Below are 42655 nucleotides of genomic sequence, written 5' to 3'. Positions count from 1 at the left end.
TTTGCCGTCATACGGGTCATAGTGAATCTCCTTATGAATAGGCAGTTCGAAGTGAGCGGTTGTCAGATCAAAGGGTCATGGTTTGTTTGAGGCTTAAGGCAGGTCTGCTAGGACATTGCCGACGCGGTTTCCTTTTCTGTGCGCTGATCGCGCAGTACGTTCTTTTGGACCTTTCCCATTGTGTTTCGTGGCAACTCTTGGACGAGTTCGTAGCGGCGCGGATGTTTGAATCGCGAAAGCTTGTTTCTGATGATCGAGTCGATCTGTTCCACCTGAAGCTGTGCTCCAGGCTCGGCAACCAAAGCAGCAATAATTGCTTCTCCAAATTCGGTGTCGGGAATGCCAAAAACTGCCGATTCCAGGATGCCGTCGATGTCGTTCAAGACGTCTTCAATTTCTTTGGGGTAGACATTGTAACCACCAGTTATGATCAGGTCTTTTGACCGACCAACAATCGACAGATAACCATCCTCGCTGCATTGACCCAGATCACCGGTGATGAAGAACCCGTTTTCCCGTAGCTCTTCGGCGGTTTTCTCGGGCATTTGCCAATAGCCTTGGAACACATTGGGCCCTCGTACTTCGATCATTCCAACCTCGCCCCGGGGCAGCGGTTCTCCAGTTTCAGGATTGGTAACGATCAGCTCGGTGCCGGGAAGCGCCAAGCCGACAGTTCCTGCGCGACGTTCACCGTCATAGGGGTTCGAGGTGTTCATGTTCGTCTCGGTCATTCCATAGCGCTCAAGGATGCGGTGGCCGGTGCGCGTTTCGAACGCTAGGTGGGTCTCGGCTAGCAATGGGGCCGAACCAGATATGAATAGACGCATGTTCTCTGTGATCTCGTCGGTGAAGCCGTCATCCGCCAGCAATCGGGCATAGAAAGTGGGGACACCCATCAGAAGGGTCGAGTGGGGCAATTCCTCCAAGATCATACCAGTGTCGAATTTTTCCATCAGCCGCACTTTGGAACCGGCGAGTAGTGATGTGTTCATCGCCACGAAAAGCCCGTGCGTGTGAAAGATGGGCAACGCGTGAATCAAGCGATCAGCGTCGGTGATACCCCACAAATCCGCAAGGGCTTGGGCATTGGAAAGCAGGTTTCGGTGGCTGAGCATCGCGCCCTTGGACCGGCCCGTGGTACCTGATGTGTAAAGAAGCGCCGCGAGGTCGTCCGGCGCGCGATCCACAGTTTCGAATACACAAGGCTGTGCGTCCGCTTCGCGGCTCAAGCTTGGATTTTCGCCGCCCAAGGTCAGCAGCTTTGCACCAGACCGGGTCGCCAATTGTTCGAATTCAACTTTGTCGTGGCTGTCGCAAACGATTAACGCAGGTTGCGCATCAGAGATGAAATAGTCCAACTCTGCCATGGTATAGGCAGTGTTTAGGGGCAGGTAGACAGCACCTGCCTGAACCGAAGCGGCATAGAGCGCAATCGTGTCGGCCTGCTTGGGCGCTTGCACAACGATGCGACTGCCAGGGGAAACTCCGCTGTTCTGCAAGACATGCGCGATTTGCGCGGTGCGCTGCAGAAACTCATCATAAGTGACCACCTGGCCATTATCGAGTTGAAGGAATGGAGCCGTGTTGCCCTCGTGGCGGGCAAACAAACTGTCGTAAAGTGTATTAGTCACGCTGTATTTTCCCTAGGCTTTACCGCAAGCGTCGCAGTTGAAGCCGCGCGAATTGAACGCGAGGCTTGGATCGTGGCACGTGTCGCGAATTCTTCGTGGTAACGTTCTGTTTTGTTCAAATCGTAAAGGTAATTGACCATCGCACCTCCGGACTGGGCGCGTCCGTTTGGCGACTGATCTGCCTGGGCATGCAGGTCATGAAGCTCGGCACCATTTCCCAAGTGAAAGCGCGCCACAGGGTCAAGCGGCATTCCATCTTCGCGCTTGGCGAACATCAAGTACCGGGCGGCCATCGCGCGTACGTCCTGCGGTGTTGCTGTTTCTGCAAGCACGGCCTCGGCGGCATGCCCGTGTTCCGGGCTGTCTGTTTCACCAGCCAGCCACCGGTGTAGCCCCGGTATCGGCGATAATGTCACAAAGGTATCAAGCCCGCGAAGCTCCCGCGAAAGCTCGGTCACAACCTGCTTTATCAGTAGATTCCCAAAGCTGATGCCCGCCAAGCCCTTTTGGCAGTTTGAAATGGAATAGAACGCCGCGACCTTTGCCTGCTCGGCTTCGATCGGTTCTCGAGCTTCAGACAAAAGCGTATCGATCGCGCCCGGGATTTCAGTTGTAAGGGCCACCTCGACAAATATCAGCGGCTCATCGGGCATCGAAGGGTGGAAGAACGCAAAACAACGGCGGTCAGGTGGGTAGAGCCTGCGCCTCAAGTCGTCCAGATCGTTGATCTGGTGAACCGCCTCATAGGCGACGATCTTGTCCAGAACGCGGGCAGGCGTATCCCAGCTGATTTGCTTGAGAACAAGAAAGCCTCGATTGAACCAGCTTCTCAACAAATGGACAAAATCAATATCGGTTCGCTTGAGTTCGGCATCAGATTTGAGAAATCGCAGTAGATCAACGCGCATAGCCACAAGTTCTTGCGTCGCACCAGACGGCTGGTTCAGCCGACGCAATAACTCTTGCCGCCTGGGTTCTGCGGATTCACTAAGCTTTTGATACAGATCGACACTTCGATCATTGGCATAGAGGCGCGCCGTGTCAGCGAGTTTTTCTGCGTCTAACTCAAGCTGGTCATTCAAGTAGACAAAAAAGTCCAGTTTTCCCGCGTCATCCAGGGTCTGGTAGCGGTCAAGTATGGTGGACGCGAGCGTGAAGCCCGATACCTCACCTTCTGTGGACAAAAGCGCTTCGCAAAGTTCAGCAATGGATCGTTTGTCATCCTTGCCACGCCTTTTGTCAGGACGGTCCAGCAATTGGTTTAATAGATCGCCCAGAAACCAATTCCGTTGCATTTCAGGAATCCATCTGGCTGCTCAGGTACTCACCCGTTCGACGGTAGTGATCGATCAAGTGCTTAGTCGCACTGTCTGCGTCATGATCTAATGCGGCGTCCAGAATCTGCTGATGTTCGGCGGCGATGTCTCGCCTCTTGTAGCTTGACCCGCCGGCTGCCAGATAGCGGTAGCGAATGTTCAGGTCGTAGAGCTGCGAACAATACCGCAGCAGCAACGGCAGTTTCGAATTGTCCAACAAAGCCATGTGAAACGCTTTATGAGCGTCTTCAAAGTCGTGTGCCCCATTTTGGCCAGCCTTTTTCATATGGTGGTGACGCAAAACAAGCCGATCCTCCCATGCGGCATCCGCGTTGGCGATGGAGGCGCGCAACGCGGTTTCCTCGAGGTTGCATCGCAGCAGCAGGATTTCCTCGAAGTTACTCTTGCTCACGGGCGCAGCCCTAAACCCGCGCTGGTCAATCCGTTCAACCAACATGTCCGAGGTCAAAAGGCTCAGCGCTTCACGAACCGGACTAGCGCCAGTGTCCAAAAGCCCGCGGAGCTGCTCGATCTTGAGCTTTTGTCCGGGCGGCAATTCGCCGGTCAGGATCATTTCGCGCAGCCTTCGATACGCGCCATGAGTGGCGGATGTCTCTTTGCCCTCGGTATCAAGCATGGCGTCCATATCCGAATGTTCCTTTTTGGCGGCAAAATCTCTTGAGTGCTCTTAACTGAGGGCACTCGTGCCAGTCGATAGACCAACTGAAAGGTTCAGCGAACCTTCGTTTATCATCCAGCGCCGAAGTACAAAGCTGCGCGCCCCGCTTTTGTGCATAGGATCGTCTTCGGCTAGCTTCCGCGCGGCCTCAAGACTGTCGGCGCGATAGATGATCAGGCCAACCCCTTGCATATGCTCGCCGGTTTCATCCGACATCGGCCCAGCAAAAGCCAACTTTCCCGCGCGTTCAAGATCCGCCTGATATGCCAAGTGATCCGGAAGGGATGCTTTTACGTCTTCTGGCGCTTTGGTCGGTGTGCTGAGTGCAACATAAAGCTCCAGTGCCAGTGCGCCTCGGCTTTTCGCTTCTGATTTGTAATCTGCCCAAGCAACCATCGCGGATCTCCAAAATATCGATATTATTTGACATATTGCAAAATAGTCGGCAAAAATCAAGCGAACTGACATGGATGGTGAAAATGAAATACCTGGTGGGAGAAACCTCGGAAGGCACTGCGGTCTTTGCTGTGAACGGTGAAAACGCAGTGAATTTAACGGCTTTGGACGCTACCGTCGGTTCCGATCTGATGGGTTTAATAGCCAAGCCTGAGCTGGCCGACTCACTGTCTGACCAAATCGCCGCCGCAGACAGTGTGCCTGTGTCGTCTATCAAGCCAGCATTGCCGGTGGTCGCTCCAGGAACGATCATTTGCATGGGGTTGAACTACACGGACCACATCAAGGAAGGCGGGTATGATATTCCGGAGTATCCGACGCTGTTCATGCGCGGGAAGAACTCGATCATGGCGGCGGGGCAACCCATGGTGCGGCCTGCCTGTTCCGAGAAGCTCGACTACGAAGCCGAACTTATGCTGATCGTTGGAAAGCGCGGACGCCATATCTCGGAGCAGGACGCACTGGATTATGTCTTTGGCTACACTGTATTCAACGATGGCTCGCTGCGGGACTATCAGCGCAAAACCGTTCAATGGACGCCTGGCAAAAACTTCGATGATACGGGAGCGATCGGTCCTTTCACCGTAACGCCGGACGAACTGCCCGAAGGGGCGTCCGGTCTGAAGATCGAAAGCCGCGTGGGCGATGAAATCCTACAAAGCTCGAACACCGCCAACATGATCTGGGGCGTTCGTCAGGTCATTGCGACGATTTCGGAATACACCACTCTGGAGCCCGGAGACTTGATTGCGTTGGGCACACCACCGGGTGTCGGTCACGCCAAAAAGCCCAATCCACGTTGGCTGAGGCCGGGTGAAACCGTCGAAGTCGAAATTGAAGGCATCGGAATCTGCGCTAGCCCGATCATCGACGAAAAGGACTCCAAGTCAAAGGTCGCCGCAGCATGAGCGCACCAACCGGGGCAGAGCTGGAGGCACTTCGCGCCAAGGCGCAGCAGGATCATCGCGATCTGCGCGATCGCATTCCACGTTTGTCGGATGACGCGATTGCCTTGATCCTGCGCGAATCCAGATCGCACTACGCGTGGACCGACAAGCCTGTTTCCGACGACCTACTTGAGGAGATCTACGACATCACGATCAACGGCGCGACCAGCATGAATACGTTGCCCGCGCGCTTCGTTTTCGTGAAAAGTCCCGAAGGGAAAGAGCGGCTTGCAAGGTCTTTAAAGCCGAAGAATGTGCCAAAAATGATGGATGCTCCGGTCACGGCGATCATTGCCTATGACATGGACTTCTGGAAGGAACTGCCCTTTCTTTTCCCGCACGAAGATCGTCGGTCATTGTTCAAAAGCAAGCCCGACTACGTGGCAGACACGGCCTTTCGAAATGGCACGCTTCAGGGCGCTTACTTCATGATTGCGGCCCGGGCGGTCGGGTTGGACGTCGGCGCCATGTCAGGTTTTTCGAACAAGATCGTCGATGAGGAGTTCTTCGCGGGCACGACGCTCAAGTCCAATTTTCTTTGCAATCTGGGCTACGCGGACGAGACCGGATTGTTCCAGAAGCTTCCACGTTTTCCATTCGAAAAGGTTTGCTCTTATGCCTGAGGAAGTGACGCTGTGGCTATGAAAGTGAAACCCGTCGTGACTTACCGCACGACAGCTCAGTGCCCGACTCATGCGCGGACTGAAATACCAATTCGCGATCTTGATGTTGTTGTCGATGAACCCGTCGAACGCGGCGGGACAAATCTTGGTCCGTCTCCGACCGAAACCGCAATGGCAGCCCTGATCGCCTGTACAAATGTCATCGGGCACAAGAACGCACATCGGTTGGGAGTTGAACTCGGCACCGTGACAATCGACGCGAAATGCAGGTTGGACCGGCGTGGTGTGCTGATGGAGGAGGAGATCGATGTTCCGTTTCCGGAAATCGAACTCACCGTGAATTGTGAGACGCCCGCCAGTCAGGAGGAGCTGACACGCGTGGGCGAGGAGACAGCCAAGTATTGCGCCATCGCAAAACTGTTTGAAGCGGCAGGCACGGACCTGACCGTCAACTGGGTCAAAACAAACCAATAAAGACAAAAGGCCCGACTTTCTGGGAGGAGAGAAATGAAAATCTGGACCAAACGCAGCCTTATCGGAGCTGCTCTGGCAAGCGTCATGGCGCTGCCCGCCGCAGCAGAGGAAACTATTTCTGCCGTTGTCATCGATGGCTACCCAGACCGGGCATTATGGGTGAAGGAGTTCACCAACTTCTTCATTCCGGAGGTGGACAAACGACTGGTCGACGCCGGCAACTACAAGATGAACTGGCAGGAGAACTATGGCGGTTCAATCGTAAAGCCGAAAGGCGTTCTGGAAGGGATCCAGCTGGGCCTTGGTGACATTGGTATCGTGACAACGATCTTCCATTCCTCGAAGCTGCCCAGCCAGGGTATTTCGGGATCGACACCCTTTGTGGCATCGGATTCCCGTGCCGTGGCCAAGGCCGTAGATGAAATCGCACGCGAATACCCGGCGATGCAAAACGAGTTTGCCGCACAGAACCAAGTGTATCTGGCCACAGGTGTTGTTCTGGACACGTATCAGATTTTCTGCACGGAACCGGTTGCTTCCGTTTCGGACCTTGAGGGTCGCAAGATTGCCGGTGCCGGCCTTAACTTACGGTATCTCGAAGGCATCAAGGATGCGGCAGGTGTGCGCGGTGGGCTGACCGATTTCTACAACATGCTTCAGACGGGTCTGGTTGATTGTGGAATGCTGTGGCCCGAAGCTGCGAAGACGTTCAAGATCGCTGAAGTTGCCCCGTATATGCTCAAGGCCGATCTGGGTGCTGTGAACTCAAAAACCATCACGGTTAATGCAGACTATTGGGCAAGCCTGCCGGACGAAGTCAAAGAGGTGTTGACGGCGGTTGCCATCGATTACCGTGACCATGTCGCCGGCATCGCGATGGACCGCGCCGCTGCTTCGCGGGATGCGTATGTTGAAGCGGGTGGAACAATCGTTGAGGTTTCGGACGAAGACCGTGCCGCTTGGGCAAACGCCATGCCGAATGTCGCGCAGGAATGGGCCGCGACGCTGAATGACAACGGCGAACAAGGAACTGAAATGCTGGCTGCCTACCTTGGCAAGCTTCAAGACGCCGGTTTCACCGGAGTGCGTGACTGGACGGCTGAATAACTGTCTGGCGATCCACGAAAGGGGCCTTTCATGCTGAAGACCGCAGTTGCAGGCCTGTCGCGGGTCGCCAATTCGCTCGCAATCGCCGCCAACGCCTTGGGTACGCTCGTCGTCCTTGCGTTGGTGGTCATTCTGAATGTCGATGTCATTGCGCGTGGCCTGTTTTCAGCCCCTTTGCGTGGCACTTATGAGATGGTGCAGTTTTCGGTCGTGATGATCGTCTTTCTACAGTTGGCCGACGTCGTCAGAGTGGATCGGCTGACGCGCTCAGACGGGTTCCTGAACCTGTTGCACCATCGCCGCCCGGGTCTGACAGCCAGCCTGAGGCGCATCATCAACGCCATATCGGCAATCTTTATGGCCTTGATTGCGTATGTGACCTTCCCAGAATTTCTTCATATGTGGGAGACACAGGACTACTTCGGAGTACCCGGTCTTTTCACATTGCCATGGTGGCCGGTCAAACTGGTCATCGCGTGCGGTACTGCGCTTGCCTGCGTGATCTTCCTGCTCAAGGTCGTCACGGCGCAGGACCGTCCGCAACTTATTCGCACCCCTGAACATGACGAGGCCGCAGAATGACGCCGATTGAGATTGGCCTGGTCTCGGTCGTTGCCATCGTCTTTTTGATCTACGCAGGCGTCTACATTCCGATTGCTTTGGGCGTAGTCTCCTTCGTGTCGATCTGGCTGATGCGAGACAACTTCACGCTTGCGCTCAACCTGCTGAAGGTTGCGGTAGGCGACAGCGCGATGGAATACAGTTTCGCGACCATCCCACTGTTTACCTTTATGGGGCTTATCGTCTCAAAAGCGGGACTAGGCAGGGATATTTACGAGGTCATGACCATGCGATTTCGCAAGGTTAAAGGCGGTATCGGAATGGCGACCGTCGGAGCCAACGCCGTGTTTGCGGCCGTTACCGGGTCGTCCATTGCGTCTGCATCCGTGTTTACCAAGGTCTCGGTCCCGCAAATGATGGCGCAGGATTACAACCCACGCTTTGCTGTTGGCGTGGTAGCTGGGTCTTCGGTTTTGGGTATGATCATCCCACCATCGGCCATGTTGATCATTTACTCCTTTGTTGCTGAACAATCCGTGGGGGACATGTTCCTGGCAGGGGTCATTCCGGGGATCATGCTGGCGATAGCTTATGTGGGTGCGATCTGGTTTATGGGCCGTTTCACCCCTGCATTTGTGGGCGGCCGGGTCGTCGAAGACACCGAATGGATGTCCGGGCGCGAGATCGCATCCAAGACCCTTCCCACATTGTTCATTATCACGGTAGTGCTCGGTGGCATTTACACAGGATGGCTAACCGCTGTCGAGGCGGGTGCCGCCGGGGCACTGGTTGCGCTTGTGATCGCAGTCGTACGCAAGTCTATGACACCAAGAGCGTTCTGGGACGCGTTGCTGGAAACCGGTCATATTACAGCGGCGATCTTGTTCCTGATTACAGCAGCTTCGATTTACAGCCGCATGCTGGGACTGGCCGGGCTGCCCAATCAGTTGCAGGACTTACTTGCGGGGAATTCAGCGTCCTTTTGGTCGATCATGCTGCTCTACGTCTTCTTGATGCTTTTTCTGGGAACTTTGCTCGATACGGCGTCCATCATTCTGATCGTCGTCCCGCTGTTCCTGCCCATGGCCGAAGCGTTGGACATGTCGTTGATCTGGTTTGGGATCGTCACCGTAGTCGGAGCCGAAATCGGACTATTGACCCCGCCTTTGGGCATATCTTGCTTCGTCATCAAATCGACGATCAATGATGACCGGATATCACTCAAAGACGTGTTCATGGGCGCGCTTCCCTTTGCGTTCGTGATGCTGATCGTTCTGTTTATTCTGATCGAGTTCCCGATCCTCAGCCTTGCCCTGATTTAAGGAGGCCCAGATGCGCTCTGTCACCAAAGACAATATCACCGACGTGTTCATGGGATACCTGTCCAAGGACACCGATCCGCGGATGCGAGAGATCATCGGGTCTCTGGTCAAACACCTCCACGATTTCGCGCGGGAAACCAACCTGACACATGACGAATGGCGCGCCGGGATTGCATTTCTGGAGGGCTGCGCTGCGGTGGAAACCGAGGACAGGCATGAATTCGTGCTCGCCTCGGATGTGCTGGGCCTTTCGTCATTGGTGGACATGTTGCATTCTAGTTCTGATGCAACAAGTTCATCAGTGCTTGGCCCTTTTCATGTCTCTGGCGCGCCGCCTCTGCCATTCGGCGGGGATATGAAGCGCCACTACGGTGGACCTGTGCTGCTTGCTGAAGGCGTGATCCGGGATACCGATGGCAATCCGATTTCCGGTGCAGAACTGGATATCTGGCAAACCGCACCGAATGGAATGTATGCAAGTCAGGACGAAGAACAGGACACCTTTTCTTTTCACGGCCTGATGACCACGGGTGACGACGGTAAGTATGCATTCACGACCGTCAAGCCAGTTGAATACACGGTACCGTCAGACGGGCCTGTCGGAGACATCCTGCGCGCCTGCGGCCGCCATCCCTGGCGACCTTCGCACCTGCACTATATCGTCAAAGCTCCTGGTTATCGATCTTTGGTGACTGAGATTTTCCCCGACGACGATCCTTATTTGGATCAAGATACGGTCTTTGGTGTTCGGGATGATCTGGTGATGACCTATGCCGAAAGGCCAGTTTCGGAATTTCCGGATGGCATGGAGCTTTCTGGTAAGATCACTGAACCTTTCTTGCACGTGAAATTCGATGTGAAGCTTGCCAGATCCTGAACGATATTGAGGAGGCTTGAGGTGCTGAAACATATCTTCATTTTAGGTGCCGCGCTGTTTTGCAGTACCGCCATCGCAGAAGAGCGCCCGATCTTTGACGCGCATATTCATTACAGCCACGATGCCGTCAAACTGGTTCGTCCCGAACAGGTGGCCAAAATCCTTCGGGACGCGGGCGTCCGTAAAGCCCTGGTCTCCAGCTCGGATGACAATGGCACTCAACTATTGTTGGCCGCAGCACCAGATATCGTTGTTCCTGCACTGCGCCCTTACCGTCGCCGCGGTGAAATCAACACCTGGATGCATGATGAAACTGTAATCGACTATCTGGAAGCAAATCTAGCCAAGAACGACTACGAAGCCATCGGCGAGTTTCACGCTTACGGAGATGACATTAAGACGCCGGTCATCCAGCGCATGATTGCACTGGCGAAAGAGCGGAATCTCATTCTACACCACCACGGCGATCGAGAGGCAGTTGACCTGATCTTCGAAACCTGGCCGGAGGCAAGGGTATTGTGGGCGCACTCTGGCTTTGATGATCCAGCGAGCGTTGTTGACGCGCTGGACACGTATCCTAGGCTTTGGGCCGACCTGGCATTTCGTTCAGACATGGTCTCACGAGGCAGTATCGACCCGAATTGGAAGGCTGCATTCGAAGCCCATCCCGATCGGTTTATGGTCGGTACGGATACATTTGCGCCGGAACGCTGGTACTATGTCGGCCCCCACGCAGATTTTTCGCGTGAATGGCTGGATTTGCTGCCGGACCAGATTGCGGACAACATCGCCTATGCCAACGCAGAACGTTTGCTGGCATCAGAATGATCCGCAGCGCTGTCTGGTTTATGATTTGGTCCAGCACGGCTTTTGCTTGTGACGTAACTGGGCAACGTATGATTTCGGAAGTTCAAAACGCACCCGAGGTTTATCTGTCCGTCGATGAAATTCCGTTGGCTCAACCGTTTTCCGTACTGGTTTCTATTTGTAGTGAAACTGCCGTGGGCCAAATGCGTGTGGATGCAATCATGCCCGCTCATCGACACGGTATGAACTATACCCCCAAAGTTAGCGCATTGGGCGGCGGAGCGTTCCGTGTTGATGATATGCTGTTTCACATGCCGGGTTTGTGGGAGTTGCAGGTCGATGTCGACATCAATGACCAATCAGTTTTCTACTCGTCAGAAATTACGCTGAAATGAAGCTGTGGTTTACAGCTGCGCTAATAGCCCTGACAGGTGCAGTGCGTGCAGAGGTCTTGTTGTCTGCAGACGAAATTGAACAAACGCTTTCCTTTGGGCCTTGGCCACCATCCTTCCATTCGGACCCAAGCAATAGAGTTTCGAACAATGCCAGAGCGATCGCGCTTGGAGAGGCCTTATTCAACAATCCGGTGTTGTCCTCCGACGGTGCATTTTCTTGCGCAAGTTGTCATGATCCGGAACAGGCATTTACAACTCCAGAGGCGCGGGCGCTCGGCCGTGTGCTGTTAGATCGAAACACTCCATCACTGCGGAACCTGGCCGGACTCCGCTGGTATGGGTGGGGTGGCAAAAGCGATAACCTTTGGGCAGCCAGCCTGCATCCGATCATCGAAGAACAAGAGATGGCGCACAGCCCCGAAAGCCTAAAAACAGCAATCTCTGAAAGTGCCTACATTGATGACTTTGAAGCTATTTTTGGCGTCATCCAAAATCAGGGCCCTGAGCTTGTTCTGGTGAATACTGCAAAAGCTCTTTCGGCTTACTTGGAGAACTTGGTTACCGACCGGACGCAGTTTGACGATTTTCGCGATGCCTTAGAGCGTCGAGATTTTCCAGCGGCTGCGTTCTACCCCGAAGCAGCCCAGCGAGGTCTTCAGCTGTTTTTAGGGCACGGGAATTGCGTGTTTTGCCACAACGGCCCGAGGTTTTCCAATAATGAGTTCCACGATGCCGGTGTACCATATTTTCTGAATGAAGCCGAGGTCGACGAAGGTCGTTTTGGTGGATTGAACTTTTTGCTCTCAAGCCCCTATACACTGGACGGCGACTGGAATGACGATCCGGATAAGCATGGTGCTTGGGCGGTTCGAAATGTACGCCGGAGCCACGCTGATTTTGGAACCTTCCGCACGCCCAGCCTGCGCGGGGTGGCTGAAACCGCACCCTACATGCATGACGGCAGCCTAAGGGATCTGAACGCTGTGATCCGACATTACAGCAAAATCAATACGGAAAGGCTGCACGCCGACGGTGAAGCCATTCTCTCGCAATTGAATTTGTCTGAGCAAGAGATTGCAGACTTAGTTGCGTTTTTGATGACGTTGTCCAAGGCGCCTTACTAAAGCGTTTGTCTTTAAAGCCTGGGAATGGGTTATTTGGTAAGCTGGTTCGGCGACTATCGTTAGCAGTGCCGATGAGGCGGTGCTGCTCGCTCCGGGTCAGAATTGCTTGACGTTTGGGTCAGAAATGGATGACGTGATCGGCCGATTTGTTGAGGTTTTGAAGTCGATTGAGTCCAATATCAGTGACGTTCCACAACACCACTTAAGTAATTGGTAATAAACGGAAAAGTCGACGTCGCTAAACGCCGACCTACCAAAAAATCACCAAAAACAATTTCGATTAAATCGCAGGCGAAAAAGCTTCGCGAACGTCATTCTACCAAAGGTTCAGTCGAGTCGTTCGCATTCGTTTTGCCTTCAGTTGGGCCGAAACCTTCGATCTTGCGAACTTCTTCTGGCGTCAGCACCCGTGAGTCCAGGGCGATTTTGTGACCGGCCCAACGCTGCGCAGGATCAGCCCGAAGAAAGCCCGACATATCCAAATCCAGCCTGTAACCTTTTGCGCGTTCGTTAGCGGTAAACAAAGCGCGCGCCATTTCCTGTTCGATCCGCGATACATGCGCGGACAGCGCCAAAGTCGCAAACTGTCGGGTCAAAGACTCGATGTTGTTGTAGCTGGATTGCTCAAGCACGTTGACCAGAACGCCGGGCACGCCAAAGGCGCGGCAGATTTCCAGCACGCTAAACTTGCGCGACTCCAACAGTTCGGCGTCTACAGGCGAAACCAGAGGCAGGGGGGTGTAGGTCAGCCCTTCTTCAAGAACCGCTGGCATACCCCGATTTGCGCCACCAAATCGCGTCACCCAGTTTTCTTTCAAGCGGCGGGCAGCGTCTTTCGACAACAGCTTGTCATGAGACAGAACACCGGAAGGCTGCGCCATGTTGCGCCAGTTCGTGTTGGCGAATTCCTCGGTTGAAGTCGCCATGTCGATCGAAGCGGCTGCGCGTTGCAACTGGCTTTCGCCATAGAACCGTGATCGCCCCCGGTTCTTCACATGGATGTATTCACCCGCCAACAAGCGATGAGACGCGGCCATACCGCCAGCCAGCGTTTCTTCGGTGTAGTCGAGAACGATCCGACCTGACGGTGTTTGCGCCAGATTGGCAAGCGCCCAAGGAACCGGAACTAAGCCAACAATCTGACCTTGGCTATCTGTCATGATCCGAGCGGCCCCATTTCCCCGCAAGAGGATTTCAGCCACGAGGAATTCGACGAACGCGTGCCAGCTTTGGCTTTCGTTCACACCCTCGACGATCAGACGGTTAAGCGGGTGATCCGTGACGGGTTCGTCACCCACTTTCACGCCAGCGGGCAGGCTGGCGATAGACCCGGCAATCAGATCGACACAAGCCTGCACAATCGCCAGCTTTTCGGCGTGCGGCTTGTTCGTGGTCGCTGGCGTCCACCCGTCGTTCGCCGGGTTGCCTGCTTCGGCGCGGGTTTCGCGTTTGGTGAGAAGGTCTAAAAGTCCCATGCCGTAAATCCTCAAATGGTGTCGAGATAGCGCGCAATACGTGCCCGGCGTGGGGCTTGGCTGCGCAGATCGGTTGTAGTGCCGGGGTACGCAGGGAAGGCGGTCACGACCGAAATTTCGATCAAGTCCACCCGCCGCAATTCGCGAAGCCCGTCGGGCGTAATGTGTTCGCCCCCGGCAGCGACCGAAAATCCGATCGACACGCCACCCAGCGACCCGGCGGTAGCTAAACCGCGAATGTCTTCTGCTTGAGGGGTGTCGGGTAAGTCGATTTCGTAGTGAAGACCGTCGGGGCGTTCAGATAGCCTCAGCGTGCCGCTCTTTGTGCGAGCCAGCAGCTTACCAGCGTCATGGTTGACAAGGGCGAGAACGTCACGCCCAGAGGCGAGAGACGCAGAGAATGCACCGGGGGCAACGCGTTCGCGACGCCCGGCAACGGTGGTTTCAGTGTTGAAGGGTACGGCGATCCCGGTAAGCGTTCGCCCGGATGATAAAATGCCGTTTCCGGCGTGGCGTCTTTCCATAGCGGTATTCCTCAAAAGGCACGGGGCGCCCGAGGCGCCCCGCCATTGTCATTTAGGCTTTGATCGCCAGCGTCGCGAAGGACTCGGGGTGTCGTACCGCAATGTCAGCGGCCATGATCGCCCGCACACCTACGGCGCCTTTCGAGAAGTATGCGTCGCCGTATGGGTTAACCATCAGATCAAGGGCACCCCACATGCCGACAAGCACATCGGAGAAGCGACCGGCGGTAATTGCTTTGTCACCCGCTGCCATGCCCGGCAGATGGGTCGAAGTCGCAACCGGAAGGTTTTCCATTGTCGCGCTGCGGCCAATGCCCGACAGAAGGCCCAGCAGCCTGCCGTCAGCGTCTTGAAGCTTTCGCAATTCCTTCGCGACCGTCGGCGACATGGCAAAGCCGCTGGCTTCGGAATTCGCTTCCGCCAGCGCTCCAATGAGGTCGATAACGTCAACTTGCGAAATGGCGCCCGATGCAGCGGTTTCATAATTGTTGACGCCTGTTTGGTTGTGAATGCCTGTCGGCTCATTGCCGGAACCGCTGCCGACGAACACCGCCTTGTCGAGTGCTTCGGACAAAACGGCAGTCAGATCACCACGGATGATCCCTTCGACGGCGGGCACGGATTGCAGCAGCATGGTGCGGCTGAACGCGGTGCGCGCGCCCAGATGTTTAGGCTTCATGCTGATCTTGTCGAAGCCCGGGTCGGACTCGCCAATTGTATCGCCGTCAGCGAACCAGCCCGCAGCCGAAGACGAAGCGAGTTTCGGAATATCCAGATCACCGCGCAGGCCGGAAACGAAACGCACGCCCAACCGATTGGCGGCTGTACCAGCGCGCAGTCGGTCGACAATTTCGTTGGCATGATCGGTTCCGATCAATTCGGCGCCGGAAGTTCCGTCAACTGTACGCGTTTCGGGCGCCAACGCTTCGAGAGGCACGGCAACGCCTTCGAAAGAGCGGGACTCGCGACGGGCAAGTTCCCGCCCGACTTCACGTTCAAAGCCGTCGCCGGCGCTCAAACCGGCTGCGCCTGCGATTGCGCGTGCGACCGAGTATTTCGATCTGATTTCGGCGGCGAAGTTGTCGCCGGTATCAGCCGGATTGCCCGCCATACGGCGTTCGGCGTCGTCAAGTGTGGTCTGGCGCTGAATACGCTTTTCGACCGCTTCAAGGTCTGTGCGCAGTTCGTTGAACCGTGTCTCCTGAGACTCGCTCAGGTCGCCCGCTTCACCAGCAGGGGCATCATTGATGCTGCACATTTCCGCAGCAATCTTCGATCGTTTTTCGATCAGGTCGCGTAGTGCCATATGGCTTGCCTCATTCATTATCGCCCGGTTGATCGACCCCCGATCGACCCGCCGGGCGCGGTGTCGTGGGGTATGGCGCTGCGGTGAAATGATCGGATGCGGTGGCCTTGGCCGGGCGGGGCGCCGATCAGAACTTTGGATAACCGGATGCGCAGCCACCCGGTTGAGGTAATCCCCGCCGGGCTTCCTAGTTTTTCAGGTATTGAAACGCGCAAATGTCGTAGAGACGATTGCCGTCGATACAACGAATGCTGCCAGTCGGTAGGCCGTATCCGGGCGCCTTGCGGAACGATAGCGTGACGTTGTTGTCGTCTGCCTCAGCCACAAACACTTCGCCGACGTGCCCGGCTTCATCAACGAACAAGTCTGAGTCTTTGATGCTTTCCAGATTGGGAAGGCCATCCAGCCAACCAGAGATATCAGCTTGCCTGATATTCTCGTAGACTGCTGCGACCTCTGCCGTCTCGGGGTTGCGGCCCTGCATTGCCAGTGCGAGTAAAACGCCTTCAACGCGGGCTTCAGCGTGCATCGTATATCGCGGAGTGCCGCGCCCTTTGGCGTAGCCGTGTTGGGCCGCGACGAAATATGCGGCGGTGTCGACGGAACGCCCGCCATAACCGGCGCCGTGAAGTCGATATCTAAGATCAGTTCCAACGAAACTAATGGATTGCGGCCTTTCCTGTTTTTCGTTCGAAAATTCGAACAAATTCGCCGCTCTAAATTATCGTTCGCCGAATTAACCGTCGTCGCCTTTCCCCCAATGCGCGGGGCGCGACCTTTCATTTCTACCGTGCAGAATTTTCACTATCCCGGGCGGTGCTGCGCCCTTTAACGCTTCTATCCAATGGAGCGTGTTGAGATAGATGAATGGTGCGTTGATCTGATCACGATACTTGCTGAACGAGGCGCGCTGGATCATTTGAGTCCCGAAGAGCTCGCCAAGCTGGATCGTGGGCGTCGTTGGCTCTACCTCGCGATCGACTGTGCCACGCGATGTGTGGTGGGCATGCGACTGGCGGAAAAGCCTAGTTGCCAAGACGCCATGGCATTGTTGTCTGATATCACACGCGACAAAACGGACCTCGCAATAGCGGCTGGCTGCAAGTCGACCTGGCATCACCATGGCGGGTTGAGTTCCCTGGTGACCGATCTTGGTGTTGCTTTTGTGGACGATGCTTTCCGAAGCGCAGTCTTTGATGCGCATGGGGTTGTTGAGACCCCACGTGGCGGGCTACCGCGTTTGCGAGGGCGCGTGGAGCGGATCTTTCGAACCTTTGGGACGGCCCTGATGCCGCTTCTCGCCGGTCGCACTTTTTCTGATCCTAAAGAGCGAGGAGACTATCCTTCAGAAAAGATGGCCTCTCTTTCAGATGATGTGTTGATGGAAATCCTCATCCGGTTCGTTGTGGACGTGTATCACAACATGCCGCACCGCGGGCTGAACGGCGAAACACCCAACAATTGCTGGAACCGCCTCGCCGAGAACATGGGCGTTGTCACCAAGCTCGCAGAAACCACCCGACGCAGAGCCTTTGGTGTGGGATGTCGCCGACGCGTCCTTGGCAAAGGAGTGAGGCTGTTTGGCATCGACTACTCCTGCCAGGCACTGCGTGAGTATTATGTGCACCACCGCCGCCGTCACGTTCATATCAAAGTTGACCCGAACGACCTCGGTTGGATCATGGTTCAGATCGGAAAAAAGTGGTTTGCGGCGCGCGCTCTGCAGAAGTGCTTCGATGGAGTGTCTTATGAGCATTGGGAAGCGACCGCACGTCAGCTGCGGCTGAAGCACAAGGCCGAGGCCGTGCTTCAGGAGAAGATCGTCTCTGACGCATTGCAAGCCATCATTCAAAAGAACTCAGAAGAAGAGCGTCGGTTCGGGGCTGTCCTGAAGCGTCAGACACCTGCTGGGCTTAGACGAGCTAGGGAAGAACTGTTCCAGGGTTTGAGCATCGAAACGGATGATCCTGAAGGCTTTGACCTTCCGCCAGAGCCAGATCTATTCGGCCATGTCATCCTGTCATTGGACGAAGGAGAAAACACCACCGAAGTTACAGCTGGCCAAGGGCAAAGCCCCAATGGGGATCGTCCCAGACCTTCGAAATGGAGGATTGAAGATGACTGATCTCCCTGACAATCCATCTGATGAGATTGACGTCCAGATTGCGCGTCTTCGAGACATGTTCGTTTCACATCAGGTGTTCCACGATCTCAAACTGGTTTTTGATCGTCATCTGCGCCAAAGACGAGCGGCTATCCGATTGGATAGTCGCAGCGAGGCGCGCGGTATTGCTCTGATCGGGGCGTCTGGCAGTGGGAAATCCACCGCCGCAGACCGCTTGTTTGATAATCACACTGACCTGATCCTGCCAACGGCGGGCCAGGATGTAGCGGAGGTGATCCGGCTATTGGTGCCGTCACCCGCGACGCTAAAGAATGTTGGTACGACGATCCTGTCCGCTCTGGGATATCCGCTCGCCAGAGATAAGTCGGTAGGTATCATCTGGACGCAGGTGCGCCAGTTCCTCCGAATGCGAAGGACCTTGTTTGTGCATCTGGACGAGGCTCAGGACCTCTACAACAGCAAAGGCGTCAAAACCCGCAATGACGTGGTGAACACCCTAAAGTCTCTGATGAACGATAAGGATTGGCCGGTTGGTCTCGTTCTGTCTGGCACGCCCGATCTGATCGAGATGATCAATTCGGATGTTCAGCTTAAAAGGCGCATAGATGTTGTGCACCTGGGTGCAGTGAGTTGGATTTCCCACGAACCCGAGATCACAGAGATCTTTACTGAGTTCGCTGGGAAATCTGGTCTGATACCTTCCATCGAACTTCAACAGAGAGAGTTTCTCAAGCGGCTGGTCCATGCAGGTGGCAATGAGTTTGGATTGTTCATCGAAATGTGTCTGAGCGGGATAGAAGAGGCGCTTTATAACGGAGATACCCAACTCCGTCTTGCACACTTTGCAGAGGCATTCCGGCGCAAGTCGGGGTGTATCCCTGCATTCAACCCGTTCCTCGCCCAAGACTACCTGAGCATTGATGTCAGAACCATTATGGGCTGGTTGGATCCTGATGACCCTTCGCCGGATGGAGGATTGTCATGACAGCACTACTCGCTCTGACTTTGACTCATCATCACATGGAAACCCCTGCCTCTTATGTCGCCCGGCTGTCACGCCGCAATCGCAGTATTCCGAGGGAGTTCTGTTCAGATCTGGGTCTGAGATGGCCCCATATCTGTTCGGCCCATCCGGATCAGCTGGAGCGACTGTCTCAACTCGCTGGGGTGCCACTTGAGGCGTTGGAATTGGCGGCATCCAGATTGGTTGGCCCTTGTCGGTACCGCGTCGGGTATTCCTTTGCCACCACAGGTTCGTTCCGCAGGGCTACCACCCGAACCTGCCCTAGGTGTATTGTGGATGTCATTGATGGGTCGGGTCCCGAGAACGCGTTTCAACTTGTTGAGTGGTTGGTGCTTCCGATTGGGACCTGCGAAAAACACGGCGTTCCGCTGCTCCAGCTTCCCAACGCGTCATACGTACATCGCACCTATGATGTGGTTGAACAAGTAACGCGTCACCAAGATCTAATCTTTGAAGCCGCTCAAGACGCAACATCGCTTAGGCGATCCTCGTTTGAAATCTACCTGAGCCGTCGTATTGAGTTTGGGGTCGCCGGTGACTGGTTGGACTCGCTGGAGTTAACGCATCTTCATCAGGCTGCTCTGACATTAGGTATGGCGATTGCCATGGATCGCGGCGTCGGCCGCTCGGATTTGGACTTCGAACAAGAGCGTACTTCCATGTCGGCTGGTTTCGAGGTTCTGAAGAGTGGGCCGGAAGCCCTGAAATCTGAGTTGGAGCGTGCCAGGCGCAGGTCTTCCGCAAAGCGGTCCTATTTCACGACAGATATGGGCGAATTCTACACCTGGCTTAAGGAAACTGAAGAGGACCCGGCGACAGCAGTCCTCAGGGCTTGTGTGCAGGATTTTGTGCGTGAAAACTATCCGCTGCAGACCGGTGCGAAAGTTCTGGGTACGGAAATCTCGGCACCCAAACTCATCACGCTTGAACGCGCGCGGGAGCTACATGGGGTCGGCGAGGTCCGGGTGAGAGGTATTCTCGCCCATCTTCGCGGTATAAATGCGAGCGACCTGTCATACATGAAAGATATCAGCCATGAGGATCTGGCTGCCGTGCTCGATTTCTGGTCTAGGTTGCAGAATATCAAATCCACCGCGGTCCAGCTGAATATCCATCCGGTCCATGTTAAGGCACTGATCCGGCACAATGTTCTGGAAGCCTACCGGTTTGGAACGTCTCTGCGCTATGTTCCATCGTCCTCGGTACAGACCTTGCTGACTAGGCTTGAACGCCTACGCATTGCCTCTCGGGCACGTCATAGGTTGCCCCTCTCGGAGTACAGTCGACAGAGCGGGGTGGCCCTGGCTCGCGTTGTCGCCGATTGGGCAGCAGGCCGACTGACCGGCGTTTGGAGAGATCCGGACGTAGAGGGGTTGGCTGGAATTCTTATCGACTGCGCTGAGATCTTGGAAAAATCGGAGCGCGTGTTTTCTGGTGATCTGTCGCTTCTGGATGCAGCGGCGCGCTTGAGAATTAGTATCGGGTCAATCCGGCTCTTGCGGGATTGTGGATACCTTAAGCAGGTAAAGCTGCGAAACCCGGACACGCAGCATTATCGTTGCTACATCACTGAAGAGAGAATTCAGACGTTTGAAGAGTCCTACGTAACGCTGGGCCAAATGGCAGAGCAGTTTGAGATCGCCGCGATCCATTTGGCTCCGGCACTGAATCGCAGAGAAGTTGAGACAATCCCCTGCGAGGCTGGGTTTGTTCGTGCGTACCCGAACGAGACACGGGACGTGGTTCGGGAACTGGCGATTGTGGGGGTAAAACGTCAATCTAAACTGACTGCTTGAGTCAACAAAAGCTGGTGGCGGAGCTAAGTTGATGTTCCGCCGCTCATGCTCATCAGTTTTAGTGACGGTCTATCGATTGGGGCAACTACGTTGAACTGCTGTACTGCGAGGTGAAGAAACATGACTAGCAGTCGAAGAAGTCTTACTGAACGGCTTTAACCAATATGGGAGGCCGTAGGCAAGCTGGGCGCGAATAGTCCCGAGCTTAATCTAAAGGCCTATCTCGATGAGATGTGGAGCGAAGACGAAACAACTACTGTTTCTTTGAGGACTGGAAAGGGTCTGGCTCGACGAGACGAAAAAATTGCGGAAGATATTGAGGCCCAATTCAAGATGATTGCGGTCGCCTATGCCACTGGAGAATTGGATGAGATCGACCGCGTAGTTAACTACCTAGCGTTCATACGTCGCATGAAAAAGCAGGGTGTTTACGAAATTGGACACTGGAGCGATGAGGACCCAGATGGGTGACGATGTAACTAGAAGGTGGTTCACGTAACACCCGTTCAGCAATGTCCAATGGCTTTTATCTAAGGCCTTCCCTCCGAGAACTCAAAACCTGACATTTAGGCGGGACGCGGCGAATGGCTCGAAGGAGCCCAACTCGGACCAAGGAAGTTCTCGTTGCGCGTGCTCGCAGCACGAAAATTGCCGCGACCGCATCATTTTTTAACGCCGCTGTGCGGCGTGAGGAGCGGCCATTCATTCGGGATGCAACGAGATTGTATGCGCCAATCTACAGGTTGCGGACAATCCTGCCTCTCAATTCATAAACCCAATACCCGAACTAAGGCTGAGAGCCGACCTACATCGCGAGGTATTTTGATGCTCCTTACCTTACCTGAAGTTGGCGCATAAGGACCTCAATCATCTTTTGTGCCTCCGATGCATCAAGCCGACCGTGCTGCAACAAAAACGCTGCGACATCTCTATCTGTGTACCGCCCTGCAAGTACGTCATCGCGCAAGATTAACTTTTGGCGCGCAAATTCGGCGGCGTTATCGTGGCAAATAATGCATTTTTCTTTGAATAGACGGCCAGATTGTTGGATGAACTCGAACTGCTGTATGAGCACATTGACTTCTTCGTCTGACAACTTGCCGTGTCCTGCCTTAAGATAGTCAATGACGGGGCGACCAGAAGCTTTTCCGACAATGCCACATTCAGACACAATCAATTTTTCGGAGACAAAATCTCCTGCGTGCGGCAGGTGACAAGACGCACAGTTTTCTTCGTAGATCAGATGTGGATTCGAATGCTGGGCAGTCGAGGAAATTGCCCAAATTCCAAGACCGATTGCTATGCCAATTTGGACAAACCGGTTCATGTTCCAAGCGTCCGAGTAGTGCGAAAGACAATCCATTGTTAGAATAGGCGAATTTGAAGTGTCGATCCTTGACAAGTGTCAACTTGAAAGCAGGCTGGCGCTTTCTCGGTAGGTTTACCAGAAACCGGTTCAGCGGACCACGTGGACTGAACATTTGGCGTGGTGAACGACCCGGTTCGCAGTCGACCCAATAAATATGTTCTCGATTCCCGGCTTGTGTGAGGCCAGCACTATGCAATCGATGTCGTTTTCATTTGCGAAATCAACGATCGCTCGGCCAGCGCTCCCCGAGACAAGGCGCGGCTTCGCACTCGATAGCTCCGCAGCATTCCGATGTAAGCTTTCCTGAAGTTCTTTTCGCGTATTTGCCAGAACTTCCTCGGGTATCTGAGATGCCACATATGCAGGGATCGGTTCCTGCACATGAAGCACTGTGAATTCCGCATCGGCATTCGCCAGCAAACGAACAGCGTCAAATGAGGCCTGTGTATCGTGACCTTTGTCCAGTGCGACTGGTACCAGAATGTTTTTATACATATGAGCTACCTTCCATTGCTCCAGCTGCGATCGTTCCGACCTCTGCGGTGATACGGCTCTCTATACCGGTTCTGATTTCGAAGACTTACCCGCTTTCTTTGCTGTGCTTGCAACATCATCTATTGTCTTTTCCACAGCTTCGGCTTCGGTTTCCGCTGCATATGCTGCACATCGGGCAACTGTTTCGAACCATTCCTGAGCGTCAGCCACAAGGCGTTCGGCTGAGTGCTTCTGCCACTCAGCTATGGATTGCAGCGCTTTCGCCGGATCAGTCGGGTCTACAGCAGACGCCGAGCGCGCAGCTTCCAGCGCGGTTCGCACAGCCTCGTGACGCCTCTCAAACCAATGTTGAGCAAAGGCCTCTGCCTCTTTCAGTGACTTCTCCTGCGTGTCCCAAAATTGCTCAAGCTGAGCGCCCAGAAACGGATTGGCTGTAGTAGTCGGCTGCATCTGCTTGAAAATATCTACAAGTGCGTTGGAGTAACTTGATTTTGGCTTCCCTTCAGGCATCGGAGATTCCTCCTCATCTTCCCAATGCTGAATGTTACCAATTCCCGTAGAAAATAACCTTAATGTAGATCAACCGGCGTCAACAAACGTGGGCAGTGGTGCTCTACAATCTAATGGCGGCATTTGTACCAAACTACTCGATTTGAATAGACTCCAGATAGTAAATCACATTTGCCAACGGAACACCTGCGAACATCGGCTGGCCGTCAGGCATGGTCAGCGCAACTTTTTGATCCGAATCCAATGCTGGTCCGAAAATGGGCATTTCTCCGCCATGCGCGAGCAACGGTGCGCGACCATCAATTTGGCGCGCCACCGCCTCAATCGGAAAAACGCCGTCGTTTTGGGCCGCGAGCCTCGTCAGATCAGGTGTCCTTATCGCCAGCATCTCTGCCATTGGACCATCTCCTGTGGCCTCGAAACCATGGCATTGCCAACAATAAGTTCTGTAGAGATCGTGCCCATTTTGAAGGTCAATATCCTGCGCCAGTGCAGCACTTGCAGCAAATATTGACAAAAGAAGTCCGCGACAAACTAGCATCTGTTCCTCCTCCGAGATCAGCATTTCGAGTTGAAAATACGCGATATCGAATGAATGCTTCATTGATCTCGCTCATATTCAACCTTTGAGTACCAGCTGGGAAAAACCATCACGAAACGACGGTCGCAGCATTCGGATCCGCCTCTCTGATCAGTCTTAGCGCCTGATGATATAGATCAATGCCAAATAAAGAATTACATATCAAAGTATGAATGTTTCAGAAGGAGCTCGGCATGAGCGGTGATGAGCCCTTGGTTTATCATCGGGGTGCTTGTTTGCGGCACAGCCTCGGTACCCAGACAATTGTCCATCAAGGAGTGAGGTGAATGCATACAGTTGATCCACCGTCCCCTAAACTCCGACGTTCTCTCACCACCCCGTTGCTTACATTATATGGGCTCGGTGTTACCGTCGGTGCGGGAATTTATGTGCTCGTCGGCGCAACCGCCGAGGCCGCGGGCCCTTATGCTGCAGTTTCGTTTCTTGTTGCAGCGCTCGTCGTTTCGCTGACGGCTTTGTCGTACGCCGAACTCGCGACACGCTATCCCGTAAGCGCGGGTGAAGCGGCATACGTTGAAGCGGGATTTCAAAGGGGCTGGATGGCGGTTCTAATCGGTCTTGCCGTTGCTGCGTCTGGGATTATTTCAGCCTCCGCTGTTGCGATTGGGGCGGCCTCATACCTTCACACCCTGACGGGGCTTGGCACCGCATTGCTTACGATCTGCGTTGTGTCGGTCATGGGGCTGATTGCACTCTGGGGCATTACACAATCGGTATTTGTGGCAGCCGTGATCACGGTCATCGAGATCGCGGGGCTTCTTTTTGTGATTGGCTGGGGCATGTCTGTGCAGGAACCGCAAGGCCATGAAATTAGTGAGATGATTCCGGGGCTCGAGCTCAGTACCTGGCGCGGTATTATGGCGGCATCTCTGCTGGCTTTTTTTGCCTTTGTCGGCTTTGAGGACATGGCAAACGTCGCGGAAGAGGTAAAAGACCCAACCCACACAATTCCAAAGGCTATCCTTTTGACGCTCGTTCTGGCGACGGGTTTGTATCTAGCGACCTCGATCACGGTCCTGCTCGTTGTTCCTATCCATACCTTGTCGACCTCGGCCGCCCCACTCACGCTGGTTTTCTTCGACGCACCCGAAGTAATCAAACAAGGGTTCGCCGCAGTCGCGGTTGTTGCAACAGTCAATGGCGTCTTGATCCAGATGATTATGGCGTCGCGGGTGATCTATGGTCTTGCCGACCGGGATCATCTTCCGAAAATACTGGCGACTGTCCCGCAGGTTACCCAAACACCGGTCGTCGCAACCCTGTTGGTAGTTGCGATAATCCTTCTGCTGACGCAAACTCTGCCAATCGGCATACTAGCGGAACGCACATCCCAGATCGTTTTGGGAGTGTTTGTTTTGGTCAACATCTCGCTGATAGTGCTGAAGTCCCGGCCAGGGTCAACTCGGGAACATTTCCGCGTACCTCTTGTTGTGCCAATCCTTGGGGTGCTGACCAGCGCTCTGCTTTTTGGTGCCGGATTTCTCTGAGAGGAAAACCGACAGCACAGGGTCATCAGAACGGGGTCCGACTGACGCATGAACACTGACCGATCAACAATTGGAAGGCGGATTTCAGGCTGGTGGCACCGGACTTTCGTTGATCTGGTCGCACAATTGCAATGGTCTTACTTGCCACCATTGATGGTTTACTTTGCGGCCGGGGTTTCGGGACTAACATCCGTCGTCGGTGCGTTTTTTCTTAAGGACTATCTGAATCTATCCGCCGCTTTTGTTGCGGGATTGGCATTCTGGGCCGGGTTGCCGTGGCTTCTAAAAATGCCGCTGGGTCATCTAGTTGATCTGTTCTGGCGCTGGAAATCCCTGCTGATTGTTGTTGGCGCATCCCTTATCACGGCGTCATTGCTAATCATGTACAGGCTTGTGGCTGCGCCTGACCGAATGGCCGGCATTATGCCACTAGAGGATTGGTACGTCGTTGCCTTGATGTTGGCTCCTTCAGGTTATGCCATTCAGGATGTCGTTGCTGACGCCATGACAGTCGAAGCAGTGCCGCAATCGGACCGAGACGGACGCGCGTTTATTCAGGACGAAGTTCGTGCCCGGCACACCACCATGCAGACCCTCGGCAGGATTGCGATCATATCCGGGTTTGCAGGGGTCGCCGCGGTTAACATCTGGATTTTTTCGGGGGCGGAAAATCTGGAGCAAGCCGATCGTTTGGTTCTCTACGGTCGGGTCTATCTCATTGCCCTGGCTATCCCACTGTTGTCTGTCAGTGGAGTGGTTCTTCACGCTCTGATACAGCGTCGCCTCGTTCGTCGAGGACACCTTCCGCACAGACCAGATCAAACCACCGAAGTCAGGTGGACGATACTGCTGGGCGGACTTGCGTTTGTTGTTCTCAGCATAGTGTTGGGAACCGCAAATTTTGCCTTCGCGCAAGAGACCGTTTTTGCGGTGTCGCCCACGGTCATTCTCTACCTCATGTCGCGTTTGCTGAGAGAGCTGGAGTCGAAACAGGCCAAAGTTCTGATCGGGACAGCAACTATCATTTTCGTTTTTCGAGCAGTTCCCTTGCCAGGACCGGGCCTGACCTGGTTCGAGATCGACGAGCTTGGGTTTGACGAACAGTTCCTGGCCATTCTAGCGCTTCTGACCTCACTACTTGCTCTGCTTGGCCTGATTATCCTCAGGCCGTTTATGGCAAGTCGTTCGATTGCGCAGGTTGTAGTGTTACTCACGATCGCCGCCGGAGTGCTGTCCCTGCCAAACCTTGCCTTGTACTACGGGGTGCATGAATGGACGGCCGCGCGCACAGGTGGGGTCGTGGATGCAAGGTTTATCGCCATTCTTGACACAGCCGTTGAGTCACCGCTGGGTCAGATCGCGATGGTCCCAATGTTGGCTTGGATCGCGCGCAACGCCCCAACACATCTGAAGGCTACCTTTTTTGCGGTCATGGCGTCGTTCACCAACATGGCATTGTCAGCAAGCAGTCTCGGTACAAAATACCTGAATCAGATCTTTACCGTTACCCGCGCGGTTACCGATCCCAGAACGGGTACCGTTGCCTCCGTCGCTGACTATAGCCACTTAGGGAACTTGCTGATTACCGTGGGCTTGATCTCTGTCATCATCCCACTGGCTGTGGTTTTTCTTGTGCAAAACTCGCCTTATCAGACGCGCGATTGAATATGCGGATCAATCGCTTTCATCGAGAAGTATCTTGAGGTGTGACACCGGAACGCCAATATTCGAGCCGCCAAATTCCGGTAAGATCGCGGCATTGATAGCAACCACCTCGCCGTTTCGGTTCAGGGCAGGTCCGCCGCTTCCGCCGGTTGTGGTTTCCGCATCATAAACGACCGCACCGGGGCTCGTCTGGGCGACGATCCCCCGGCTGGCCAGAGGCCTGATCTTGTTCTGCTCTGAAAGGTTTTTGGCAATCGACCAGAAATCGACGGTGCCATCGCTCTCAAGCGTTTTCAGAAAATCCGGACCGGCCTGCACAATCAAGGCCCTAAGGCCAGTCGGAAATCCAAGCAGGAAGACTTCTTCACCTGCCCGCGGCGGGTCAGGTGCCAGCGAAAGCCCAAGTCCTTGAACCCGGCTCGCATCAACAGACAGAAGCGCCAGATCGGCCGTTTTGCTTGCCCTAAGCAATACCGCTTCCATTGGCTTGGATTGCTCTGGCAGATAAGCCAGCAGACTAAGTATCTCGGCCTCAAGCCCTGCGGCCTTCAGGGCCTGCGCCCGATCCCCGGTCGTCCAGGGCAAGGCGACATGACGGTTGGTCACCAAAAGAGAGGTGTCATGCAGCAGAAACCCGGTTCCGGAGAACTGAAACTCTGCCGGCGCGCCTGTTGCATCCGGTTCAATCCATGGTTTCCCAAATGGAGTTTTTAGTTTCTCCCCGTCCGGGCCAAGCACATGCCGCAGCAATTTACCGCTTTCGGTTTGTCGCAATCCGTAGGCCCCTTGGATAAAGGCAATGGATCTCGTCGAGGCCGTGACTACCCGCCTGGACGCACCTGCACGGTCTTCCAATGTCCCAAGGCGCTGCTCGGTGGAAATTACCTGGTTGTCAAACGCCTCTCTGAGCGCGACCAGATCATCCGCCGTCAATGCATCTTCTCGTGTCTGTGCGAGCATCACGGCAACCGCCTCGATCTTGAGAGATTCCTGTTTAAGGCTGTCCGCCAGCTTCCGGTCGTTCTGAAAAAGCAAATAGCCAAAGGCAAAGATTAGAAGAAGTACACCAATAACGGTAACCCTGAACAAAACCGTGGTTTGTGAGGCCAGCCGACGCCCGCCTTCGCGCAGCGCACCGGACATTTTTCTGGCCAAGGGTCGTCGGCTGGAGCGTGTATACACATAAGCGTCACTTATTATGTCTTCGACCGTGTGATGTGCAGGGAATGAGTGGTCACACACCCTGTAGCGCGACATGGGGCCCTCTTCACCGAATTCAATCATGTCGCCATGCCCAAGAATTGTTGAAGCGGTTTTTTGACCGTTGACCCAGATTTCCCGGCCGGGCAACGCGTTTAGCGTGAAACCGCCTTGCGACCACTGAATGGTCGCCACGTCTTCGTCATGCGGGGGCAAATCCTCTTTCCGCCTGAACTTCAGGATACGATCAGGACCCACCGAAGCAGCCAAAGCGTTGCCGACAAGCCAGGTAACGGTTCCGCGGGACGGCCCCGTCAAGCTCTCCAGAAATGCACGGACATCGCCAGTTTCACTTTCCACATCGCTTTTGTCAGGCGTCCGCATCGTCCATCTCAGTTCTCTAGCGCTATTGGCACATTATCATGCCCAGCAGTGAAACCGCTATGGTGGGCAATAATGTGCTCGTTTTAAGAACACCAAGGGTCCGCGCATGCTGCCCGGACCATGATGGTTGCGCGTGCGCCTCCATTGCGCCTATTTCGATGAGACCTTAATCTTCCGGCTGGGATCCTGAGGTTCGGTTTTCGGCATCGTGACGTGCAGGACACCTTTGTCGAACGCAGCGGAAATCTCCTCGAGATCGACTGCATCAGGCAGCGTCATTGTCCGAGTGAAACTGCCATAGCTTCTCTCGCTAACGCGCAGATCGCCTGTGTCATCATGCGTAACATTCTTCTGGCCCCGCAGCGTCAATCTACGGTCTTTGATTTCGACTTCGACGTCGTCTTCTTCGAGACCCGGCAATTCAGCCGTGAGAACGATCGCTGTATCCGTTTCGTGGATGTCAATCGCCGGCGAAATCGCACCCGTCATGTCCAACGACGGGAAGCCCGTGCGTTGCGCGGCTGTTTCCAGTGGCAAGAATGGCGCTGCGCCCCCGAAAAAGCGCGACATCATGGATTCCATTTCGCGTCGAAAATTATCAGATAGCGGATGTGTTCCAGCAAAAAGTTGCGGGGTATTTTTGTCTTCAAGCATTTTCTGATCCTCCTCCTTTGGTGCGATTGGGGTGAGGCAGAATTATCGCAAAAAATGCATCTAATTACCTTGATCTTGCGCAACCAAGCATCCTCGGCATCGCGTCAAAAGACATCACGGCAGTATCGGCATTCTGAATGAAACAAGGCGTATTACCGGTCATACGTCCAGGCCAAGGGGCAAACTGATCTGGCTCTATTGCGCCACTGAGCGTCTGAAAAGCATCAGGCTTGACGCCAGAAGGATTGCGCCGAGTAACGCCATCCATAAGAACTCTGGCCAGACCGTCTCAAACCTCGCCCCCTTGAAGATGATGGATTGGCTGGCGGACATGTAATGGCGGGACGGAAGGATCGATGTTCCGACCTGAAGCCAGTCGGGCTGCCCCTCGATCGGTGTCTCTCCTCCTGACAGCATCAGCATCGGAAGGACTGTCAGCATTACCAAAAGTGCGAATTGCGCCATTGAGCGTGCAATCGTTGCAAGAAATACCCCAAGTGCGGTTGCTGTGAAAAGAAACAGCGCGGTGCCAAAAAGAAACAACACCTTCGACCCCGCGATGTTGATCCCCAGGAAACCTTGCATAACAAAGGTCAGCGATAAGGCGGCCGCGACAAGAACCACCGCTGCGTTTGCCCAAATCTTGGCCATCGCAATGTCAAACGGGGTAAGCGGCATCGCAAGCAGATGTTCGATTGTGCCATGTTCACGCTCGCGGATCATTGCAGCACCGGTGAGGATCGTAGTCAGCCACATGATCTGGCCGATGAGCGCCACGATGCCGGCAAAACGAACAGTATCGCGGTTGGGATTGAACGCACTGCGCATGATGATATCGACGGGCAATGACTCAGCCAGGTCCGCACCAATGGCAAAGCGACGGATCTCGGCGCTGAGGATATTGATGATGTAGTTTGCACCAATCCCGGCCTGTTCCATCGCCGTCGCATCAATCAGAACCTGGATTTCAGGTGAACGCTCGGCGCGAACATCTTTCTCGAACCCTGGTGGCACCGCGACCACAAACAGGAAATGCCCGGCATCCATCTTTTCAGCTCCGGTACCCGGTGCGATCTGGACAACGGGCTGGAATTCAGGAGGGAAGAACGCCGTGGCAAGAGACCGTGAAAGGGGCGAGCCATCCTCATCGGCAAATGCAATGGAGGCATTGTTGACCGAGTTCGAAACCCCCGTCGCCTCCATCACGGGTGCCAGGGTGAATGACCAGACCAGCAGCGCCATCATCACCCAGTCACGTCGAAGGCTCATCATTTCTTTCAAGCCAAGCCAGAAGATGCAGGACAACCGTTGCATTCACTTCTCCTGCGCTCGAAGCAAAAGGGCCGCGATCAACGTTAGCACCGGCCCGAAACAGGCCAGGGCGAGAAGATCGGGGGCAAGCGCACTCCAGCCCAGCCCTTTGGTGAAGGCACCGACATTCAGGTGCAGGAAATAGGATGACGGCCAGAGCGATCCGATTGTCTGCGCACCGCCTTCAAGCGTTGAAACCGGCTGCAGCAGGCCCGAGAACTGAATGGTCGGTACGACCGAGGCGATGGCGGTAGCGAAGGTAGCGGCCACCTGGCTTGAGGTCATGGTCGCAATGAGCAGCCCATAAGATGTGGTCGCCCAGACATACAGCAACGCGCCAATCGCCAGGGGAACCGGGTTGCCTTTGAGCGGTACATCAAAAACAAGGACCGTCATTCCGGCCAAGAGCAGGAAATTGGCGAACGCGATTGCGATATAGGGGATTTGTTTGCCAATCAGAAACTCAAGACGCGTCGTTGGCGTCGCATAGAAATTGGTGATGGTTCCCAACTCTTTCTCACGCGCGACGCTGACCGCCATCAGAACTGCCGGTAACATTATCAAAAGGATCGCAGGCATGGCCGGGGCCATTGCGGCAATACTCTCGAAACTCTGATTGTACCTGAAGCGTGGTTCGATACGGGCGACCTCGACCGGATGCACACCTTTTTGGCGGGCCATTGCCGCCAAAAAGGTATTGTGGAGCCCCGCCACATAACCTTCTACAGTCTCGCCTTTGAACGGAATTGCGCCGTCCACAATTGCAAGCACGTCCGTTGCTTCAACAGAGCGGATCTTGCGCCCAAAGTCAGGTGGGAGTTCGACAACCAGCGAGGCATCTCCTCGGGCCAGCCGTTCATGGCCCTCACCGATACTCGTCAGTGGCTGCGTTGGGTTGAAGTAGCGCGATCCTGAAATCTCTGCAATGTAGGCGCGGCTTTCTGGGCCCTGTGACAAATCCAGTACCGCGAAATCCAGTTCTTCGATGTCCAGCGTAATCCCATAGCAAAAGACCAGCATCAGGATCACCGAGCCCAGGAACGCAAACGCCAAACGCACGCGGTCGCGCAAAATCTCGATGGTTTCACGCTTCGCGTATGCCAGTGTGCGCCTGATACCCCCGCCAGCGCTGTCATCAAGGGCATGAACCGATGCCTCAGGAGCTTTCACCGGTGCCGGAGGGTCAGCTGCCCTCAATACCGTGACAAATGCTTCTTCCAGACTGTCTACCTGTGCCCCGGCGATCAACTCATCCGGTGTTCCCTCAGCCAGAACACGGCCCGCGTGCATGAACGACACCCGATCACAGCGCTCTGCTTCGGCCATGAAATGGGTCGAGACGAAAATCGTCACTTCTTCATCTCTCGAAAGCTCAATCAGCAACGCCCAAAACGAGTCGCGCGCCTCAGGGTCCACCCCCGAAGTTGGTTCATCCAGGATCAGTACGCGAGGTCGGTGGATCACAGCGACCGCCAGGGAAAGACGTTGCTTGATGCCAAGTGGCAGCGCCGTGGCCAGCGTGTCCATATGTGCAATCAGGCCAAAGCGTTCCGCCAGTTCGTCGATACGCCTATCGCGGTCCGTGATCGCAAAGATGCGGGCGTGAAGCTGAAGGTTCTGCCGAACGGTCAACTCGCCATAAAGCGAGAATGCCTGACTCATATAGCCAATCTCGCGACGCATCCTCAGGTCGCGTGCATCAACCGGTCTTCCGAACAGTAGCGCCTCACCGTCACTTGCGGGCAGAAGACCTGTCAGCATTTTCATGGTGGTCGACTTGCCGCAGCCGTTCGACCCGAGGAAGCCGAAAATCTCACCACGGTTGATCGAGAATTCGACGTTATTGACTGCCGTGAAATCGCCAAAGCGCCGCGTCAATCCGCGTGCCGTGATCACTGGGTCTGCCTCACGGTGATGTGTGGGCGCTTTCCTTGGTGCGATCAGGGGATCTCCGTGCGCCTGCAACCGCCGGTAGGACGTTTCAAGATCGCTGGCTTCCCCCTTCAATTCTGCCGGAGAACCATGGAAAAGCACGCGCCCGGCATCCATCGCGACGATAAAGTCGAATTGTTCGGCTTCTTCCATATAAGCTGTCGAAACCAGTATGGAGAGGTCGGGTGTAGCCTCTCGGACCGCGTCGATCAGCGCCCAGAACTGACGCCGCGACAGTGGGTCGATGCCGGTGGTCGGCTCATCCAGAACCAAAAGCTTAGGATCATGGATCAGTGCACAACACAGCCCGAGCTTTTGCTTCATGCCGCCCGAGAGTTTTCCCATCAGCCGATCAGAGAAAGGCGCAAGCCCGGTTGCCGACAGCAATGCTGCGATCCGGATGTCACGCTCCTGCTGCCCCTGTCCGAAGAGACGCGAAAAGAACTCAAGGTTCTCTTGCACCGACAATTCTGCATAGAGGTTTCGGCCCAACCCCTGCGGCATAAATGCGATCGCAGGGCAGATATGGTGACGATGGGCGCGGTCGTCGATCGAACCTCCGAGAACATTGATCGTACCAGACTGAAGCTTCTTCGCGCCGGTGATCAAACCCAAAAGCGTTGATTTGCCAACCCCGTCAGGCCCGATCAGTCCAATAAGCTGACCAATCGGCAGATCAAGCGACAGGTTATCCAGTGCAATGCGCTGGCGATACTTATGCGTGACACCGCTGATGCAGAAACCAGATGGGCCCGCCTGGGAATTCATTCGAACAGTTCGGGTGGAATCCGCCTTTCCAGATATTCCGGCCATACACTGTCAGAAGAAAGCCTGATCACAGTGATACCGCGAAGGCCGGTTTTCACATGTTCGATCCGTTCTGTGATCAGATCCTCAGGAATGCGAACCCGAACGCGAAAGACCAACTGTTCACGCTCGCTCAATGTCTCTACCTGCTTCGGAGTGAACTGGGCTTCGGGGGATACAAAAGTGACGGTTGCAGGAACGGCAAAATCCGGCAAGGCATCAAGTACGATGCGCGCCTCAGCCCCGATGGGCAGCAACCCCGCTTCGCGTGCGGGCAGGTACACGTCCATATAGACGTTTTCTAAACTGAGAAGCGTAAGAATCGGCTCACCCGCGCCAACAACTTCACCGGGCTCAGCCAGTCTGTAAAGAATGCGCCCTGGCATAGGGGCAACAAGCGAAGCATCCTCGATCTGAGCAGTGATCCGGCGCACTTCGGCTTCGGCAGCCGCGATCTGGCTGTCCGAGGTTGCAACCCGGGCCTTGGCGGCACCCAGAACGGCGTCGGCAACCTGAAATGCGGTTTCGCGATCTTCAAAGACTGTCATCGAAATGTTTTGACCGGCCAACAGTGCCCTTGCCCGTTCCAGTTCCTGCGCCGCGCGACGCCGTTGGCTTTCTCGTTGGACAACAACAGCCTCGGCTTCGGCCTTGGCTTGACGCGCCAATGCTACTTCGGCTTTGGCGCGATCAAGCGCTGCAGACAGTTCATCAGTGTCCATCTCGACCAACAGTTCACCCACAACAACCAAGTTGCCTTCTGCCGCCAAAACCTTTGCAACCCGCCCTGCGAAGGTGGGGGCAATTTCCACTTGTTCGGCCTCTATCCGTCCATTGCCCTGTACAAATCCAACTGGCAATTCGCTGCTGTCTTCTGAAACGAATATGTACAACGCCGCACCTGCCAGGAGGAGCATTACGATGATCAGTATTGCGCGCACATTCTTTTTCATGATCTGGCGTACCGCGGTTAGAGCTACTAGGTGACGCTATCTCAAACCCCGCAAAATGCTTTGTTTTGGATCAAACAGAGCCCTTTAGAGGGTTGTTCAAGCTAAACTTGGGTAGAAAACCGGCGCAGCAGTCTGATTGTTAACCCGCATCTATGGCTCAATGCGGATTTCACGGCGTGACTTTCGATTTCGGTTGCGCCGAACTGACGGAATTGTTGCGCATGGGCAAGCATCACGCGGTCGAGACAAATGCCCAATTGTCCATCCATCGTGTCAAAGCACTTACAAGTCACGCTTCCAGCGTGCGGATGAAACCAACACTGCGTCAGTATTGCGGGTTGCCGCTCCTACTTCGGCAACATGAAGAACTCTTCCAGTACAATCTTTCTTTCTGCTACCGAATAAACTGCAATCTCGCTCAAGGCGATACGTTGTCCAGTTTCCTTCTGCTTTACGTCAGCCTTATATCGCACACTGAAGCGGTTTGGGGGATGAACATAGGGGCCATCGACGTCGAATTCGATGATTTCATGAGTTGCCAGCCAATCCTCTCTTTTCCCTTTGATAGCATCACGGCCTTTGGTGATGCGAAACTGTCGAACCGGAGGCACAACCGCTTCTATGGATTGAGCGTTCTCGGCATACATTTCATCAACATTTGTAAGGCCCCTGCGATCACGCATCGCCTGAACAAATGTTCTTCCAATATCGACTAATTCTTCCATGACAGCCCTCATTTTAGGCATCAACTGTATCACATCTTGCCTTTTCCAATCTTGACGAGGATCAATGAATTTAGATGTTGGCGAAGAATCCAGTTCGGGAACGAGAGGGCAATTAGTGCAGTGGTAAAGAACGGCCCAATTCCCGGCACCGTCATCAGCCAATGCGCCATCTCCTTGCCTCGTGGTCGGTGAGTCACCTCCGCATCCAACTCTCATATCTGACTGATCAACCGACTCGCATCCCGGTCAGCGGACTTAGGCAAGCCTGTGCCGCTTCCCCTTGTGTTGCATTATCATGCGACAACCGATATCGACCACGAAGACAACCATGCTCCTGGCATCTAGACTATTGAGTGCAGGAAAAGCTTGTTCTGGGCTGCACAATTAGACAACGCCTTGAAAACCAACTGAAACCGATCGTTTTGTTCTGGCGGGCGCAGTGATCGAAGAAGTGGGTCTTACCCTTTAGTAGCGCCAAGGTAAGCAAACCAGTAGGCCAAGGCGACTCCTCCCGCCCCGCCGACAATGTTGCCCAGAGTAACCCACAATAGATTGGTCACCACTGAGAAAACCGGCACAGTTGCCCCCGCCGCCCAACCCTGCGGAAAGAAGAACATGTTCGCAATCGAATGCTCGAGCCCCAGTAACACAAAAGCAGTGACGGGCCACAAAACGGCCAGAACCTTGCCGGCGACGCTGCGGGCGGCAAAGGACAGCCAAACAGCAAGGCATACCAACCCGTTGCACAGTGCGCCACGGGCGAAGGCCTCAATCGGTTCCAACCCCGCTTTGGCATCGGCTATCACCACGGCGGTATCGCCCATCGGCCCCTCGAGCAGGCCGGTCAGAGAGAAGGCCAATGCAAGCCCGAGGGCGCCCGCGAAGTTTCCGGCATAGACGATGCCCCAGCTTCGAAACAGCAGTCGCAGCGGTATCTTGCGGTCGACCACTGCGATCACCATCAAAACATTTCCGGTGAACAATTCTGCACCACCTGCGATCACCAGGATAAGGCCCAGGGAAAACACCACGCCACCCAGAACGCGGATCGGCCCTGCAGCGCTGTCTGCCCCAGTAACCGCCATCGTATAGGCCGCTGCGCCAAACCCTATGAATGCTCCGGCCAGCATCGCAAGAACGAACATGGGTGCCATTGGCAACTTTGCCTTTGCGACCCCAGCAGTCTCAACTAACGTTGCAATTTCAGAGGGTTTGTGAGCATCGAACGGGGCCGGGGTGTTCATGCGTGGCTCCAGAGTTAGCGCTAATCTACGTAGCAGGAAGTTTACAGCCTGTCTTCTGATCTTGAACTAATGCGCAAACAAAACGGGAAGCTCATCTGTTCTCTCTTGGTTCGGGTAGTTCCGCCTAACACAGTTTGGCGCGCGTTCATTGCCATAGGTACCCATGACCTCTATTTCAGTGCCCACTTTCGCGAGACCTCAATGCAGAGCTTAATGATCGTCATCGCTTTAGCGTCGATTGAGGCCAAGTTCGAAATTTAGGCAACGGTTAAAACTGCACAAGTGGCATTCCGACTGATGCCTTGAGAGGTGCTCCCTTGAATCAGGCTACCAATGCTTCCCAATCCGCGGCGGCCCGTCACAATCAGGTCAGCTGTGCATTGCTCGGCGCATGCGATGATCTCGTCGACCGGATCACCGCGTCGGGTATGTGCTTGCGAAACTGTCTGATTGTATTCTTTGGCAATCTCTTTACCCGCGGAAATGATCTTGTCTGCTGCCTGCTGAACCTCTTCGTCTGAAGGCATTGTCGTGACAGCGTGATAGCCAGCAACCGCGCCCATTGCGAAAGCCACGGTTTGCGGCTGAGGTGTATGGACAAGGTGAATTTGAGAGCCATATTTGCTTGAGATATCACAGGCAACGCGTAGTGCTGATTCTGACGCCTCCGATCCATCCAAGCCAACCACGATTTTATTGAACATGTCGCACTCCCTCCTTTGTGAAGGGTCACTATGGGCGAACTTGCGGCAACTGGCATTGACTCAAATCAACACTCTTCGCTGCAAATTCGAGCGTAGTCGTCCGTCCATTTCCAGAAGATTCACGGTAACCGAACCAACTTTAAGAATCGTTGGAATTGCAAACGGGTCATCCCAAAGAGGCAACAGCACATATTTATTGCGAAAAACCTCCCGCAGACGCTGCTTTTTCCAATGGGTATCAATTTAAGCCCAATGATAAAGATCAAGGGTAATGGCGAGAAGAATTGCAATTATGGACGTGCGTTACAGTTCGTTTGGCGAGGTAGGCAGATTGCCCACGACACGAAACTCAATCTAATTCCTGAGGAGAACAACGATGCCTTCCTCTCCGCTTTGGGTTCGCCCAGTTGCAATAGCCGCAGCACTCTTTGGTCTTCTTACCATTTTCTCCGGCGGAACGGCACTGTTTGGGGGTGCTGCTGCCAAAGCTGCAGTCGGAGATGCAGTTCCATTCGTGCTTTGGTTCAATTTTCTGGCTGGATTTGTCTATTTGATTGGCGCATTCGCAATCTACAAATCCACATTCTGGGTACAACGCATTGCCTGGTTGATTGGCTTATCTACACTATTGGTGTTTGCTGTTCTAATATTAGTGGCTCTTAGTGGCACGCCATTTGAATGGCGAACCGTCGGTGCAATGACCATACGCACTGGATTTTGGCTTGCCATAGCTTTTGTGCTTTCCAGAACAGTATGAGCCAGTCATTTCGACGTCGCGCCTTTACCCAGATTGCTTAGAGAGACCGGCATTTTTGATTGAAATCAAAGGCCGTGGCGAAGAGTTTCGGCATAGTAAGTTCGCTGTTTAGACCGGTTTGCGGGAGCGTCATTATGACAGTACTTATTGCCTACGGAACTATTGAAGGTCAGACCGCCAAGATTTCGCGCTTCATCAACAAAGTCACATTAGGGGCAGGATACGAAACTAGGCTGATCGATATCGACCAACTGGCAGGTCCAGTGTCTTTGGAAGATGTAGACCACGTCATCCTTGCCGCTCCCGTCCATGAACGCCGGCACCCCAAGCCGTTCGAGGAGTTTTTAGAAAGGCACCATGACGCATTATCTACGCGAAAATCACTTTTGCTTTCCGTCAGTCTAAAAGCAGCTTTTCAGAAAGGTCAGGAGGACGCGCGGGACTATCTCACCGAAATGCTGATGCGGACGAATTTCGAACCAGACGCGACCGCCTTGGTCGCCGGTGCCGTACGGCCTGATAGTTACGGGTATTTTGAAAGAGAGATCGTCCAACACGTTGTCATGCTAGGCCAGAAGATTGATCCACGAGATGGCTTGAGAGAATTCACTGATTGGGACGCGTTGAAAACAACAGTAACAGCATTCCTGGACGATTAAGTCTGCCGTCACCTCGGAGAGCATCGAACCAATGACAGAGTTCGGCCGGCCTTTGCAGAGCGGGATTTTTCCACCACGTCAAAACGCGGAGCATTTGCTGCCCCGTTTCAGTTTCTCACAACTCGCTCACATCGTTACAAAACAGCTCATACAATACTGCCACAACCGCTGATACTCTCTGATCGGCAATCCTGTAATAGATGCTCTTCCCGTCACGCCCGGCGTCAATCAAACCGGAAAGGCGGAGCCGGGATAACTGTTGCGAGGCGGCGGCCTGCCGCATGGAGAACGTCTTTTGGACTTCGCCGACGGACTTTTCACCACTGAGCAGCAGGCACAATATCTGCAAACGGCCGTCATGCGCCATGGCCTTCAGAAACTCGGTTGCTTCAAGAGCATTCTGGCTGAGATCCGATTTCAAGCGGTGCCCCAAATAGAAGGATATATCTTGATGTAATTATCACTGGCACCTGTCTCTCCGCCACAAATAAGCAGCGAAGAGGAAATTGCGGGTAAGGCGGTCGAATGATGCTATGCACGCAATGGGACTGGAGTGGCTGCGGCAGACAGTATTCACAGCGCGAAGCTTCACTGCGTTCGCGCCACCAACGATACACGCGCCGTTCTACAGGTCATACCCATCATCCTCGCGGGTATGCGACACCTACTCTCGCAAATGAACAGTCTCCTGCACAACTTCAGCAATCCGGCTCGATGCTGCCTGGTGCAATTCTCTGACAACGGCCTCAGCACGTCGATAGCTAACCGGCATCGGGCCGCGACGAAAGTATGGTTTCGGTTCCGGCAAAATCCACGCCCGTAAATGACCGTATTGGCGACATCCGCTGCGCCGTGAATACAAAATGCCGCGCCTGCGAATGAATGCCGCGTCAGCGAAGCATGGAATTCGAATGACGGGAAAGTCCGCGAGGCCGACTTTTGAACTCGTTCCACTGAATGGCCACTACTCAACCAGAAGGCGGTTCACATAACACCCATTCAACGACGTTCGCGGTTCGTTATGGTGAGGCATTTCAGCCAAAAGTTGTCTGCGCGTGCCTCTGTATCGGGAGACACGCGCAGACAATCGAGAAACCTGCCGGGCGTCTGGCCCGGCATGATGGGCTCCGACGGGGTCGCCGTCCTCCCCATCGCCGCGCTTGATCCGCCCCACCGTGCGGCGTCTCCTGCGGTCCCCGCGCTTGATTGGTCCGGGTCCCCAAAAACAACTCCAATCAGCCATGAGGGTTCAGGAAGTGAAGGCCTCGTTCTCGGTGATCTTTTCAAATGCAGGCAAGAATGCTTCATGGTGCAGCGACAAGTAGCGTGTGATCTGCTCGCTGCGCATCAGTTTCGCGATGTACCCGCGTGTCAGGACGAGATCGAGATGATCCGCGCCGTAGCTGTCTTCGACAAGGCGGACCTCCCGTTCCAGGTTTGCTGACTCACGCTCCATCAGCGCCAGCTGCTCGCGTGAAATGCCTTTGATCTTTTTCGGCGTTGCCGCTGACACCAACTGGCGCTCGGGTGTCGCGGCCAGAAGCGATCGGGCATAGTTGATCGTGAACTTATTCATGGCGACCATCAGTTGCGCCGCTTCAATCTGCCGGATCGGCTTCATCTTTTTCAGAATCTGAAACCCGGTCAAAGCCACTTGTTTGTCCTTCAGCAGTTCCGCCGCCTCATCGCAGATACCATCCAGAAGCTGGCGTTTCTGTTTCAGGGTCTTGATGTTGACATTGAGCGCGCTTGCCAAACGGGCCTCCGGTACGCCAAGAGAGAGGGCTGTCAGGATCATCTTGTGCTCTTGAATGGTCGCGAGACGAGAGATGCGTTTGTTGTAGGTGAAGGCTTCATCGTCGGTGGAGACAAGACATCGCGCATGTGTCTGACCCTGGTCCTTCAAAACCTCAAGGCGCAAATGCCCATCAAGCAATGTATATTGACCGGCGTTGTAACGGTCTCGGGACACGACAATAGGTTCAACAAGGCCAATTTCCAGAACAGATGCCGCGATCTGTTTGAACTTAATGCTGGCCTTCTTTTGCGGGGTGACCACATAGAGAGGAGCGATCTCCTCGAATGGAAGCGTTACCAGCTCCTGTTCAAAAGCAGCTGCAACCGTCCGTTCTTCCCGGGTCACCGACATGCGGACGCCTCCTCGGACTGAGTTAGGCGGTCTGCAACTTGTTTTGGCAGACTGGCCAACCCTTCGGCGCGAAGCAATGTGACGAAGTTTTCGTCAGCCATCAGCGTCTTGAGCGCTTGCGTCAGAAAAAGCAGTTCGCTCCGCGTTGCGCCTGCCTTTCTAAGCAGCACCTTCTTTTTCTCGACATCGTTTTCATAGGTCTTGAGCAGAGTTTCGACAGATAGACTCTTGCGTGGCCATTCGACAGTGTTCGCGCGACCCTTGCCGTGTTTCTGGCGCGCTTCAACAAGACGCTTGGCTGCAAGGAGCCTTCCGCCGCGCAGGAGCTTTTTCTCATAAGCCTGCCGGAGAACACGTTGCACGCCGACGTCATCCGCGTCCGCAATGTCAACGGCAACACTGACCGGGATCTTACCGCTCTCCACTGCCCGTAGGAGGCGATGCTCATGACTTTCCAGAAGCTTAATAACGCCGTGGACATATTTCTTGGACAGCTGGGTCTTGGCGGCGATTTCAGCTTCAGAGTATCCCTTTTCCTTGAGGCGCCCAATATCTCGGAGCAAATCTAGCGAATGGTGTTGCCTGCGCGCCAGATTTTCTACCAGGCTCATAACAAGGCAGTCTTCGCTGCTGGCATTGATGACGATCGCCGGGATTTCAGATTGGCCAAGAACCTTGAATGCCTCCAGTCGGCCCTGGCCGCAGACCAATTCGTATACCGGCTTGTCTCCGTCTTCAGTCTCACGTGCAGCAACCGTAATGGGTCTTTTCAACCCAAGCTCTGCAATGTTCGCAGTGATCTCATCGAACACCTTTTTGTTCCTGAGCCTTGGGTTGACTACAGTGATTGCATCGACGGGAATAAGAACAGTGTGCTCGACTGGGGCGTAATTCATCACGCTACCTCCAGTATCGGCGCACGTGCAGCCATGTCGAAGAAATGCGCCAGATTGTCGAAGCGGAATGCATCAAGGGACAAACCGTTGTTTTCCGCCAAGCGTAACTTTGATTTGGTCAGAATTTGACGTACAACCGCTGGTGACCAGTCCCGATCCAGATCAGTTCGGATGCCGCGTCGGTTGAGGTCTGACGCAATCTCAGCTTTAGACCAACCATCATTCACAAACCTCAAGAAGATCTGGCTTACTATAGCGACTTCATCTGCCGGACCCGGAACAAGTGTAACCCGGTCGGTTTGAATACTCTTGTGCTCACCTCGCGACAGGATGCCCTTGGTACGACCGGCTTCATCGATCAACATGCGTCGCAGCCCAAACCCAGGCGCGCCGCCTTGTCGATAGCCCAACTCAATCAGTCGGCGCTGTCCTGCAAAGACCTTTTGCGACAGCTCGCGACTGTATTCGCCAGCCATCGCGCGCTTTAAACCTTTGACGACGGTGGACATTGGGCTGCCATCATTCTCGAACTGTTCCGCGCAGTATTCGACCGAAATGCCCGCCCGTTTGCAGATATACTCGTAGTAGGCGCTTTCATCCGCGTCCTGGAAGCGCCCCCAACGGCTGACATCGTAAACGAGAACAGTTCCGAATTCGGTCTGGCCAGTTTCGATGTCGTCGATCAATTGCGATAGGCCTGCGCGGCCTTGAATTTTCAATCCGCTCTTACCTGCATCAGAATAGGTTCGGATTATTCTGTAGCCGCGTTCATCGGCATAACGCTGGATGGCGTCGACCTGGTTTTCGGTCGAGTAACGCTGATGCTCTGTCGACATGCGAACGTACTGTGCAGCGTTTCGGCGGTTTTCCCTGTCTGTCTTGTTCTTCGGCCAACTCAATGCTGCGGCTCCCACAACTCAAATTTGCAAACCTGTACGGGAACTCTGCGATTCCTTTCTCAATCCTAAAGGGAGAGGTCCGGAAACATGTTTCATAAAAAGGTCAACACGTTTCATCGAAAGTGCGACGAGCGCGTTTCGGCGTCAGAATACAGGGAGGCGATCAGCGACGCTCTTTCTCAAGAACTGGGTGGGGCAGGGCGAGCTACAAAATCAACGATGCGGTGGACTGGAGCAAGTGAACGAACGGCTAAGAACTGGATATCTGGCTCATACGGACCAACAGGCGAAAACCTGATCGCATTGATGAAGCATTCAGACACAGTTTTCGCGGTTGTACTCGAATTGGCGGGACGGAGCGAAGCGATATCGATTGCACGGCTAAAGCTTGTCAGAGAAGAACTGGCCGGAATTTTGAGTGATTTAGATACGATTTGCGTCGATGAGGGCGATCAAAAACCAGAATAGACTCTTTCGGTTGCTCCAACGTGATGGAAAGCCTTTGAGTCGCAAATGGCAAAACCCGTGCGCCCATGAAAAATCGAATGACTCAAAATCAATGGCTTAGCTGTCGTTGAATGGCAAAACTATGTGTCGCCCGACATTACTGTTGAACGTCACACGAACCTGACCCAACCGTCATAGTTGGACCAGAAATACAGTGAACGTTCGACATCAGATGGCG

At 54.4% G+C, this 42655-nt stretch carries 41 protein-coding genes and 1 pseudogene; 18 read left to right on the top strand and 24 right to left on the bottom strand.

The genetic code is table 11. From position 1 onward, the window contains the following. Positions 1–107 precede the first annotated feature (107 nt). The 4 genes from AC2FJC_RS21220 to AC2FJC_RS21205 are packed head-to-tail and all read right to left on the bottom strand — an operon-like array spanning position 108 to position 4022. Entirely contained in the window at positions 108–1631 is a 1524-nt protein-coding gene (locus AC2FJC_RS21220; protein ID WP_496741434.1) for a malonate--CoA ligase, read from the bottom strand. Then, entirely contained in the window at positions 1628–2926 is a 1299-nt protein-coding gene (locus tag AC2FJC_RS21215) for a malonyl-CoA decarboxylase (protein WP_496741432.1), read from the bottom strand. Before AC2FJC_RS21215 ends, AC2FJC_RS21220 begins: the two co-directional genes overlap by 4 nt. Before the next feature lies 1 nt (position 2927). Then, positions 2928–3593, bottom strand: coding sequence for a GntR family transcriptional regulator (locus AC2FJC_RS21210; protein WP_496741430.1), 666 nt, complete (start codon positions 3591–3593; stop codon positions 2928–2930). A gap of 42 nt (positions 3594–3635) precedes the next feature. Next, positions 3636–4022, bottom strand: coding sequence for a YciI family protein (locus AC2FJC_RS21205; RefSeq protein WP_299641875.1), 387 nt, complete (start codon positions 4020–4022; stop codon positions 3636–3638). An 83-nt stretch (positions 4023–4105) separates the two neighbouring features. Here AC2FJC_RS21205 and AC2FJC_RS21200 point away from each other — a divergent pair, with 83 nt between their 5' ends. From AC2FJC_RS21200 to AC2FJC_RS21155, 10 genes are read left to right on the top strand one after another with little or no spacing between them, the layout of a single operon-like run. Then, positions 4106–4990, top strand: coding sequence for a fumarylacetoacetate hydrolase family protein (locus AC2FJC_RS21200; protein WP_496741428.1), 885 nt, complete (start codon positions 4106–4108; stop codon positions 4988–4990). After that, on the top strand, positions 4987–5652 hold the full coding sequence (locus AC2FJC_RS21195; protein WP_496741426.1) for a malonic semialdehyde reductase: 666 nt from the start codon (positions 4987–4989) through the stop codon (positions 5650–5652). The genes AC2FJC_RS21200 and AC2FJC_RS21195 overlap by 4 nt, the downstream gene beginning before the upstream one ends. Before the next feature lie 18 nt (positions 5653–5670). Next, complete coding sequence (locus AC2FJC_RS21190) at positions 5671–6126, top strand: OsmC family protein (protein WP_496741436.1); 456 nt, start codon at positions 5671–5673, stop codon at positions 6124–6126. 33 nt (positions 6127–6159) lie between these two features. Further along, complete coding sequence (locus tag AC2FJC_RS21185; protein WP_496741424.1) at positions 6160–7233, top strand: C4-dicarboxylate TRAP transporter substrate-binding protein; 1074 nt, start codon at positions 6160–6162, stop codon at positions 7231–7233. A gap of 30 nt (positions 7234–7263) precedes the next feature. After that, positions 7264–7815 (top strand): TRAP transporter small permease subunit, encoded by a 552-nt coding sequence (locus AC2FJC_RS21180; protein ID WP_496741422.1) that lies wholly within the window; start codon positions 7264–7266, stop codon positions 7813–7815. Next, positions 7812–9116: a TRAP transporter large permease gene (locus AC2FJC_RS21175; protein WP_496741420.1), complete on the top strand. Its 1305-nt coding sequence runs from the start codon at positions 7812–7814 to the stop codon at positions 9114–9116. The genes AC2FJC_RS21180 and AC2FJC_RS21175 overlap by 4 nt, the downstream gene beginning before the upstream one ends. Positions 9117–9126: 10 nt before the next feature. Further along, positions 9127–9993, top strand: coding sequence for a dioxygenase family protein (locus AC2FJC_RS21170; protein WP_496725674.1), 867 nt, complete (start codon positions 9127–9129; stop codon positions 9991–9993). Between the two features lie 21 nt (positions 9994–10014). Further along, positions 10015–10821: an amidohydrolase family protein gene (locus AC2FJC_RS21165; RefSeq protein WP_496741418.1), complete on the top strand. Its 807-nt coding sequence runs from the start codon at positions 10015–10017 to the stop codon at positions 10819–10821. Then, positions 10818–11195, top strand: coding sequence for a hypothetical protein (locus tag AC2FJC_RS21160; protein WP_496741416.1), 378 nt, complete (start codon positions 10818–10820; stop codon positions 11193–11195). Before AC2FJC_RS21165 ends, AC2FJC_RS21160 begins: the two co-directional genes overlap by 4 nt. Next, entirely contained in the window at positions 11192–12319 is a 1128-nt protein-coding gene (locus tag AC2FJC_RS21155) for a cytochrome-c peroxidase (RefSeq protein ID WP_496741414.1), read from the top strand. Before AC2FJC_RS21160 ends, AC2FJC_RS21155 begins: the two co-directional genes overlap by 4 nt. Before the next feature lie 311 nt (positions 12320–12630). Here AC2FJC_RS21155 and AC2FJC_RS21150 read toward each other — a convergent pair whose 3' ends face one another. The 4 genes from AC2FJC_RS21150 to AC2FJC_RS21135 all read right to left on the bottom strand — a co-directional run bounded on the left by AC2FJC_RS21150 (position 12631) and on the right by AC2FJC_RS21135 (position 16330). Continuing rightward, the gene (locus AC2FJC_RS21150) at positions 12631–13794 is read right to left on the bottom strand and encodes a phage portal protein (RefSeq protein WP_496741412.1); all 1164 of its coding nucleotides are present in this window, start codon (positions 13792–13794) and stop codon (positions 12631–12633) included. Between the two features lie 11 nt (positions 13795–13805). Further along, positions 13806–14318, bottom strand: coding sequence for an HK97 family phage prohead protease (locus tag AC2FJC_RS21145; RefSeq protein ID WP_496741410.1), 513 nt, complete (start codon positions 14316–14318; stop codon positions 13806–13808). A 52-nt stretch (positions 14319–14370) separates the two neighbouring features. Beyond that, entirely contained in the window at positions 14371–15624 is a 1254-nt protein-coding gene (locus AC2FJC_RS21140; RefSeq protein WP_496741408.1) for a phage major capsid protein, read from the bottom strand. Between the two features lie 187 nt (positions 15625–15811). Further along, a complete protein-coding gene (locus tag AC2FJC_RS21135; protein WP_496741406.1) occupies positions 15812–16330 on the bottom strand; it encodes a hypothetical protein in 519 nt (172 codons plus the stop codon). Between the two features lie 138 nt (positions 16331–16468). Here AC2FJC_RS21135 and AC2FJC_RS21130 point away from each other — a divergent pair, with 138 nt between their 5' ends. Genes AC2FJC_RS21130 through AC2FJC_RS21120 form a run of 3 tightly spaced genes read left to right on the top strand, consistent with a single transcriptional unit; the run spans position 16469 to position 20569 of the window. Next, on the top strand, positions 16469–17749 hold the full coding sequence (locus AC2FJC_RS21130; RefSeq protein WP_496741404.1) for a TnsB C-terminal domain-containing protein: 1281 nt from the start codon (positions 16469–16471) through the stop codon (positions 17747–17749). After that, positions 17742–18734, top strand: coding sequence for an ATP-binding protein (locus AC2FJC_RS21125; protein ID WP_496741402.1), 993 nt, complete (start codon positions 17742–17744; stop codon positions 18732–18734). Before AC2FJC_RS21130 ends, AC2FJC_RS21125 begins: the two co-directional genes overlap by 8 nt. Continuing rightward, complete coding sequence (locus AC2FJC_RS21120) at positions 18731–20569, top strand: TniQ family protein (RefSeq protein ID WP_496741400.1); 1839 nt, start codon at positions 18731–18733, stop codon at positions 20567–20569. Before AC2FJC_RS21125 ends, AC2FJC_RS21120 begins: the two co-directional genes overlap by 4 nt. A gap of 832 nt (positions 20570–21401) precedes the next feature. Here the strand turns inward: AC2FJC_RS21120 and AC2FJC_RS21115 are convergent. The 4 genes from AC2FJC_RS21115 to AC2FJC_RS21100 form a co-directional block, all read right to left on the bottom strand. Beyond that, positions 21402–21896 carry a hypothetical protein gene (locus AC2FJC_RS21115; RefSeq protein WP_496741399.1) on the bottom strand — a complete coding sequence of 165 codons (495 nt, stop codon included), beginning with the start codon at positions 21894–21896 and terminating at the stop codon, positions 21402–21404. Positions 21897–22025: 129 nt separating this feature from the next. Then, positions 22026–22433 carry a universal stress protein gene (locus tag AC2FJC_RS21110; protein ID WP_496741398.1) on the bottom strand — a complete coding sequence of 136 codons (408 nt, stop codon included), beginning with the start codon at positions 22431–22433 and terminating at the stop codon, positions 22026–22028. 60 nt (positions 22434–22493) lie between these two features. Beyond that, a complete protein-coding gene (locus AC2FJC_RS21105; protein WP_496741397.1) occupies positions 22494–22943 on the bottom strand; it encodes a phasin family protein in 450 nt (149 codons plus the stop codon). Positions 22944–23076: 133 nt separating this feature from the next. Then, positions 23077–23547: a c-type cytochrome gene (locus tag AC2FJC_RS21100; RefSeq protein ID WP_496741395.1), complete on the bottom strand. Its 471-nt coding sequence runs from the start codon at positions 23545–23547 to the stop codon at positions 23077–23079. 263 nt (positions 23548–23810) lie between these two features. On the opposite strand from AC2FJC_RS21100, the gene AC2FJC_RS21095 reads away from it, so the two are divergent. Beyond that, complete coding sequence (locus tag AC2FJC_RS21095) at positions 23811–25031, top strand: APC family permease (protein ID WP_496741393.1); 1221 nt, start codon at positions 23811–23813, stop codon at positions 25029–25031. A 48-nt stretch (positions 25032–25079) separates the two neighbouring features. After that, on the top strand, positions 25080–26696 hold the full coding sequence (locus tag AC2FJC_RS21090; RefSeq protein ID WP_496741391.1) for an MFS transporter: 1617 nt from the start codon (positions 25080–25082) through the stop codon (positions 26694–26696). A gap of 9 nt (positions 26697–26705) precedes the next feature. Here the strand turns inward: AC2FJC_RS21090 and AC2FJC_RS21085 are convergent, their stop codons facing one another. The 8 genes from AC2FJC_RS21085 to AC2FJC_RS21050 all read right to left on the bottom strand — a co-directional run bounded on the left by AC2FJC_RS21085 (position 26706) and on the right by AC2FJC_RS21050 (position 36610). Beyond that, entirely contained in the window at positions 26706–28280 is a 1575-nt protein-coding gene (locus AC2FJC_RS21085; RefSeq protein WP_496741389.1) for a trypsin-like peptidase domain-containing protein, read from the bottom strand. Positions 28281–28430: 150 nt separating this feature from the next. Then, on the bottom strand, positions 28431–28934 hold the full coding sequence (locus AC2FJC_RS21080) for an Hsp20/alpha crystallin family protein (protein ID WP_496741387.1): 504 nt from the start codon (positions 28932–28934) through the stop codon (positions 28431–28433). 195 nt (positions 28935–29129) lie between these two features. After that, positions 29130–30248, bottom strand: a complete 1119-nt coding sequence (locus AC2FJC_RS21075; protein ID WP_496741385.1) for an ABC transporter permease — start codon at positions 30246–30248, stop codon at positions 29130–29132. Next, positions 30249–32945 carry a ribosome-associated ATPase/putative transporter RbbA gene (gene rbbA / locus AC2FJC_RS21070; RefSeq protein WP_496741383.1) on the bottom strand — a complete coding sequence of 899 codons (2697 nt, stop codon included), beginning with the start codon at positions 32943–32945 and terminating at the stop codon, positions 30249–30251. Next, positions 32942–33937, bottom strand: coding sequence for an HlyD family secretion protein (locus tag AC2FJC_RS21065; protein WP_496741381.1), 996 nt, complete (start codon positions 33935–33937; stop codon positions 32942–32944). The genes rbbA and AC2FJC_RS21065 overlap by 4 nt, the downstream gene beginning before the upstream one ends. 347 nt (positions 33938–34284) lie before the next feature. Next, positions 34285–34824: a SnoaL-like domain-containing protein gene (locus tag AC2FJC_RS21060; protein ID WP_496741379.1), complete on the bottom strand. Its 540-nt coding sequence runs from the start codon at positions 34822–34824 to the stop codon at positions 34285–34287. Positions 34825–35120: 296 nt separating this feature from the next. Next, positions 35121–35906 (bottom strand): formate/nitrite transporter family protein, encoded by a 786-nt coding sequence (locus tag AC2FJC_RS21055; RefSeq protein WP_496741377.1) that lies wholly within the window; start codon positions 35904–35906, stop codon positions 35121–35123. 257 nt (positions 35907–36163) lie between these two features. Continuing rightward, positions 36164–36610 carry a universal stress protein gene (locus AC2FJC_RS21050; protein WP_496741375.1) on the bottom strand — a complete coding sequence of 149 codons (447 nt, stop codon included), beginning with the start codon at positions 36608–36610 and terminating at the stop codon, positions 36164–36166. A 376-nt stretch (positions 36611–36986) separates the two neighbouring features. Here AC2FJC_RS21050 and AC2FJC_RS21045 point away from each other — a divergent pair, with 376 nt between their 5' ends. After that, complete coding sequence (locus tag AC2FJC_RS21045) at positions 36987–37367, top strand: hypothetical protein (RefSeq protein WP_496741373.1); 381 nt, start codon at positions 36987–36989, stop codon at positions 37365–37367. A gap of 134 nt (positions 37368–37501) precedes the next feature. Continuing rightward, a complete protein-coding gene (locus AC2FJC_RS21040; RefSeq protein WP_496741371.1) occupies positions 37502–38026 on the top strand; it encodes a flavodoxin domain-containing protein in 525 nt (174 codons plus the stop codon). Between the two features lie 115 nt (positions 38027–38141). Here the strand turns inward: AC2FJC_RS21040 and AC2FJC_RS21035 are convergent, their stop codons facing one another. The 4 genes and pseudogenes from AC2FJC_RS21035 to AC2FJC_RS21020 all read right to left on the bottom strand — a co-directional run. Next, positions 38142–38447 (bottom strand): ArsR/SmtB family transcription factor, encoded by a 306-nt coding sequence (locus tag AC2FJC_RS21035; RefSeq protein ID WP_496741369.1) that lies wholly within the window; start codon positions 38445–38447, stop codon positions 38142–38144. Positions 38448–39275: 828 nt separating this feature from the next. After that, positions 39276–40175, bottom strand: coding sequence for a plasmid partitioning protein RepB C-terminal domain-containing protein (locus AC2FJC_RS21030; RefSeq protein ID WP_496741367.1), 900 nt, complete (start codon positions 40173–40175; stop codon positions 39276–39278). Next, a complete protein-coding gene (locus tag AC2FJC_RS21025) occupies positions 40166–41071 on the bottom strand; it encodes a plasmid partitioning protein RepB C-terminal domain-containing protein (protein ID WP_496741365.1) in 906 nt (301 codons plus the stop codon). Before AC2FJC_RS21025 ends, AC2FJC_RS21030 begins: the two co-directional genes overlap by 10 nt. Before the next feature lie 107 nt (positions 41072–41178). Further along, a pseudogene (locus AC2FJC_RS21020) lies at positions 41179–41985 on the bottom strand (recombinase family protein); the annotation flags it as partial. Positions 41986–42057: 72 nt separating this feature from the next. Between AC2FJC_RS21020 and AC2FJC_RS21015 the strand changes: the two are divergent. After that, the gene (locus AC2FJC_RS21015; protein WP_496741363.1) at positions 42058–42438 is read left to right on the top strand and encodes a hypothetical protein; all 381 of its coding nucleotides are present in this window, start codon (positions 42058–42060) and stop codon (positions 42436–42438) included. Positions 42439–42655: the final 217 nt, after the last annotated feature.

The sequence above is a fragment of the Ruegeria sp. CDSB117 genome (assembly GCF_059611005.1).
This window is presented reverse-complemented; position numbering and strand designations above follow the sequence as displayed.

Excerpts from the sequence above, each read along its gene's own strand:
- AC2FJC_RS21065 (WP_496741381.1), bottom strand. The coding sequence starts at position 33,937 with ATGAAAAAGAATGTGCGCGCAATACTGATCATCGTAATGCTCCTCCTG.
- AC2FJC_RS21120 (WP_496741400.1), top strand. The coding sequence starts at position 18,731 with ATGACAGCACTACTCGCTCTGACTTTGACTCATCATCACATGGAAACC.
- AC2FJC_RS21110 (WP_496741398.1), bottom strand. The coding sequence starts at position 22,433 with ATGTATAAAAACATTCTGGTACCAGTCGCACTGGACAAAGGTCACGAT.
- AC2FJC_RS21075 (WP_496741385.1), bottom strand. The coding sequence starts at position 30,248 with ATGCAACGGTTGTCCTGCATCTTCTGGCTTGGCTTGAAAGAAATGATG.
- AC2FJC_RS21130 (WP_496741404.1), top strand. The coding sequence starts at position 16,469 with ATGGAGCGTGTTGAGATAGATGAATGGTGCGTTGATCTGATCACGATA.
- AC2FJC_RS21090 (WP_496741391.1), top strand. The coding sequence starts at position 25,080 with ATGAACACTGACCGATCAACAATTGGAAGGCGGATTTCAGGCTGGTGG.
- AC2FJC_RS21150 (WP_496741412.1), bottom strand. The coding sequence starts at position 13,794 with ATGGGACTTTTAGACCTTCTCACCAAACGCGAAACCCGCGCCGAAGCA.
- AC2FJC_RS21050 (WP_496741375.1), bottom strand. The coding sequence starts at position 36,610 with ATGTTCAATAAAATCGTGGTTGGCTTGGATGGATCGGAGGCGTCAGAA.
- AC2FJC_RS21195 (WP_496741426.1), top strand. The coding sequence starts at position 4,987 with ATGAGCGCACCAACCGGGGCAGAGCTGGAGGCACTTCGCGCCAAGGCG.
- AC2FJC_RS21200 (WP_496741428.1), top strand. The coding sequence starts at position 4,106 with ATGAAATACCTGGTGGGAGAAACCTCGGAAGGCACTGCGGTCTTTGCT.
- AC2FJC_RS21025 (WP_496741365.1), bottom strand. The coding sequence starts at position 41,071 with ATGAATTACGCCCCAGTCGAGCACACTGTTCTTATTCCCGTCGATGCA.
- AC2FJC_RS21085 (WP_496741389.1), bottom strand. The coding sequence starts at position 28,280 with ATGCGGACGCCTGACAAAAGCGATGTGGAAAGTGAAACTGGCGATGTC.
- AC2FJC_RS21045 (WP_496741373.1), top strand. The coding sequence starts at position 36,987 with ATGCCTTCCTCTCCGCTTTGGGTTCGCCCAGTTGCAATAGCCGCAGCA.
- AC2FJC_RS21040 (WP_496741371.1), top strand. The coding sequence starts at position 37,502 with ATGACAGTACTTATTGCCTACGGAACTATTGAAGGTCAGACCGCCAAG.
- AC2FJC_RS21215 (WP_496741432.1), bottom strand. The coding sequence starts at position 2,926 with ATGCAACGGAATTGGTTTCTGGGCGATCTATTAAACCAATTGCTGGAC.
- AC2FJC_RS21055 (WP_496741377.1), bottom strand. The coding sequence starts at position 35,906 with ATGAACACCCCGGCCCCGTTCGATGCTCACAAACCCTCTGAAATTGCA.
- AC2FJC_RS21105 (WP_496741397.1), bottom strand. The coding sequence starts at position 22,943 with ATGCCTGAAGGGAAGCCAAAATCAAGTTACTCCAACGCACTTGTAGAT.
- AC2FJC_RS21155 (WP_496741414.1), top strand. The coding sequence starts at position 11,192 with ATGAAGCTGTGGTTTACAGCTGCGCTAATAGCCCTGACAGGTGCAGTG.
- AC2FJC_RS21125 (WP_496741402.1), top strand. The coding sequence starts at position 17,742 with ATGACTGATCTCCCTGACAATCCATCTGATGAGATTGACGTCCAGATT.
- AC2FJC_RS21080 (WP_496741387.1), bottom strand. The coding sequence starts at position 28,934 with ATGCTTGAAGACAAAAATACCCCGCAACTTTTTGCTGGAACACATCCG.
- AC2FJC_RS21095 (WP_496741393.1), top strand. The coding sequence starts at position 23,811 with ATGCATACAGTTGATCCACCGTCCCCTAAACTCCGACGTTCTCTCACC.
- AC2FJC_RS21145 (WP_496741410.1), bottom strand. The coding sequence starts at position 14,318 with ATGGAAAGACGCCACGCCGGAAACGGCATTTTATCATCCGGGCGAACG.
- AC2FJC_RS21170 (WP_496725674.1), top strand. The coding sequence starts at position 9,127 with ATGCGCTCTGTCACCAAAGACAATATCACCGACGTGTTCATGGGATAC.
- AC2FJC_RS21100 (WP_496741395.1), bottom strand. The coding sequence starts at position 23,547 with ATGAAGCATTCATTCGATATCGCGTATTTTCAACTCGAAATGCTGATC.
- AC2FJC_RS21205 (WP_299641875.1), bottom strand. The coding sequence starts at position 4,022 with ATGGTTGCTTGGGCAGATTACAAATCAGAAGCGAAAAGCCGAGGCGCA.
- AC2FJC_RS21210 (WP_496741430.1), bottom strand. The coding sequence starts at position 3,593 with ATGGACGCCATGCTTGATACCGAGGGCAAAGAGACATCCGCCACTCAT.
- AC2FJC_RS21030 (WP_496741367.1), bottom strand. The coding sequence starts at position 40,175 with ATGTCGGTGACCCGGGAAGAACGGACGGTTGCAGCTGCTTTTGAACAG.
- AC2FJC_RS21115 (WP_496741399.1), bottom strand. The coding sequence starts at position 21,896 with ATGAACCGGTTTGTCCAAATTGGCATAGCAATCGGTCTTGGAATTTGG.
- AC2FJC_RS21175 (WP_496741420.1), top strand. The coding sequence starts at position 7,812 with ATGACGCCGATTGAGATTGGCCTGGTCTCGGTCGTTGCCATCGTCTTT.
- AC2FJC_RS21180 (WP_496741422.1), top strand. The coding sequence starts at position 7,264 with ATGCTGAAGACCGCAGTTGCAGGCCTGTCGCGGGTCGCCAATTCGCTC.
- AC2FJC_RS21160 (WP_496741416.1), top strand. The coding sequence starts at position 10,818 with ATGATCCGCAGCGCTGTCTGGTTTATGATTTGGTCCAGCACGGCTTTT.
- rbbA (WP_496741383.1), bottom strand. The coding sequence starts at position 32,945 with ATGAATTCCCAGGCGGGCCCATCTGGTTTCTGCATCAGCGGTGTCACG.
- AC2FJC_RS21015 (WP_496741363.1), top strand. The coding sequence starts at position 42,058 with ATGTTTCATAAAAAGGTCAACACGTTTCATCGAAAGTGCGACGAGCGC.
- AC2FJC_RS21140 (WP_496741408.1), bottom strand. The coding sequence starts at position 15,624 with ATGGCACTACGCGACCTGATCGAAAAACGATCGAAGATTGCTGCGGAA.
- AC2FJC_RS21185 (WP_496741424.1), top strand. The coding sequence starts at position 6,160 with ATGAAAATCTGGACCAAACGCAGCCTTATCGGAGCTGCTCTGGCAAGC.
- AC2FJC_RS21190 (WP_496741436.1), top strand. The coding sequence starts at position 5,671 with ATGAAAGTGAAACCCGTCGTGACTTACCGCACGACAGCTCAGTGCCCG.